This window comes from Mesonia maritima (genome assembly GCF_042433895.1).
Classification (GTDB): Bacteria; Bacteroidota; Bacteroidia; order Flavobacteriales; family Flavobacteriaceae; genus Mesonia; species Mesonia maritima.
Genome location: NZ_JBHLUA010000012.1, coordinates 1,034,780 through 1,092,450, shown reverse-complemented (window position 1 = coordinate 1,092,450; position 57,671 = coordinate 1,034,780). Strand labels below are relative to the sequence as shown.

Below are 57,671 nucleotides of genomic sequence, written 5' to 3'. Positions count from 1 at the left end.
TTTTTCAGAAGTTTTTCTATTGGGATTTTTTTGGAATTTACAGGTTCGAGATTTCGGTTGGTATTTTGCCGTATCCGGTCACTTTTTTAATTACCGATTTAATTAGTGAAATTTATGGTAAACAAAAAGCCAACCAAATTGTAACTGCAGGAATTTTCGCTTCATTATTTTCACTTTTAGTGATTTTGGTTTCTAGTGAAGTTCCCGCCACGAGTTGGTCGCCGGTTAACGATTCGCTTTTTAATAAAGTTTTTGGCGCCACAGCAATTGCAGTTAGCGCTTCAATGGCATCGTATTTATTGGCGCAATATATTGATATTCAATTATATCATTTTTGGAAAAAGTTTACAAAAGGAAAATATTTATGGCTACGGAATAACTTTTCAACCTTTACATCGCAATTTGTAGATACATTTACCGTATTGTTTTTGCTTTGTAGTTTTGGGCAAATTGATTGGAAATTATTTAGCGGTTTGCTTTTAAGCGGTTTCCTTTTTAAAGTTTTAATCGCTTTTTGTGACACGCCATTTTTATATATAGGAGTTTTTGCTTCGCGAAAATTCTTTGGATTGAAAAAAGAAGAAGAAATAAGTTTTGAATAAATAAATTATGAAAAAAGTATTAAAAATTGTCGGAATTGTTTTGCTCGTACTAATCGTACTTTTAATCGCAGCACCCTTTTTATTTCAAGGTCCGATAGAACGCGCGGTAAAAAAATCGATTAATAATAATATAAACGCCACCGTTTCTTGGGAAGATCTGGATTTAAGTCTTTTTAGCAGTTTTCCAGATGCCGAATTAAAACTGAAAAATATTAGTGTGATTAATAAAGCTCCTTTTGAAGGCGATACGCTCGCGACTAGTGAGCAATTGGGTTTAAGTTTAGGAATTCCGCAACTTTTAAAAGGCGGACCGTATAGCATAAATGAATTAAAATTAGACAATGCTTACATTAATATTAAAGTAGATTCGTTAGGAAATGCGAATTACGATATCGCTAAAAAAGATACTACAGCTACTTCTTCAGCAAACGGACAAACTTCTGAAAATGCGCTTTCGTTAGACGTTCAGCATTATGAAATTAATAATTCACGTATTAATTACCTAGACGAAAAAACAAAGACATTTTTAAGAATTACCGATTTCAATCACCAAGGAACCGGCGATTTTTCAGCAGATAAAACCACTTTAGAAACACAAACCGATGCGGTGGTTTCTTTTGAACTCGACAGCGTTAATTATTTAAACAAAAATACGCTAAAACTGGATGCAGATTTTGAAATGGATCTAGCAAATCAAAAATATACTTTCCTTGAAAATGAAGCGATGATTAATCAATTACCGCTTACATTTAATGGTTTTGTAAAGGTAAACGAGAATAATAACGAAATAGATATAAGCTTTAAAACGCCATCTTCAGACTTTAAAAACTTTTTAGCGGTAATTCCAGAAACTTATGCGAAAAATTTAGATGGTGTAGAAACGACGGGAGATTTTACAGTAAACGGAATAATTAAAGGAATTGTAGATGACAACAACATTCCTAAAATGGATATTTCTGTAAAAAGTTCTAACGCTTCCTTTAAATATGCTGAATTGCCAAAACGCGTTGAAAATATAAATCTAGATGCGACGCTTAAAAATGAAACCGGAAAATTACCCGATACGTATTTAGATTTAAATAAATTAAGCTTCAAAATTGATCAAGATGTTTTTAGTGCTAACGGAAATTTTAAAAATTTAACCGAGAATATGCTGGTAAATTTAGCCGTAAACGGAACGCTAAATTTAGCGAATCTAGAAAATGCTTATCCGCTGGAATTAGAACAAGACCTCAACGGAATTTTAACCGCTAATCTCACCACAAATTTTGATATGAATTCTATTGAGAAAGAAAATTATCAAAATGTACGCAGTAGTGGAAAAGCCAGCATTAGAAATTTCACCTATAGTTCGCCAGAAATTCCGAATAAAGTAAATATTTCTAAAGCGAGTTTAAACTTTAATACCCAGAAAGTTACTTTAGAAGAAATGCAAGTTGCTTCTGGAGAAACCGACGCGAATATTTCAGGAACGCTCGAAAATTTTATGGGTTATATTTTTGCCGATCAGGTTTTAAAAGGAAGGTTTAATGTAAAATCGAATACGTTTTCTGTAAACGATTTTATGGTTGCTCAAACTGAAAACAAGAGCGAAACTAACACAGAAAATTCTTCAGCTAAAACTGAAAAAACAACAACTACAACTTCAGAAGAAGCCATTAAAATTCCTTCATTTTTAGATGCGCGTTTAGACTTTACAGCGAATAAAGTTTTGTATGATAATTTAACGTTGAATAACGCGAAAGGAGCGTTAATTATTAAAGATGAAACCGCAAGGTTAGAAAATATTACCGCTTCAATTTTCGGCGGAAATATTGCCTTAAACGGAAATGTTTCAACTAAAAACACTCAGCCAACTTTCGATATGAATTTAGGGCTGAAAAGTATAAATATCGTTCAGTCGTTTAACGGTTTAGAGTTGCTGCAAAATTTAGCGCCAATCGCAAAAGCGCTACAAGGAAATTTAAGTACCGATATTAAACTAAACGGAAATTTAAATAACGATTTAACCCCAATTTTAACGTCGTTGGCTGGAGAAGCTTTTGCTCAAATTTTAAACGCAAAAGTAGATGCTGAACAAGCGCCACTATTAAATAGATTAAATGGTGAAATGAAATTTTTAAATCTAGATAATCTCAATTTAAACGATTTAAAAACTACGTTAAGTTTCAATAATGGGAATATTTCAGTAAAACCATTCGACTTTAATATTAAAGACATCAATATTTTAGTAAGCGGAAGTCACAGTCTTCAGAACACGATGAATTATAACCTGAAATTAGATATTCCTGCAAAATATTTAGGTTCAGAAATTAGTGGCGGTTTGGCGAAATTAACCGAAACCGATCTTGAAAACACGAAAATAAATCTTCCCGTAGCAATTTCAGGAACGTTTAATTCACCACAAGTAAACCTTAATTTAAAGCAAGCTACTAAAGAATTAAGTCAACAAATTATCGACAAACAAAAAGATAAGGTAAAAGATAAAATTAAGGATGAAGCAAAAGATAAATTGAATGATTTATTAGGCGGAGACAAGAAAAACGATAAAAATAATCCCGAAAAAACCGACGAAAAAAAGTCTGATGAAGAAAAAGTAAAAGATGCTGCCAAAGATATTTTAGGTGGAATCTTCGGTAAAAAGGACGAAAAAAAGGATAAAAAGTAATTCTTAAGCATTAAAAATCAGTTTTTTCTTGCTAGTTAAATTTAAAAGTAGTATCCTGCCCGTTGCAAAAAAATAAATCTAATTCGGGCTATGAGACAACTTAAAATTACAAAGCAGGTTACAAATCGAGAATCGGTATCATTAGATAAATATCTACACGATATCGGGAAAGTAGATTTAATTACTGCTGAAGAAGAAGTAGAGTTGGCTCAACGCATTCGAGAAGGCGATCAAGTGGCATTAGAAAAATTAACGACCGCCAACCTTCGTTTTGTAGTTTCTGTTGCGAAACAATACCAAAATCAAGGTTTAAAATTGCCCGATTTAATAAATGAAGGAAACGTAGGTTTGGTAAAAGCTGCAAAACGTTTCGACGAAACTCGTGGATTTAAATTTATTTCATACGCCGTTTGGTGGATTCGCCAATCTATTTTGCAAGCGCTAGCCGAACAATCTAGAATTGTTCGATTACCGCTCAATAAAATTGGTTCGATTAATAAAATAAATAAAGCATTTTCTCATTTAGAGCAAATGAATCAACGTCCGCCAACGCCAGAAGAAATCGCCAAAGAATTAGATATGACGGTTGCCGATGTAAAGCAATCTTTAAAAAATTCTGGTCGGCATTTATCGATGGACGCGCCTTTAAAAGACGGAGAAACATCAAACTTATATGATGTTGTAAATACTGGAGAATCACCAAATCCAGACGAAGGTTTAATCTTAGATTCTTTAAATATTGAAATAAACCGAGCCTTAGACACGCTTTCTATTCGCGAAGCCGACGTAATTCGTTTATTTTATGGGATTGGCGATCATCAACCGATGACGCTGGAAGAAATTGGAGAAACATTTGATTTAACTCGGGAACGCGTTCGTCAAATTCGTGAAAAAGGAATTCGAAAATTGCGCCAATCTTCAAAAAATAAAATCCTGAGAAAGTATTTAGGTTAAAAAACTTCTAAATCATTGAGTTTCTCAGCTATTCCGCTAGATTATTCGTATCTTGCGACACTTTTTGAAATTTAATTCAAATAAATTAGCCTTTAGAAAAATTCTAAACGGTATTCATATTAATAAAAACTCGTACATGTTAGTAGTTAAAGTAAAAGACGGAGAAAAAATTGAACGCGCTCTTAAGCGAATGAAAAGAAAGTTTAGAGATACAAAAGTGCTTCAAAATCTTCGTGATAATCAATATTACACAAAAAAATCTGTAGCTCGAAGAAAACAAATTCAGAAAGCATCTTACATTCAATCTATTAGAGATAAAGAAGACTTTTAGAATTTAATTAATAATGAACACTTTTACTCTTTATAACCGCGAGAATAAACCAAATGAAAATGAGCAAAAAACAATTGTTGATTTTTTGCACACTCATTTAGGAGTTTACGGTGATGATAAAAAAGATATTTTAAAGTGTTTGAAATTTGCAATAGGTGATTCAGGAAAGCATTCAGGAGGGTTTGTTCTTATTATAAAAGAGGAAGAAACCCTCAAAGGAATCACAATAATTAATGAAACCGGAATGTCGGGTTATATTCCTGAAAACATTTTGGTCTATATTGCCGTTAATCAAAATTTCCGCGGAAAAGGTATTGGTAAACAACTGATGGAAAAAGCCTTAGAAATTGCAAAAGGTGATGTTGCTTTACATGTAGATCATAACAACCCCGCTAAAAAACTCTATGAACGCTTAGGTTTTGAAAATAAATACCTTGAAATGCGGTACAAAAAATAATAAATGCCTATTCTAGACATCATTGTCTTTGTTATTTACCTTCTCTTAGTATTAGGAATAGGATTTTACTATTATAGAAAAAATAAAAACACCAACGATTATTATGTAGGCGGAAGAGACATGAGCAGTTTTCATGTAGGTCTTTCTGTTGTTGCCACCGATGTTGGAGGCGGATTTTCAATTGGTTTAGGTGGTCTCGGTTTTATGATGGGACTTTCCGGTTCTTGGATGCTCTTTACAGGATTAGTCGGAGCTTGGTTAAGTGCAGTTTTTCTAATTCCGAAAGTTCTTAATCGCGCAAGAGATTTAAATTTTTTAACCTTTCCACAATTACTAAAAGATACGTTCGGTAAAAATGTAGCGCTCACTGCCGGAATTATTTCATTCATCGGCTATTTAGGATTTACTTCTTCTCAACTTTTAGCCGGCGCAAAATTAGCAGTAGGTACTTTTCCGGATTTAAGTTTAGAACACGCACTTTATATTATGGGCGTTGTCGCTGTGGTTTACACGGTTTTTGGCGGAATTAAAGCCGTAATTTATACTGATACTTTTCAATGGTCAATTTTAATGATCGGATTAATTTTTGTAGGAATTCCTATAGCCTATTCTTATTTAGGTGGCTATGATGCTATTGTAAATTCATTACCTGATTCTTTATTTAGTTTAACGAATGTTTCTTGGGTTCAGTTAATAAATTGGTTTATTACCATAGTTCCCATTTGGTTTGTAGGAATGACGCTTTACCAACGAATTTATGCTTGTAAAGATGAAAAAACCGCAAAAAAAGCGTGGTACATTGCCGGTTTATTTGAATATCCGGTAATGGCTTTTATGGGAATTATTTTAGGACTAATGGCTCGCGTAGGTGTTGAACAAGGAATTTTTGCGAGCGAAGGTTTTGTAAATGCTGCTAATATGGATCCGGAGATTGGTTTACCAATGCTACTGAAAACTATTTTACCTGCCGGATTAATGGGATTAATGCTTTCAGCTTATTTTTCAGCAATTATGTCGACCGCAGATAGTTGTTTACTCGCGGCTTCCGGAAATTTTGTAACCGATATTTTAGGTTTAAAACAAGAAAATCCGAAAGCTATTAAAATTTCACAAATAGTAACATTTTTTATTGGGTTTTCAGCAATTCTAATCGCTACTTTTATGACCAGCGTATTAGATTTAATGCTCCTCTCCTATTCGTTTATGGTTTCTGGTTTATTAGTTCCGGTTTTAGCGATGCTATTTTCAAAAAAACCAAAACCGCTAGCCGCTTTTATTGCAATGTTTGTAGGCGGTTTTTCAACATTAACGCTTAGTTTTTTAGAAATTTCGATTCCATTAGGTTTCGACCCAATTTTAATTGGGGTTTTCGCTTCACTCTTAGTATATTTAATAGTAAAAAAATAATCAATGGCATACGTTACACTCAACAGAACATCACTAAAGCACAACTATAATTATTTGCAAGATCTATTCAGTAAAAATGATATGGAATGGGCTCCGGTGTTAAAAATGCTCTGCGGAAATAAAACGTATTTAGATTTTATTCTCTCATTGGGAGATGAACAAGTTTGCGATGCACGATTGGGAAATTTAAAAACAATTAAAAAACTAGATCCGAAAAAGGAAACGATTTATATAAAACCACCGGCAAAAGATAGTATTGAAGATGTTATTAAATATGCAGATATAAGTTTTAATACTGAATTTATTACCATTAAATGGCTTTCTGAAGAAGCGCAACGCCAAAACACGACGCACCGAATTATTATTATGATCGAGTTAGGCGATCTTCGGGAAGGAATTATGGGAGAATCACTAATGGATTTTTACCGACGCGTATTTGAACTTCCTAATATTGAAGTGGCAGGAATTGGTGCGAATTTAAATTGTTTAAACGGCGTGATGCCAAGTAAAGATAAATTGATTCAATTAAGTTTATACGAACAATTAATTGAAGCTAAATTCGGTAAAAAAATAAAAGGCGTTTCCGGCGGATCTTCAGTTATGGTTCCACTTTTAATGAAAGGGCAAATTCCAAAAGGAGTAAATCATTTTAGAATTGGAGAAACTTTATTTCTAGGAACCGATTTATTTGAAAATAAAACAATTCCCGATATGAAAGATGACGTATTTATGCTTCATTCTGAAATTATCGAAATTACCGAAAAACCTGTTGTTCCTTACGGAATTATGGAAGAAAACCCTTCCGGAGAAATGACAGAAATTAATGAAGAAGAATACGGAACCACTCAAAAACGTGCCATTTTAGATATTGGTTTGCTTGATATTTCTAAGGTAGATTTTTTAAAACCTACGGAAAAAGATTTAGAATTTATTGGTGCAAGTTCAGATATGTTAGTGCTCGATGTTAGCAAAACTGTAAAAGACCACAAAGTTGGCGATGTGATCAGTTTTAAAATGAGTTATATGGGAGCGCTTCGAGTGATGAATTCAAAATATATTAAAAAGGAATTGATTGATTAATTCTATTTGATTTCCAAATTCACCACATAACCTTCATTGCTTCGTACATTGAAAACGGTGTTGTCTTCAAAAATTAAATATTGACCTTTTATTCCTTTTAATTTTCCTTCGTAATCCAATTTTTTATTGAGATTTAAGCTCTTCAATTTCGTGGGATATTGCAACACAGGAAATTCAATTTCAGTTTCCTTATTATTTTCAATGAAATATTCTTTTGCTTCTTCGGGAATAAATTGCTTTAAAGCCTCGCGTTTTTCTTCTAAATTCACATCTTCAATTTCATTTTTAAGCATCGCACGCCAATTGGTTTTATCGGCTACATGTTCTTTTAAAGCAACTTCTGTAATTCCGGCTAAATAGCGGTTAGGAACTTCTACAATTTCTATGGCTTCGTGCGCTCCTTGATCTATCCAACGCGTAGGAACTTGTGTTTTACGCGTCACACCAACTTTTATATTGCTCGAATTTGCCAAATAAACAATATGAGGCTGTAATTGCACTTTCTTTTCATATTCTAAATCTCGGTCTTCTTCATCTAAATGTGCTTTACTGAGTTCGGGACGCATAATCCAATCGCCAGCTCTGGCAGTTTCATAAAAGCAATCGTAACAAAATCCTTGACGAAAAATCTTTTTGTCTTCTCCACAATTTAAACATTGATATTTTAGAAAATGAATTCCTATTGTTTTATCCAACAGTTGATTCATATGAATAAAATCATCTTCAAAAATTAAGTAATATTGAATTGGGGAAGCAAACTCTGTTTTCATTTTTCTCAAGACACCTTGAAATTGCATATTTTTTTTTCTTTTATTTGTTAAGCACTTTTCAGGAGCATAAAATTATTTTATTTTTATACTCAACTAACCAGGTTTAAATATACGTGATTCCATGCCAATTCCTATTGTAAATTCTATTGCTTCTTGGTTTTTAAAGAAGCGCATCCATCAAATGGAACTTTTTGTAAAGTATCCGCAAGAGGTTCAATTAGAACTTTTACACCGACTTATTGGAAGAGCAAAATTTACAGAAATAGGAAAACAATATGACTTTCAATCTATTAAAACTTATAAAACTTTTGCTGAACGCGTACCGATACAAACTTACGAAGATTTTGAACCTTTAATTGAACGTTCGCGTCGTGGCGAAAATAATATTTTCTGGCCAACACCTATAAAATGGTTTGCTAAATCCAGCGGAACCACGAATGCAAAAAGTAAATTTATTCCGGTTAGTCAAGAATCCTTAGAAGATTGTCATTACGCGGCAAGTAAAGATTTACTCTGTTTATATTTAAACAACAATCCAGATTCTCAGCTTTTTACAGGAAAAAGTTTACGCCTAGGCGGAAGCAAAGAATTATACGAAGAAAACGGAACTGTTTTCGGAGATCTTTCAGCTATTTTAATCGACAATATGCCGTTTTGGGCAACGTTTAGCAGCACACCAAACAATGAAATATCATTGATGAGTGATTTTGAAAAAAAGATGCAAGCAGTGGTCGATCATACTATTCAGGAAAAAGTAACTAGTATTGCCGGGGTTCCTTCTTGGATGTTGGTTTTATTAAATCGCGTTTTAGAAACTACTCACAAAACTACATTACCCGAAGTTTGGCCAGAATTAGAGGTTTATTTTCACGGCGGCGTAAGTTTTGAACCTTATGCTGAACAATACAAAAAAATTATTCCGAAAGATAATTTTAGGTATTATGAAATCTACAATGCTTCGGAAGGATTTTTTGCCGTGCAAGATTTAAATAACAGCAAAGAATTATTGTTAATGCTTGATTACGGAATTTTTTACGAATTTATTCCGATGGATACTTATGGAACTTCTGATGAAAAAATTATTTCACTAAATGAAGTTGAATTAAATACAAACTACGCAATTATTCTTACTACAAATGCCGGTTTATGGCGTTACAAAGTTGGTGATACGGTAAAATTCACTTCACTTTCTCCTTATAGAATTAAAGTTACCGGGAGAACAAAACACCACATTAACGCATTTGGCGAAGAATTAATTATTGAAAATGCCGAAGAAGCACTTCGAAAAGCCAGTAAACTAACCGATTGCGAAATTGTAGATTATACTGCCGCGCCTATTTTTATGGAAGGAAATAAAAAAGGAGCGCACGAATGGATTGTAGAATTTAAAAAAGCACCGGAAAATATTCATCATTTTATTGAATGTTTAGACAAAACCCTACAAACGCTTAACAGCGATTACGAAGCAAAACGAACAAACAATACAACCTTAAACATTCTTCAGCTTCACCAAGCTAAAACCGGACTTTTCTATGATTGGTCTAAAAAACACAATAAACTCGGCGGTCAACATAAAATTCCCAGATTATCTAATAAGCGAAATTATGTGGAAGAATTGCTGGAAATGAATCGATAAAAAAAGCCGATAATTTCTTATCGAACTTTTTCTAATTTTTGTTCTATTTATAAATTTTTAGCAACTTTTTCTACGGCTTGAATAGTAAAATCCAAATCGTCATAGGTTAAGGCATCGGTTAAAAACCAGGTTTCGAAAGCACTTGGCGCTATGTAAATTCCTTCATCCATCATTCCGCGGAAAAAGCTTTTAAAACGCTCGTTATTTCCACTCGCTGCCGATTTAAAATCAGTAATTTTTTCTTCTGAAAAATGAACTGAAATCATTGAACCTTTTCTATTTATCGTATGCGTTATTTTATGGTCGATTAAGGCTTTTTCAATTCCTTCATGTAAATACGCTGTTTTTTCAGCAAGACTTTTAAAAATTTCAGGATGCTCATAAAGTTCAGTAAGCACAGTTAGTCCCGCAGCCATCGCTAAGGGATTCCCGCTTAAAGTTCCGGCTTGATAAACTGGACCGGTAGGAGCTAAATAATCCATAATTTCATTTCGAGCAGTAAAAGCCCCAACAGGTAAACCGCCGCCAATTACTTTTCCGAAAGCAACAATATCTGCATTTACATTTAGTAATTCTTGTGCTCCACCTTGTGCAAGACGGAAACCTGTCATTACCTCGTCAAAAACTAAAAGGATATCATTTTTATCGCAAAGTTCTCGCAATCCTTCTAAGAAACCATCTTTTGGTGGAATACAGCCCATATTTCCTGCCACGGGTTCTAATATTATGCAGGCGATTTCATTTTTATTCGCTTCAATTAATTCTTTTACATTTTCGAGATTATTAAAATCGGCTAAAAGCGTGTCTTGTGCCGTTCCTTTGGTAACTCCCGGACTATTTGGTGTTCCAAACGTAACAGCGCCACTTCCGGCTTGAATTAAAAATGAATCGCTATGCCCATGATAGCAACCGGCAAATTTTATGATTTTATCTTTTCCTGTAAATCCTCTTGCTAAGCGAACAGCGCTCATACAAGCTTCCGTTCCACTATTTACCATTCGAATTTTATCGATATTCGGAACCATTTTTACCGCTAATTCTGCGATTTTGGTTTCAATTTCGGTGGGAGTTCCAAAGGAAGTTCCTTGTTTTGTTTTTTCAATAACAGCTTCCGTGACTTTTGGATGCGCGTGACCTAAAATCATAGGTCCCCAAGAATTGATATAATCTATATATTTATTTTCGTCTTCATCGTATAAATAAGCGCCTTTTGCTTTTTTTATAAAAATGGGATCGCCACCAACAGCGTTAAATGCTCGAACGGGTGAATTTACGCCGCCTGGAATATATTGTTTTGCTTCATTAAATAATTGACTACTTCGGGTATATCTCATAAATAGATTTTCTTATAAAGCTTCTACATAAAGTTTTTGACCTATCGCTAAATCGTTGCTGCGAAGGTTATTAATTTCTTTTAATTCTTCTACACTTAAATTGAATTTTCTTGAAATACTGTAAAGCGTATCTCCTTTTTTAACAGTATAAGGGATACTGGTATGATCGGGTCTGGAATTGTCTTTTTTAGCGAAACTTTTTCCGGTGCTTTTTCCTAGAACTTCTTCATCATATTTATACAATTGGTATCGCTCAATAATACTGATTAATTTTGCAGGATAACGCGGATCGGTAGCGTAACCGGCTTTTTTTAAACCGTAAGCCCAAGCCTTGTAATCATCTCTCTCAAGGTCGAAAAGCGATGCATATCGTCGTCTTTCTGAAAGAAATAAAGAATGATCACGAAACGAATATTTTGGATTGTTATATTTTCTGAAACATTCCTGCAACGCGTCATCATCGTGGTAAACTTTTGCACCTTGCCAGCCATTACATTTTATCCCAAAATGATTATTCGATTTTAAGGTTAACTCTCCTTTTCCTGAACTGGATTCTAAAACACCTTGTGCCAACGTAATACTTGCAGGAATTCCATAAAGTGTCATTTCATCTTTAGCAATTTCAGCAAAATTGTAAACGTAACGTTCTACATCGTCTTTAAAAACCGGTTTATTTTTATCTTCTTCAATAATTTCTTCGGTTTCTACTTCTTTTGCATTTTTATCTTTCTCGTAGGTAGAAACGCGATTTTCTTTTTTTATAGGCGGTGTATTTCTCACCGTTTTTTTCTTGGCTCCACAGGCAAAGAGAAATCCGGCACATAAAATAACAATTACTATAGATTTTATTTTCATACCATTGTTTTTAAAAGAGGCATATTTTTTTTAGCTAATTTTTTATTCATTCCGGAAATTCCTTGTAAACCTCCGGTATGAATTGCTAAAATACGAGTATTTTCTTTAAATCTCCCAGCTTTAATCAAGTCGATAATACCGAATAAAAGTTTTCCGGTGTAAACAGGATCGAGTTGAACAGCGTAATTTTCAGTAAATTTATTAATAAACTGAATTAAGGAATCATCTACTTTAGCATAACCGCCAAAATGATAATCTAGTATAAGTTCCCAATTATTTTTTTTGCTGAATTTCTTAATTTCTTCTGCTAAAAAATCACCTTTTAAAGCAAGAAAACCTATAATTTTTTGATGCGGAAATGAAGCGTTAACTAAACCTGAAATGGTTCCGCCCGTTCCTACGGAAGAACAAATTACATCAAAATCTTTTTCAGTGTCTGAAATAATTTCTTCGCAACCTTTTACAGCTAACCCATTTGTACCACCTTCCGGAATTCGATAAAACAAACCAAACTTCTCTTCTAATTTATGTTGAATTTTAACCGAATCTTTTTCTCTATAATCACTTCTGGAAATAAAATGCAAGTTCATATTTTGCTCATTCGCAAAGGCCAAAGTGGAATTTTCTTGAAGTATTTTTTCAATATTTTTTCCTAATTCTTCTCCTCTAATTACGCCAACACTCTCTAAACCAACTTCTTTAGCAGCAAAAGCTGTCGCAGCAATATGATTAGAAAAAGCGCCACCAAAAGTGAGTATTTTTTGGTAACCGTTTTTTCGAGCTTCAATTAAATTATATTTCAGTTTTCGATACTTATTTCCAGAAACAAACGGATGCAACAGATCTTCTCTTTTTAACCAAAGTTCAATACCTGTTTTTTCATCTTTAAGAAGAAATTGATTAATTGGGTCGTTATGATATTCTAAAAAATTATTCATCGTGAAATCATTGTCAAAATAATGAAATTAGTAGCAGATATCCTTATTTTTGTGATATGAGCTTTAAAAAAAATATTCCACTAGAAGAAGGTGATTATTATTTAACGCCTGAAGGCTATCGATGTTTTACCGAACAATATCATTTAAAGCGAGGCTATTGTTGTAAAAGCGGTTGTCGTCATTGCCCGTATGGCTATGACAAAGCCACCGATACATTTAAAAAAGATAATTAACACTAATACAACTGAAAATGACTTTTCAAGAAGAAATATTACAAGGAATACCAACAGAACTTCCTGCAAAAAAAGAATACAATTCTAACATAAATCACGCACCAAAACGAAAAGAAATTCTATCGGAAGAGGAAAAAAAATTAGCACTACAAAACGCATTACGCTATTTTGAACCAAAACATCATAAAACCTTACTTCCCGAATTTAAGGAAGAATTAGAAAAATACGGAAGAATTTACATGTACCGTTTTCGTCCAGATTATAAAATCTACGCGCGTTCTACTGAAGAATATCCAGGCAAAAGTGAACAAGCAAAAGCGATAATGCTAATGATCCAAAATAACTTAGATCACGCAGTCGCGCAACATCCGCACGAATTAATTACCTACGGTGGGAACGGAGCGGTGTTTCAAAATTGGGCGCAATATCGCCTTGTCATGAAATATTTAGCTGAAATGACCGACGAGCAAACTTTAGCAATGTACAGCGGTCATCCAATGGGTTTATTTCCTTCCCATAAAGACGCGCCGCGAGTTGTAGTTACCAACGGAATGATGATTCCGAATTATTCAAAACCCGACGATTGGGAAAAATTCAACGCGCTCGGCGTTACCCAATACGGACAAATGACTGCCGGAAGTTTTATGTATATCGGTCCCCAAGGAATTGTCCACGGAACTACCATTACCGTTTTAAATGGTTTTAGAAAAATTAAAAAATCTCCTAAAGGTGGATTATTTGTGACCTCAGGTTTAGGCGGAATGAGCGGCGCACAACCCAAAGCAGGAAACATTGCTGGATGTGTAACCGTTTGTGCCGAAGTCAATAAAAAAGTGACACAAACGCGTCATTCTCAAGGGTGGGTAGATGAAATTATTAGCGATTTAAATGAATTAGTAAAACGCGTAAAAGAAGCGCAAGAAAATAAAGAAACTTTATCTATCGCGTATGATGGAAATGTAGTTGATGTTTGGGAAAAATTTGATGAGGAAAATTTACACATCGATTTAGGTAGCGATCAAACCTCACTTCATAATCCGTGGGCTGGTGGTTATTATCCGGCGGGTCTTTCTTATGAAGAAGCTAATGAAATGATGGCGAATCAACCTGAAAAATTTAAAGAAAAAGTTCAGCAAAGTTTACGTCGCCAAGCTGATGCAATTAATAAACATACCGCAAAAGGAACCTATTTCTTTGACTATGGAAATGCTTTTTTACTGGAAGCTTCTCGTGCCGGAGCAGATATTTTAGCTAAAAACGGCAAAGATTTTAAATACCCGAGTTATGTGCAAGATATTATGGGACCAATGTGTTTTGATTATGGTTTTGGTCCTTTCCGATGGGTTTGCGCCTCAGGAAAATCTGAAGATTTATTAAAAACCGATAAAATCGCGACTTCAATTTTAGAGGAATTGAAGAAAAATTCTCCTGAAGAAATTCAGCAACAAATGCAAGATAATATTACGTGGATTAAAGGTGCGCAAGAAAATAAACTCGTTGTAGGTTCGCAAGCGAGAATTCTTTACGCAGATGCTGAAGGAAGAATTAAAATTGCTGAAGCCTTCAATAAAGCAATTGAAAAAGGTGAAATTGGTCCGGTAATTTTAGGAAGAGATCATCACGATGTTTCCGGAACCGATTCTCCTTACCGAGAAACTTCTAACATTTATGATGGAAGCCAATTTACAGCAGATATGGCCATTCAAAATGTAATTGGCGATAGTTTTAGAGGTGCAACTTGGGTAAGTATTCATAACGGCGGTGGCGTTGGCTGGGGCGAAGTCATAAATGGTGGTTTTGGTATGCTTCTTGATGGTAGTAATGATGCTGCAAGACGCTTAAAGTCAATGCTTTTTTGGGATGTAAACAACGGTATTTCAAGACGGTCGTGGGCAAGAAACGATGAAGCTATTTTTGCTATAAAACGAGCCATGGAAACCGAACCAAATTTAAAAGTAACTTTACCCAATAAGGTTGACCCGGCGTTACTAGATTAATTGCGTTAGGGATTGAGCGATTTGTTGAAGCTCTTTTGAAATTTTTGCTCTAGCAGAAATTTAAAAAAGCGACTCGCGAAAGCCCGCCCGAACGCCCTAAAAAACTTGAATATGAATCTAAAAAAATTATTTGCTCCGTTAGCGTTCTTACTTGTGCTTACTTCATGTAGCTCTGTGAGAGTGGCTACCGATTATGATCGGGAAGTTGATTTTACAAAGTACAGAAGTTTTGCTTTTTACAAACCGGGAATTGATAAAGCTGATGTTTCCGATTTAGACAAAAAACGCATTTTACGTGCGATTGAACGCGAATTATTGGCGAAAGGTTTTACAAAATCTCAAGAGCCGGATATGTTGGTTAGCATTTTCACGAAAACCGAAGAAAATGTAAATATCTACCAAAATAATTTTGGCTATGGTTACGGTTGGGGCTGGAATCCTTGGTATTGGGGAGCTGGTTATAATACCGTTTCTCGAACTACAGAAGGAACGCTTTATATTGATTTGATTGATGCTGACCAAAATGAGTTGGTTTGGCAAGGAATGGGAAGCGGCGCTTTAGCAATGGATATGGAAGATAAAATTGAACGGATTAATGAAATTGTAAAAGAAATTTTAGATCGATATCCGCCTGGAGAGAAGAAAAAGAAATAATTTTAGAAGTTAAAAAGTCCTTCCATTAATTTGCGAAGGACTTTTTTTATGATATTTTTATCGCTCTAATAAATAAAAATGACAAATTTATTTGATGTTGCTATTATAGGAAGTGGCCCTGCTGGGGCTTCAGCGGCTTATCATTTAGCAAATAGCGGTCTTAAAACTGTACTTATTGAAAAGGAAAAATTACCGCGTTACAAAACTTGTGGCGGAGGTTTTGTATATCGCGGCTTAAGAGATTTGCCTTTTTCTGTTGAAGAAGTTATAGATGCAGAATTTAATGAAGTAGAAATTTTCTTTGGTAAAAAATTGGCTTTTAAAACCAAGCGTGAAAAACCTATAATTAGTATGGTGATGCGTGATCGTTTTGATCATTTAATTGTAAAAAAAGCAGAAGATTTAGGGGTAAAAATACTACAAGAAACAAAAGTTGAAGATTTAAATTTTGAAGATGATTATACCGAAATTCTTACTTCAACCGGAAGTATTAAAGCAAAATTTATTATCGCTGCAGATGGCGCTTTAAGCCCGACGGCAAAATTAACGGGTTGGGAAGAAAGCCGAATGATGTGTCCGGCATTAGAATATGAAGTAACAGTTCCTACAAGCGATTTTGAGCGACTTTCAAAATCAGTTCGTTTTGATATTGATGTTTCTCCCAATGGCTACGGATGGTGTTTTCCTAAGAAAAATCATTTATCAATTGGTGTAGGAAATTTTTTAAAAACCAAGAAAAAAGCTAATCTAAAAGAAGATTATAAAAAATATTTAACCACTTTAGGAATTTCGACTATACTTGAAGAGGAAGCGCACGGTTTTATAATTCCTATTTCTCCAAGAAAAGAAGGTTTTGTAAAAAGAAATGTTTTTTTAATTGGTGACGCGGCAGGTTTTGCAGATCCTATTACGGCGGAAGGAATTTCTAATGCTATAGCGAGCGGCGTTCTTGTGGCAAAAGCAATTGCAGAAAGTAAAATGAATCTTCGAGAAGCTAAAATTCTCTATCAACAAAAATTGGAAGAACGAATTCTGCCTGAATTAGAGGTAGGAAAAAAATTATCAAAATTATTTTATGGACAACCGACCTTAAGAAATTTACTTCTTCAAAAATATGGACAAAGAGCTGCTGAATATATGACTCATATTTTTATGGGAGATCGTACGTATCCCAAAGACTTTTATAAAAAAGTAAAACAAAAAATTAATCTTCCTTTTTTCAACTAGAAAAATAAAAAAAAGCTACCCGAAATAAGGTAGCTTTTTTATTTGAAAATAAGATTTTCTAAGAAATCTTTTCAAAGTTCGCTGCGCTTTGTTGTGCGTGTTTAATTTCTTCGCGTTGTTTTACCAAAATATCTTTTGTTGTTGGTGGCAAATCTTCAGCAATTACTTCATCATATTCATCAATTGCAGATTGTTCTCCACGTTGAACTTCTTCCATAATATTTTCTGCTTTGCTAGAAGAAACTGCTGCTTTTAAATCCATCCAAGCGCGGTGAGCCGCTCCTTTTACACTTCCGCCTTTATCGGGAGATTTTCCATAGTTTTTAATTTCAGATTTTAATTGATTTCCAAAATCATAACGTTTTTGGGCTTGTTCAGATAAAAAATCTTTCATCTTAGGGTTTTCTACTCTTTCTGCGGCATCTTTGTACCCTTTTTCTGAATCGTAATTTTTCTCTAAAAGTTGATTCAACTTTTTTGATACTTTTTCTGTAAATTCCATAGCTAATTTTTTTATTTAAATTTACTATACAAATTAGTGGTGTTGAAATTATTAACGATGATTAACAACTGATTTAACGAAGATTAACGTAAGCGTTCTCTACATAAAACCTATTCCATATGAAATCCACTTCTCGATATGTATATATTGTTTTTAGTTGTTTGCTATTTTTATCTTGCTCAAAAGAAAAAGCTAAAAAAGAAAATGAAACCACTCTAATTGAACAAGAAAAAAATTCTTCAGGAACATTTATATAATTGTGCTCACCGCTACAATTATATAAAAGAATTACATAAATATGAAAATTGTATTGATGAAGGTTTAAAAAAAGATTCTACAATTGCGTATTTATGGCAACAAAAAGCAATGCCTTATTTTAAAGCTCGAAAATATGAAGTGGGAATGGAATTTTTGGATAAAGCAGTAAAATATGATGAAAAAAGTTGGCTAGCCTATCGTGCTTTCATTAAATGTATTTTTGCTAAAACTTATAACGATGCTATAAAAGATTTTAAACGAATAAAAAAACTGGAAGGAAATTCTTATGTGATGGATCATACCTATAATTTCTACCTCGCGTTAAGTTATTTGCAACTCAATGAATTTAAGAAAGCCGAAAATATTTTTGAAAAAGATATTCAGCAACAAGTAGAAGAATGGGGCGAAGATGGTTATCATCATTTAGATTTATTTTATTACGGCATCTCATTATTTGAACAACAAAAATGGGAAAAGGCTATTCTTCAATTCGATAAGTCTTTAGAAAAATATCCGAAATTTGCTGAACCTAAATTTTACAAATCTATTGCTATGAGTCAGCTAAAAAATTACCAAAAAGAAGCTACAGATGAAATGATGAAGCAAGCGCTTTTAGATAGAAAAAACGGAAACACAATAAATGAGGATAGTTCTATTTATGAGCAATATCCTTATCAGTTACGTAACTAATATTTATTGATTTTTTCTCGAATAAGAACTTCCTTGAAGAATTTCATTTTTTAATTTTTCGCGATTATTGGTAACGATCATAATCTTTTTAGCGTTTCCTTTTAATCGAAAGCACAAAGCAATTCCAGGGTTTGCATTAAAGAAAATATTTCCTTTATGATCATATTTCCAACCTATACCATAATACCACGTAATCTTTTTCTCTGAAAAACTATCAATTTCAATTTCTGAAAGTAAAAAACGTTTACCCAAATTTCCTTTTCCTAAACGCAGGTGTAAATGACTTTCATCAACTATTATTTCCAATTTATATAAATGATAAAAAAGTAGTATTAACACAATTAAACTACCTAATAAACCGAGTAAAATTAATTGATTTGCATTTTCATCAGCAATTATAAAACCTACGCCGATCATACATAAAATAATAAGCATCCCGATAGGAATGCTTATTACGTAACTTATTATTTTTTCTTTGTAAAAAATTTTTGGCATTAGTACGCTAACAATTCTTCAATTTTCTTTTTCACTTTTTCAGTTGAAGGAATCATGGTTTCTTCTAAAGTTGAATTAAGTGGAATGGCCGGCATATTTTCTGAACCAATCGTCATCACCGGTGCGTCTAAATATTTAAAACATTCCTCCTGAATTTTTCCGGAAAGCGCTCGCGCAAACGTGTTATCTGAAGGCTCTTCGGTCACCACTAAACATTTCCCACATTTCTTAACCGATTTCATAATCGTTTCTTCATCAAGTGGCGAAAGAGTTCGTAAATCAACCACCTCAATTTGATCTTGCATTCCTAACTCTTCAGAAGCATTCATCGCCCAATGCACGCCCATTCCGTAAGTAATGATACAAAGGGTTTCTTTTTCTTCCTGCTTCCAGATTTCCTGTAAAACCCAGGCTTTTCCGAAAGGCAACACGTAATCTTCACTCGGCTCTACGGAAGTTGCTCCTTTTGTACCGAGCACTTTACTCCAATACAATCCTTTATGTTCGAAAATCACCACCGGATTCGGATCGTAATAAGCAGCTTTCATCAAGCCTTTTAAATCGGCTCCATTACTCGGGTAAGCAATTTTTAACCCGCGAATATTCGTTACCACACTTTCTACGGAAGAAGAATGATAAGGACCTCCACTTCCGTAAGCACCAATCGGAACACGAAGAATCATCGAAACCGGCCATTTCCCATTTGATAAGTAGCAACTTCTGCTTACTTCCGTAAATAATTGATTCAATCCGGGCCAAATATAATCAGCAAATTGGACTTCAACAATAGGTTTTAGACCAACCGCCGACATTCCCACGGTAGATCCAACAATAAATGCTTCTTGAATGGGTGTATTAAATACACGATTGTCTCCGAATTTTTGCGCTAAAGTTGCAGCTTCTCGGAAAACACCACCTAATCTCCCGCCAACATCTTGTCCGTAAAGCAAGCATTCTTTGTGTTTTTTCATGAGTTCTTCCACAGCAAAAAGGGCGCAATCGACCATCACTACTTTTTCGGCACCTTCTGGCGAACGTTTCCCTTTTTCTTCGGTAATTTCAGTAGGAGCAAAATCGTGGGTAAATAAATCTTCCGGTTTAGGATCTTCCGCTTGACTTGCTTCTTGATAAGCTTCTTTTACTTTAACTCTTGCTAAAACTTCAATCGCTTCAATTTCATCTTCGGTAAAATCATTTTCAGCTAATTGTTTTTTCAAAATAGGATACGGATCCCGCTCTTTCGATTCTTCTAAATCGTCGCGATACCATTCCATTCGAACACCGGAAGTATGATGATTTAGCAACGGCACTTTAGCGTGAATTAAAAACGGTCTTCTTTCTTTTCTTATGGTTTCAATAACTTTATTGACTTCAGTATAACTTTCTATAAAGTCCGTTCCATCGATACTGATCGCTTCTAAACCATTAAATCCGCGTGCATATTCAAAAGCAGATTGTGCTCTTGTTTCGGCTTCATTTGCAGAAATGTCCCAACCATTATCTTGTACCAAGAAAATAATAGGAAGTTGTTTCAGCGCTGCCATTTGCATTGCTTCTGCTATTTCACCTTCAGTTACTGAAGCATCTCCCAACGAACAAACTACAACAGGTTTATTATCATCACCCAACCCTTCTTTTTCTTTATACCACATTCCCATAGCAGTTCCTGCTGCCGGAATAGCTTGCATTCCCGTGGCAGAACTTTGATGCGGAATTTTTGGTTTATCGTCATCTCGTAAACTAGGATGTGAATAATAACTTCTTCCGCCGGAAAATGGATCATCTTTTTTAGCCAACAATTGCAGCATTAAATCTTTGGGTTCCATCCCGATGGATAATAAAATGGAATCATCCCGATAATACGGAAATACGTAATCGAAAGGTTGAAGTTGCATTCCGAGAGCGGTTTGAATAACTTCGTGTCCCCTAGAAGTGGCATGAACGTATTTTGAAACCGTTTTAAAATTTTCCTCATATAACTCTGTCATCGCCTTGGCAGTGCAAAGATTTGAAAAAGCCTTTTTAAATATATCTTTGGTTATCTTCATTAATTTTTAATTTTAAATGATGAATTTTTAATTAGATTCCGAATTTATAGTCTTGACTATTGCCGTTAAGAGTCTAATTAATTCATTGCAATCTTTTATATAATCTGACAGATCTGTTTCTAAAGTCACTAAGTTACTCTGTTCTAATAATTGAAGCCAATAAATAGTTTCACGAGCTTCTTTACTTGAAATGGTAAGTTTATAAGTAAAATCCGCACGACTTATGCCAGCTTCGGATTCTGCAATGTTCGCTCCAATACTTGTTCCGCTGCGCAGTAATTGTTTAGATATGACATATTCTTTTTGGGACTGAAGAATTTTGTACAACTCAATTATTTTTAAGGAGAATTCAAAACTTTTATTTTTAACAATGTTCTTTTTCATTAAAAATTAAGAATTCAACATTAATAATTAGGCCTGTTAAAATCTTCAAAATAATCGGCTACGCGACGTAGGAAACTTCCGCCTAAAAATCCATCGACTACGCGATGATCAAAGGACAATGATAAATACATCATTTGGCGAATTTCAATTTTATCACCGTCTTCATACTCCATTACCTCAGCGCGTTTTTTAATGATTCCAGTTGCTAAAATAGCCGCTTCCGGTTGATTGATGATAGGTGTTCCCATTAAACTGCCAAATGTTCCCACATTCGAAATGGTAAATGTGCTTCCGCTAGTTTCGTCATGCTTCAATTTATTATTTCGAGCTTTTTCAGCTAGATCATTCACTTCCGCAGCAATTGTTTTTAAATCCTTTTGATCGGCATTTTTTACCACCGGAACAATTAAATTCCCGGTTGGAAGTGCCGTTGCCATTCCAATATTTATACTTTCCTTTACGATGATATTTTTACCGTCAACCGAAACATTTATCATCGGAAAATCTTTCACCGCTTTGGCGACCGCTTCTACAAAAAGGGGCGTAAAGGTTAATTTTTCACCGTATTTTTCTTGAAAAGCTTTTTTATTCGCATTTCTCCAATTTACCATTTCGGTTAAATCGGCTTCCACATAAGCGGTTACATGCGGCGAAGTATGTTTAGAAAACACCATATGATCGGCAATCATTTGACGCATTCTGTCCATTTCTACTATTTTCCCTTTTCCTTTATCTAATTTGAGATCGGGAATCTGAAATCCTGTTTGCTCTGGAACAGGTTGTGCAAATTGTGCCGGTCGACCTTCTTCAATATAGTTGAAAATATCACTTTTTCTTAATCTGCCTTCACTTCCGGTAGCAGGAATTCTTGCCAATTCTTCGAAACTGATGTGATGTTCTTTCGCTATACTCACCACCAAAGGTGAAAAATAGGTGTTTTGATTTTCGTTAAGCGTATAACTTTTGGAAGTTTTTTGGTCCTTTGGAGGTTTCTTGGATGAACTTGGTTTTTCTGACGGTGTTGGTTTTGCCTTAGTCTCCTTTTTTGGAATGGACTTCTCTTCTACACCATCTTTCTTAACCGATTCCGATTGGTCGGCAGAAGCTTCAATAAGCGCGATTACTTCGCCTATTTTTACAACTTCATTCGGCTCTACCAAGAGTTTAGAAATCTTTCCGTTTACCGGCGCTGGAACTTCTGAATCTACTTTATCGGTAGCTACTTCGAGTACTGTTTGATCTTGTGTAACTTCATCACCTTCACTAACCAACCAATTTATAATGGTGGCTTCTGAAATGCTTTCGCCCATTTTGGGCAATTTTAATTCGACTTCTGCCATAATATATTTTCCTATTTCAGGAATAAATTCAATCTAATTGAATTGAAATTCTTATTTCTTTTTAAACTCATTTAAAGTCTTGTAAAAATCTTCTTGTACGGGGCGGTTTTTAGGAAGTTCCCTTAGCGGTTTTACTTCTTTCAGACTTTCGTGACAATCGCTAGGTAGACGCTGATATAATTTAGTTCCGGCTGTTTTCCATGCAATCATTTCATCGGAAACTTCTTTAATGACTTTCCCGGGATTTCCCACTACTAAACTTCGCTTCGGAATTTTGGTTTCTGCTTTCACAAAAACCATCGCTCCTACAATCGATTCGTCGCCAATTTCAGCATCATCCATAATAACAGAATTCATACCAATTAAACAATTTTCACCCAAATTGGCACCGTGAATAATTGCCCCGTGACCTACATGCGCTCCTTTTTTCAGCTTAATACTTTTCCCTGGAAACATATGAACGGTGCAGTTTTCCTGTACATTTACGCCATCTTCTAAAATAATTTCGCCCCAATCGCCACGAATTGCAGCTCCCGGACCGATATAACAATTTTCTCCAATAATTACATTACCGGTTACTGCCGCTAGTGGGTGAACAAAACTGCTTTCTTGAATGACCGGAATATGCCCTTTGAAGCTGTAAATCATTATTTAAAACGTTCTAATTTTTCTTTTGTAAATGATGAAAGTACTAATCTACCACTGATTTTTGCACGTTCTTGTAAAAGTTCGTCCCAATCTTCTGTTCCACGCCAGAACATTTGTTTCATTTCTTTCACCGCTTCAGGATTATAACCGCAAAGTTGTTCGGCTAAGGCTTGAACTTCGTCGTCTAATTCTTCAGTAGAACTGAAAACTTTTGCATACAAACCTTTTCGTTTTGCCCATTCTGGTGAATAAAATGAATTGGCATCGATAGCGATTTGTGACATTCCGCTGGCGCCAATTTTACGTTGTACCGCCGGACCAACTACAAAAGGGCCAATCCCTAAATTTAATTCGCTCAATTTGATGGCTGCGTATTTTGTAGCCATACAATAATCCATCGCGGAAGCTAAACCGACTCCGCCACCAACGGTTTTTCCTTGTACGCGACCGATGATGAATTTAGGACATTTGCGCATTGCGTTAATTACATTGGCAAAGCCGCTAAAGAATTTCTCTCCTTCTTGTTCGTTTTCAATAGAAATTAATTCTTTAAAACTCGCTCCGGCACAAAACGTTCTTTCTCCGCCACTTTTTAAAATGATTACTAAAATTTCATCATTTTTACCGGCTTCAGTGATATTATCGGCGAGTTGTGCCAAAATATTCCCCGGTAACGAATTGTGTGCCGGATGAAAAAATTCTATCGTAGCGATTTTATTTTCTATATCTTGTTTTACGTATGGTTCTGTCAAAACTTAAGTTTTTAAATTGAACAATAAATTTATAAAATTCCGAATTGTTTAAAGTGGTGATTGAGGTGTTTTCTGTGTAATAATTTCCACTCGAATTTGGTTAATTCTCCAAAAACTGCATTTTTAGTAACCGCCTCGGAATTTTCAACAAAAAAGTTTTCGTATTGCTTTTTAGCTTCTTTCAACTTTTGTTTAGCCATAGCTAAATCTTCGTGCTTTAAACTGAATAATTCGCCTTCTTTATAAAATGGAAAATTATAATTTTTAGGCATTGGTTCGTAATTGTATAAGGTTTCCTTAACGTCATCTAAATATTTTTTAGGAGTGGAGATTTCAAAATCTTGAATTTCCCCAGAAGCAATTCGATAACTAGCCTCTAAATGTTCTACCATATGTTGCGGGGTCATAATTCCCCATTCCGGTTTTGTATCTTCAGTAAGTTTATGAAGTGCGTTTTCAAAAACCTGATCGGTAATTTCTTTAAAAGTAGTTTGTTTTTTCTGAACCATGGTTAAAATAGTCGCAATGGCAACTAGGGCTTCTTTTTCCTCTTTTTCACTTTCTGGAATATTTCCTTTGGTTACATCTGTATCAAAAACTTCTACATACCATTTTACAATTCCGCTTGGTAATTCTTTTCCTTTTTGATCTCGATCGATTTTTTGTTTACATGTTAATCGAACATGAATGGTATCGTTATGATAAAGTGGACGTAAAAAACGGATTTCTTCTAAACCATAATTTGCCGCAACCGGTCCTTTATTTGGATAAACGAATAATCCCGCTGCCGCGGAAATAATGAAATAGCCGTGTGCGGTACGTTGCTCAAAAATACTTCCTTCAAGTGAAGTAATATCGGTGTGCGCATAAAAATGATCCCAAGTTAAATTTCCGAAGTTGATAATATCAGTATCGGTAAGGGTTCGGCTATGCGTTTTTAATGACATTCCCGCTTCGATATCTTCCCAATGATAGGCAAACGGATGTTTTTCTGCTTCTTTATAATCAGCATTCGGTTGATAAATTCCCGTAATTTCTGTTAATGTAGTAGGCGAACCTTGTACGGCACAACGCTGTAAATAGTGCTTAATTCCGCGAACGCCACCCATTTCTTCTCCACCTCCGGCACGACCCGGACCACCGTGAATAAGATTAGGTAACGGAGAACCGTGACCTGTACTTTGCTTAGCACTTTCCCGATTTAAAACTAAAATTCTACCGTGATGTGTAGCAGCTCGAATTGTATAATCTTTAGCGATTTTATCATCATTTGTAGCAATAGAACTCACTAAGGAACCTCTTCCCATTCTGGATAATTCAACCGCTTGATCTAAACTTTTATAAGGCATTAACGTACTTACCGGACCAAAAGCTTCAGTAATATGAGCCGCATGATTGGTAAACGGATCATTTTCACGAAGTAAAATTGGTTTAATGAACGCTCCTTTTTCAAAATCAGCGCCTACCGCTTTTCCATTTTCAAAATCACCATATACTATTTCGGCGGTTTTCGCGATTTCTTGGACACTATTTTTTACGGCTTCGACTTGTTTTTTATCGATTAAAGTTCCCATACGGACTTCCTTTAAACGCGGATCTCCATAAGTCACTTTATCTAAAGCCTTACCTAATGCGATTTGAACGTCTTCCATGAGGTTTTGCGGAACGATGATTCTTCGGATGGCCGTACATTTTTGTCCACATTTTGAAGTCATTTCATTCCGAACTTCTTTAATAAAGAGATCAAATTCTGGAGTCCCAGGTTTTGCATCTTCTCCTAAAATAGAAGCATTCAACGAATCGGCTTCCATGGTAAAAGGTACAGATTCTTCTATTAAACGCGGATGTGTTTTCAGTTTTCGGCCGGTTGAAGCCGAACCGGTAAAAGTGACAATATCTTGTGATTCTACCGTATCCAAAATATCTTTTCGGGTTCCACTGATTAATTGCAAAGCACCTTCTGGTAAAATTCCAGATTCAATAATAACTTTCACTACCGCTTCGGTTAGATAAGCACTTTGCGGTGCCGGTAAAACGACCGCGGGAACTCCTGCCATCCAATTTACCGCACATTTTTCTAACATCCCCCACACCGGGAAATTAAAAGCGTTAATATGAACGGCTACACCGGTTTTTGGAACCATAATATGATGTGCCATAAAACGACCTCCACGCGATAAATCGATTGGTTCTCCTTCTACGTGATATGGCTGATTAGGAAATAGTTTACGTAAAGAAGCATTGGCAAAAAGATTTCCGAATCCTCCTTCAATGTCGACCCAACTATCTATTTTTGTCGCACCGGTTTTAAAACTAATATCATAAAAAGTACGCTTGTGTTTTTGAAGGTGAAAAGCTAATTTCTTCAGCATATTTCCACGTTCAATAAAGGTCATTTTCCGAAGCGTATCGCCTTTTGTTCTTCCGTATTGTAAAACTTCAGGCACATCGATTCCTTCCGTGGTTACGTTGGTAAAATGTTCTCCGGTGACGGAATCGAAAATAGGATTTCCTTCTCCTTGCCCGTCAATCCATTGTCCTTGTATATAATGTTGTACTTTTTGCATCTTTTTATTTTTTAAACACGTTCTATTACAGCAGCATAACCTTGGCCAACCCCAACACACATTGTTATTAACGCATATTTTTTTCCGGTGATTTGCAATTCTAGAGCAGCAGAATTCGCTAATCTAGCTCCAGTAACACCAAGTGGATGACCAATTGCAATCGCTCCGCCGTTTGGATTTAATCTGGGATCGTCATCTTTTAAACCCCAAGCTCTTGTACACGCTAACGACTGTGCGGCAAAAGCTTCATTTAATTCAATGACGTCCATATCGTCCATCGTTAGTCCGGCTTTTTTCAAAGCTTTGTTTGACGCTTCTACAGGACCAATTCCCATAATTCTCGGTTCTACTCCTACTACCGCTGAACTTAAAATTTTTGCCATTGGTTTTAGACCATATTTTTCTACGGCTTTTTCTGAAGCTACAATAGTTGCCGCGGCGCCATCATTTAACCCTGAAGAATTCCCTGCGGTTACGCTTCCGTCTTTTCTGAAAGCCGGACGTAATTTTGCTAGAATTTCTTTAGAAGTTTTCGGCTTTACGAATTCATCTGTGCTGAATTGAATCGGATCTTTTTTTCGCTGCGGAATTTCTACCGTGACGATTTCTTTACCTAATCTTCCGTTTTCTTGGGCCTTGGTTGCTTTCATCTGGCTCCAATAGGCAAAAGCATCTTGATCTTCTCTGGAAATTTTATATTTATCGACCAAGTTTTCTGCGGTTACACCCATTCCATCGGTGCCATACATTTCATGCATTTTTAGATTCACAAAACGCCAACCAAAACTTGTATCGTACATTTTAGCATCGTTTCCAAAAGCGCTGGAAGGTTTGGCAATCGCGTAAGGACCACGCGTCATATGTTCTACACCACCGGAAATAAATAAATCTCCGTCTCCGGCTTTTATCGCACGATTGGCGTGAATAATCGCTGAAAGTCCACTACTACAAAGTCTGTTTACGGTTTCTCCCGGAACAGAATATGGTAAGCCCGCTAATAACGAACACATTCTCGCAACGTTTCGATTGTCTTCTCCGGCTTGATTAGCACAACCTAAAATAACATCATCGTAAGCTTCTTTTGGAATATTCGGATTGCGTTTAACGATTTCTTTAATGACTAAAGCACCTAAATCATCTGCTCTTACCGGAGATAAAGTTCCTTTGTAATTTCCGATGGGCGTTCTGATGCCGTCTATGATATATGTGTTCATTTACTTAAAATTTTGAATTATTTATGTTGAATGTAAAATAAAAAATATACTTCTTCCATTATCAATATTTTACAATTTCAAATTTGTCTCTATTTTTGAGCAAGGGATGGAGCAATTTGTTGAAGCTCTTTTTCAATTCCTCCCTAAAAAGGAATTGAAAAAAGCGACTTGCGAGAGCCCGACCCGTTAGGGTTGCGTCCAACTTATTTGTTTACTCTTCCCAATTTGCGCTGGTTCTATAGGTAACTCCTTTAAAAAGTGCTACGAGTTGATTTTCTTTTTTTATTTCTACTATATAAAATCCTAATTTATTTTTTTGGCTTTTCACATCAGATTCTGCTGTGATAACATCGCCTTCTTCTAGTGCTTCAATATGATTGATCGAGGTTTCGATGGAAACCGCCTTTTTACCAAAGGTATTGCAAGCGAAACCAAAAGCGGTGTCGGCCAATGAATACGTGATGCCGCCATGTGCTTTTTTCATGCTATTCAACATCTCTTTTCTTAAAGTCATTTTTACTTTACAATAGCCTTCGCGCACCTCAACAATTTCAATTCCTAACCATTGACTAAAGGAATCGTTAGCAAGCATGTGTGCTGGAATTTCAGCTCCTTTCATACAAATTTCAAACTAAATTAAATGTTGAATTTATTTCCTTCTTTCGACATTTTTCTTAACAATGGACTACAACGGTAGCGATCTTCATGATATTCGTTATAAAGTGCATCCATCTTTTTAACACACCAATCGATTCCTTTTTCGTTTGCCCAGGCTAAAAGTCCTTTTGGATAATTTACGCCTTTTGTCATCGCCAGGTCGATATCTTTTGCAGTGGCAATATTCATGAAAAGTGCATCGGCTGCTTCATTAATTAGCATTACCAATACACGATCTAAAATTTCATTTCCGAGTTTTTCATCTTTTGTTGGCGTGGCTTTTTTCGCGTTCTCTCCGTAATCATAGAAACCTTTGCCAGTTTTTCTTCCTAGATAACCCGCTTCGGCTAAACGTTTTTGAGTGAATGAAGGTTTGTAACGTGGATCGAAATAAAATTCTTTGAACACCGTCTCAGTAACAGTATAATTAACATCGTTTCCAATAAAATCCATCAGCTGAAAAGGCCCCATTCGGAAACCGCCTAATTCTTTTAACGCCCAATCTATGGTGGCGAAATCTGCTTTGCCTTCTTCGTGAATTCTGAGTGCTTCTCCGTAAAAAGGTCGAGCGACCCGATTGACAATAAAACCTGGTGTATCTTTTGCCAACACGCCTACTTTTTTCCAATCGGATATAATTTTCACTACTTTTTCTTTAACTTCTTTGGAAGTTTGAATAGCCGGAATAATTTCTACTAATGGCATTAAAGGTGCCGGATTAAAAAAGTGAACGCCAATAACACGTTCTGGATTTTTTAACGAAGCTGCAATGGAAGCAATGGATAATGAAGAAGTATTCGAAGCGATAATTGCATCTTGTGTTTGATAGCTTTCTAATTCTTGAAAAACTTTTCGTTTTATCTCTAAATTTTCAACAATCGCTTCTATGGTTAAGTTTGCTTTTGCTAGCTCTTTTAAAGAATTCTCGTACGAAATATTGCCTTGAATTCTATTTTTCTCAGCTTCGTCGATTCTTCCTTTTTCAATTAAACGCAATAAAACCTTTTCGAGTTTTGCTTTACTGTTATCTAATGCTTTTTGTTTTGTATCGTAAACCATTACAGAACAACCAGCAGTAGCTGCTACCTGTGCAATTCCGCTTCCCATTGTTCCACAACCTATTATTCCTACGTTCATTAATTTTATTTTTTTATTTTCTGGAATGCTGAACTTTATTCAGCATTTCATAATACTATTATTTTAAGATAAAACCTTGAAACAAGTTCAAGAGAAACAGCTTTTTTGTATTTTTATTCTCCTTTAAAATTAGGTTTTCTTTTCTCAACAAAAGCATTTACGCCTTCTTTATAATCTGCTGTTGAAGCTGCTGCTATTTGATTTTTCGACTCCAATGCTAGTTGCTCTTCCAAATTATTAGTCAACGATTGATTGAGCGCTTCTTTTGTTAATGCTAAAGCACGCGTGGGCATGTTGGCTAGTTTTTCGACTAATTTTGTGCTTTCTTCTTCAAAACTTTCCGCTGAAAAATATTTGTAAATCATTCCGAGTTCTTCCGCTTCTTCCGCAGAAACTTTATCGCCTAGCATCGCTAAAGCAGAAGCTTTTTGAAAACCGATTAATCTCGGTAAAAAGAACGTTCCCGCGCTATCGGGAATTAATCCGATTTTACTGAAAGCCTGAATAAAGGCGGCGTGTTCAGAAGCGACTACAATATCGCATGCCAAAGCGATATTAGCTCCAGCTCCGGCAGCAACACCATTTACTGCTGCAACTATTGGTTTTTCTATTGATCGAATGAGTTGAATAATCGGATTGTAATGTTCTTCTAGAATAGCTTTAAACCCAGGATTTAAATCGGGATCGGTGACTTCTTTTAAGTCTTGACCAGCACAAAATGCTTTTCCGTTACCCGTTAGTAGAATTGCTCTTACTTCCTTATTTTCAGCACATTTTTTTAATTCTTTCTGTAAAGAAAGTGCCATTCCCCTGTTGAAGCTGTTAAAAACTTCCGGTCGGTTTAAACGTATTTTTGCAACTTTATTCTGAATTTCAACTTGAATGCTTTTGCTCATATTATCTTATAAAAAGATTCCTGCCTACGCAGGAATTATATTAAACATTTAAAATAATCGAATGGTTCCTGACAGTCGTCACATTTAAATAATGCTTTGCAGGCCGTAGAACCAAATTGACTTACCATATGTGTGTTAGTGGATTTACATTGTGGGCATTTTACAATACGCTCTTCGCCCAATAATGCTTTTTTATCTGAAGTTGCATCCATTGGTGGAGCGATGCCGTAATCTTCCAGGGCTTTTCTACCTTCTTCGGTAATCCAATCTGAAGACCACGCGGGAGCTAAAATTAAGTTGACTTCGGCTTCATAACCCGCATCTTTTAAAGCTGTTTTTATATCGTCGCCAATTACATCCATTGCAGGACAACCGCTGTAAGTTGGAGTGATTTCGATTTTAGCTTTATTTCCGTTCAAACTTGCCGAACGAACCACACCCAAATCAATAATAGAAAGTACAGGAATTTCCGGATCCGAAACTTTTTTAAGGATCGGTTCTAGTTCTTCTTCAATATGTACTTTTTCTTCTACCATTAAAAATTTTAAATTATAAGAGTAATTAGATTCCTGTTTACCCAGGAATTGATTACCATTTCATTCCGGGATAGGTTCGTTGCATATATTGCATATCTGTAAGTAAATAACCCATATGTTCTGAATGAATTCCTTTTTTTCCACCTTCTTGAAAATAGTTCAATTCAGGAACGTCAAGTGTAGCTTCTTCTAAAACTTCAGCTACATTTTTATAATAAGTTTCTTTTAATTTTGAAACATCTACCCCAATTCCTTCTTTAATTGCTTTTTTATCGTTTTCGGTCAAGTGAAACAATTCATCTGTAAATCGCCATAAATCATCAATAGCGGTTTGCATTTTTTGTTTGCTTTCTTCGGTTCCATCGCCTAAACGTTTAATCCAATCTGAAGAAAAACGTTTGTGATAACTTACTTCTTTCAAGCTCTTTTTTGCAATTGCCACCAAGGTTTGATCGTGACTTTTTTGTAATTCAGTTAATAATAAAAAATGAAAGTGATCGAACAAAAACTGTTTACCAATTACGAATGCAAAATCACGATTAGGTTGCTCTACCAACAAGACGTTTAAATATTCACGTTCTGTACGTAAAAAAGCAATATCGTCTTCAGTAATTTCTTCATCAGAAAGTTGAGCAGCATATTGAAAGTAACTTCGCACTTGCCCAAATAAATCTAAGGAAGTATTAGTTAAAGCAATATCGACTTCTAAAGTAGGGCCGTGACCGGTTAATTCGCCTAAACGTTGACCGAGAATTAACGCGTTATCGGCAATACCGTAGATATATTTTATTAAAAATTCTTTATTCATTAAATTTTATTTAAGTTGAAAACCTTCAATTTTTTAAACTGAAAAATTTTCAGAGATTCACGCTTATGCGAAAATTACATATGTTTCACCTCATCGGGCAAATCGTAAAATGTTGGGTGACGGTAAACTTTATCGGAAGCAGGCTCAAACATCTCTCCGTTTTCATCAGGATTAGAAGCGGTAATATTTTTTGCTTCTACAACCCAAATGCTAACGCCTTCATTTCTTCGGGTATAAACATCACGCGCGTTTTCTAAAGCCATTTCTGCATCGGCGGCATGTAAACTTCCAAAATGACGATGTTCTAAACCGTTTTTGCTTCGAACAAACACTTCAAAAAGTGGCCATTCCTTTTTACTTTTTTTATTATCTGACATATATTTTTAGTATTTAGCAATTAGAATTGAGTAATTCGTTTTTTAGGTACTTCTACTTTAATAGTTGAGCGAACTTAAACTGCACATCTTTTAATCTAATCTCTTAAGCTATATTCTATTAATTAGAAAATTTAAATTTTTACTCATTACTCAATTCTCAGTACTTAAACTGCTTGTTTCACTTTTTTCTCGGCTTGCTTTTCTGCGTGAGCCATTGCTGCATCTCTCACCCATTGTCCGTTTTCCCAAGCATTCACTCTAGTTTGCAAACGTTCTTTATTACACGGACCGTGACCTTTAACCACTTGCCAAAATTCGTCCCAATTTATTTTTCCGAAATCATAATGACCGCGTTCTTCATTCCATTTTAAATCTTCATCAGGAACTTTAATTCCTAAAATATCCGCTTGTGGAACAGTTTGGTCAATAAACTGCTGACGTAATTCATCGTTTGTTTTTCGTTTCAGCTTCCATTTCATAGATTGTTCGGTATGCGTAGATTCATCATCTGTTGGCCCAAACATCATTAAAGAAGGCCACCACCAGCGATTTAAGGCATCTTGCGCCATTTGTTTCTGTTCTTCGGTTCCGCGACAAAGGGTTAACATTATTTCGTATCCTTGACGTTGGTGAAAACTTTCTTCTTTACAAACTCTTACCATTGCTCTTGCATAAGGCCCGAATGAAGTATTACACAACGGAACTTGATTGATAATTGCTGCTCCATCTACTAACCAACCAATCGCGCCAATATCTGCCCACGTAATTGTGGGATAGTTGAAAATACTAGAATATTTTGCTTTCCCTGAATGCAATTGCTCAAATAGTTCATCTCTCGATACCCCTAAAGTTTCTGTAGCGCTATATAGATACAAACCGTGACCGGCTTCATCTTGCACTTTTGCTAACAATGCCACTTTTCTTCTTAGCGAAGGCGCTCGGGTTATCCAGTTTCCTTCGGGTAACATTCCTACAATTTCTGAATGCGCGTGTTGAGACATTTGCCGAATATGTGTTTTTCGGTATTTTTCTGGCATCCAATCTTTGGGTTCTATTTTTTCATCTCGAGCAATTTTTGCATCGAAAATCTCTTCTAAATTTTTTACTTCTTTCTCACTCATCATCTTTTAGTTTATGTTTAAAGCGTTAAGCTGAATGTTTAAAGCTTTTCACTTTAAACTTGAGCTTGCAACTTTGAACGGATTATACATCGAAATCTACGACTACTTTTTCTGAAGTTGGCACCGATTGGCAGCTCAACACGAAATTAGCCGCGACTTCATCATCTTCTAAGGCGTAATTAGTTTTCATTTCTACTGAACCTTCTACCAACTTACATTTACACGTACTGCAAACCCCACCTTTACAAGCGAAAGGCAAATCTGCTCCGGCTCCTAAGGCGGCATCGAGAATATTATCATATTCATCGGTCATTCCAAAATGGAATTCTTTTCCACCATCAAGCACGGTTACTTTTGTTCCTTCAAACTTATGTTCGAGCGCTTTTGCCGCGCGTTTTTTATCTTCATCAGAAAGGCCGGTTACAAATAATTCATAATGAATATGATCTTTTGCTAAACCAGCTTTTTGCAGTTCGTCACGAATCATAAAAATCATTTGTTCGGGACCGCAAATAAAACATTCGTCGGTATCTTCTACATCAATAAGCGAACGGGTTAATTGCTGAATTTTTTCAACATCAAATCTTCCATTAAACAGCGGAATATCACGTTGCTCTCGAGTTAGAAAATAATAAATTTCAAACCTTCCGAAATATTTATTTCTAAGCTGCTCTAATTCCTCCTTAAAGATAATAGATTTCGCATTTTTATTCAAATAAAACAGCTTAAAGGTACTTTTGGGCTCTAAGGCTAAATGCGTTTTTATCATGGAAAGAATAGGCGTAATTCCACTTCCCGCGGCAAAAACAACATAGTTTTTTTCGCTTTCAGCATTTACTTGAACGCCAAACTCTCCGCTTGGCTTCATTACTTCCAATTTATCGCCAGTTTTCAACTCATTATTTACATAGGTTGAAAATTTACCGGTTGGAATTTGTTTTACTGCCACACGCCACTCATTATCTACAGGACTTGAACATAACGAATACGAGCGCCGCACATCTTCGCCTTCAATATCTTTTTTCAACGTTAAATGCTGTCCTTGATGAAAGGTGAAATCTTTTTTTAGATTTTCGGGAACGTTAAAAGAAACTACGGTACAATCTTTTGTTTCTTTATAAACGTCTTTTACTTCTATTTCGTAAAATTTTGCCATTCTCTTAATTCGGTTACCTAACAAAACTAACGATTGTTAGTCTTAATTACAAATTCACATTGTTAAAATTATGCTTTTATCACGCCAGAAAGCAAGGTATTTGTAAGATCTCGCTTTAGAAGCTCAATTTTAAGGCTTGGTTTTTTAGAATACCATAAATATAAAGTGCGCAAGGTAGAAAGCAATGAAAATAGAATTATTTCTTCATCGCGTTTTTCTAACTCTCCATTTTCGATACCTTCTGAAATTATTTTACGTAACTGTTTTTCGTAGCCATTTCTCATTTCTATATAATAAGCGAGGTTTTTTTCATCTAAATGCATCCAATCATTATTAAGACAGGCTAAATAATTGGTTTTCTGAATAGTAATTTCAATATGCATATGGATTATTTCTTCCAGTTTTTGTCGAACGCTTATATTTTTCGGGAAAGTTTTTTGCATATGCTGCGTAAAACTTTCGGCAACTTCTAAAATAATAATTGCTAAAATTTCTTGTTTAGAAGAAATATGGTTGTACAAACTCGCTGCTTTTATTCCTAATTCTTGTGCCAAATCTCGCATAGAAACAGCATTATAGCCTTTTTCTTTGAAGAGTTTTGCAGCAATGGTAATAATTTCTTTTTTCCGTTCTGAGATCATAGAACGGCAAGATAATATTTTTTACCTAGCTTTATTAGCACCGCTAACGTGTATAATGTTCAGAAAGCTTGTCACGAAATTGATTTTTTTTTAAAAAAATGTTCTTAAGCTTCTTCCGAAGTACTTTATCTAAAGTTTTACGCGTTGAAAATCTTCTGATTGTTGGAGTTTTTCTTGTTTATAAAGCAACGTCCAGCCTTGCGAATTGGTTAAAATAAATAGTTTTTGCAGTTCAGAAATTAATCGGTTTTCTGCATTTTTCATCAAAGTAGATTTTTCGATTTTAGCACGAAGGTTTTTATTGATTTTTTGTTTTATTGAATTATAATCTTCGGCTTTAAACTGATTTAAATAATCTTGGGTTACATCGTAAAATTCAAAATCGGGGGTGATTTTTAACTCCGGTTCTGGAATTGAAATAATTTGCACCGTTTTATTTTCTTCGTCAATTTCATATTGCATGTTCGACAAATCGTAACTTACGGTTGCTTCTGCATTTACGACAATTAATGCTTTTTTGCGTGCTGATAATACATCGAACAAAAAACTTTCGGTGTTTTTATAATTATAGATTTGCGCGTAGCTTCCTTCTGAAACAATGAGTTTGCTTACTTTTCGAATTTCTTTTTCAATAAGTGATGAACTTGCTTCTAACGATTCTCTTTCCGCTAACCGATTGTTGAAATAATTGTAACCAATCGCCACTAAAATCGCGATAATTACACCGAGGAAAAACTTTTTCATGGAGCTTTTTTATTTTTGACTAAATTACATTTTTTTGCGTTAGGGATAGTAGTGAAAATCCCGCAGGTTTTTGTAGCGATAGCGAAAATAAACGAGGAATTGTAGCGGATAGCCCGACCTTTGGGAACGCCCAACTTTTATATAATATTGTGTTTTTTTGCTTTTTGAACGGCTTCTATTTTGCTGTGAACTTGTAGTTTTTTATAAATATTTTCGATATGTTTTCGAATGGTGCTGGGCGATAACATTAAATAGTCTGCAATGACGGTGTAACTGTGGCCTTTGCTTAAGTTTTCCAGGACTTCTATTTCTCGTTTTGAAAGGGAGATTTCTTCTTGATCTTTTTTATTTTGAATATGTGTTGGATTGCGCAATAATTTTAGAGTTTTTAGAGCGATCGAGGGATTCATTGCTGCACCGCCGTTCATCGTTTCTACAATGCCTTGATGCAATTCTTCTGGTCGAATTTCTTTAAGAAGATAACCGTCTGCTCCTGCTTGAATTGCGTTAAAAATATGCTCATCGTTATCGAACGCGGTTAGCATTATTATTTTTATATGTGGATATTTTTGCTTTATGATTTGTGTGCTTTCTATTCCATTTAAAACGGGCATTTCTATATCCATTAAAATAATATCGAGGTGAAAGTTGTTTTCTAATTTTGTGAGCAAATCGCTTCCATTAAGGGCTGAGAATTTAAAACTGATGTCTTCAAAAAAAGATAATTTTTCTTTAATTGTATTAATTAAGAAAGTGTTATCGTCGACTATAGCTATCTTTATCCTCATCTTTTTGTTTTTTTAGGAAGCGATTTTTAATGTAATTTTTGTTCCTCTTTCTGGGGTTGACATAATTTTGACTTCGCCTTTTGCTTGTTTTGCTCTTTTCTGAATATTTTGAAGCCCGTTGCCCATTTCTATATTTTCGACGTGAAATCCTTTTCCGTTATCTTCGATACTGATTAAAAATTCATTTTTTTGTTTTTCAATAGTTACGGTAATTTTTTTTGCTTCAGCGTATTTTAAGGCGTTATTAACCGATTCTTGAATAATTCTATAGATATTCATTCCTACCACCGATGTAAAAGTGTGTTCGATATTTATTTCTGAAGAAATATTGAATTCGAAATTTGTTCCTCGAAAAGCTGATTTTGCTTTTTCTATAAAGTTGGTAATTCGAATTTGTAGATCTTCAAAGCTTATTTTTTCTTTATTCATCGCCCAAATTGTATCTCTTAGTTCATAAATGGTTTTCCCCGTGAAATCACTAATGGAAGTAAGTTTTTTTAAAATCTTGTTTTCCATAGCGGGAAAGGCAAATTTTAGATTATCTAAACTTGAAATAATAAAAGTGAGTTGGGCGCCAATATTATCGTGCAAGTCCCGAGAAATTCTTAAACGCTGTTCTTGGAGTTCATTTTGCGTTTGTATTTTTGCCAAAGCAATTTTTAATTGACTTTCTTTCTTAAATTGAAGATTCTTTAATCTTTGTTGGTTGTAAAAAAGGTAACCTAACAGACCTAAAATTAGCGCAAGTCCCAAACTGCCATAGAGATACATATTCTTTTTTCTAACTTCTAATTCTTTTTCTGCTAGTTTTGCTTTTTGCTGAAGTATTTGATTTTCTTTTTTCTTGGTTTCGTATTCAATTTCTAGTTGTGAAACCTTATTATTGGTTGCTATATTTTTAGTGCTGTCTTTTAAATCTGCATATTTCTTAAAATACAATAAGGCGTTTTTGTTTTCATTACTCAATTCATAAAACTGAGAATAATTGAATAAAGCGTTTTCTTTATCGGTAATCATTTTATATTTAGTAGCATAATTAAAGGCGCTGTCAAGATATATTTTAGATTTTTGCAGTCGATTATTTTCCATTAAAACAGTTGCCATATTATTATAGCTCGATGCTAAACCCGCAAAATTTTTAATTGATTTTTCTAACTGAATAGATTTCTGAAAATAGACTAAAGCTGAATCTACTTCTCCTTGATAATAATATACGCCACCAACATTATTAAGTGACTCTGCTTTTCCTTTAACATCGTTTCTTTTTTCTTCTATTTTCAGCGATTTTTTAAAATTGATTAATGCTTTATCTAAATCACCTTTATTCGCGTAAACAATTGCAATATTATTTAAAGCTTCTGAAACGCCTTTTTCATACTCAATTTCTTCAAATTTTTGTTGAGCTGCGACGTGAAATTCTAAGGCTTTTTCTGGTAAACCTAAGTAACTATATACTAGACCAATATTATTATTTACTACCGCAATTTCCTTTTGTTGGTTATTATTTTCATAAATATGAAGCGCTTTTAAATAGTTTTGAATAGCATTTTCATACGCGCCTTTCTGGCGCAAACAAGCTCCTAAATTATTATATGCTGAAGCTTTTAAACTATCTTTTTTGCTGTTTTCAATAACCAACGTCGAATATTTTATAGCTTCCTCTAATTTCCCAATATCACGGTAAACCAAACCCATTAAATTATAAGAAGCGTTTAAATTTTCTTGCTTATACTCTTGAAGCGCTTTTTCTAAAATTTCTAAAGCTTTTTGTGGGTTTTGCTTATAAATTTTTTCAGCTTGATCGTTTAAAGATGGTAATTGTTGAAAATTATGAGCGTAAATGCAATTGCTTATAAAAAAAACAAAAGAGAAATAGATGAGGTGATTTCTCATCGATTTACTTAAAAGCCAGTACTGCACATTTAGGTTCACAATCAATAAATTAAGTAGACTATTTTCAGTCTTATATTATAAAAATTGATTTTAATTAAAATTGAGCATAAAAAATATCCTTCAAATTATAATTTTCAAAATCATATTTATTCAAATACGCGTACCTTCTATCTAGTTGAGATTTTTCTATCTTTATTTGATACTTAAGATAGCGAAGTTTACGCAAGTGTAAGTTAGCGATTTTCCGGTTTTCTTTTCTAAAAAAAAGACAGATGCTCATTATTATTGAAAAAAAACTGATAAAGATTAGTAACATACCTATACAATTAAAGAAAAGAATGGCAAGTAAGAAAAAATTGAACTCGCCATTCTAATCACCCCTGAGCATAATTATTTAATTTGTTTGATCTAGAAATTCACTTATATGATAGTCTAAGAATTGATGACCCGCCATATATAAACCTTCAGCATACTTTTTAGGATCTGGCTCTAACCATTTTGTTTTAGAAGCATAGTTATCACCTCTAATAACTACAACGGGATTTTGCAAGGTTGCAGTTGCTTGAGTTTGGGCAGAATAAGCTACAACTTTCTCCTTTTCTAAAACGCCTTCTATTTCTAACGATTGTTTTAAACCGCCATCATAGCTAGCCAATGCAGAACCACCTATTTTATTTTTGCCCTGCGTAAAATTTATATAGCTACTTAAGCCTTTAGCCTGTTTAGATTTATCGAACAAACTGGTAATACCGCTGTTGGTTTTTTTATCGGTTACGGTGTAATTATCTACCAATCTATAATTTACAAAAAGCTTAACCTGCGCTCCATTTCCTCTAAGCCAATTATCCCCTGTTTCTGAAAACATAAAATTCAACTCTACATTCACTACCAACGCATCGTTCATTTCCTTAGATAATTTTTGATTGATTTGATTTAAAAAATCGATTTTCTTCGGATTATAGTAAAAAGAGAAATTTTCTGGAATTGCTTTTAATACGCCGGTCATATTGGTTTCTGAAAGCTGAGGCCCGGTATATTTTTCCCAACCCTCGTAAATTTCTGTTTTCCCTGCTTCTTCTGGAGTAATTATTTCGTAACCGCCTTGTTGTAATTTTGTAACCAATTCTTGATAAAGTGCATTGGTTTTTTCTTGTATCATTTCTCTGCTTAATGTAGATAATCCGATGGCTGCTTCTGCTTTGGCGGCATTTTTTATACTTCTTCCGAAACCTCCTTTGGCTTTTTTATCTACCGCTTCTTTGTAAAATTCAAAATTCACGCTAAAATTTGCGATGTATGCACGCTTTTGAAATTTTTTAAATTCTCTTTTTCCATATATATTTTCGGCAGGTTTAAAGGTTCCTAAATTTTGTGCTTTCAGATTAAAAGTAAACGCAAACACAGCGAATGCTAAAATAATTTTTGTTTTCATAATTGTAGTTTTAGTAAATTAAAGAGGAAGGCTATAGTTTTTAAAATTAATAAGGCAATTGACTATTTTTGAAGATTTAATAAAAGCCGAGAGCTAAGCGTGATGTTCTCTCGGCCCTAACAAAAAAACTCCCATTATTGAGAATCTTTTAAAAACTGAACTTAGAACTGGGTAATATCTAAATTAAAAGAACCTTCGGTTAGCTCTTTAAAAGTATCATCATTCGGGTTTTTTCCTTTAAAAGAAAAAGTCCCTTTTATTTTACTATCGGTTAACTCAGAAATTTTAATTTCACCTGCTACGCCGCCTTCATCATAAGGAGCTGTCCAAGATTGTGAATTTAACGGATCTGAAGCATTTCCTTCAGTATAAGAAGCCACAATAAAAACTAAATTATCTCCTCCAATATCATACGTTCCTTCACCATCGATAGAATTTATATTAAGTGTAATATTTTTTCCACTATTAAGATCGTTAGCTACTATAGCAATAGTTATTCCTCCATTATTATCAACACGGCTTGCTTGCGTTCCTTGAGCACTAGAAGAAAAAGAAGCACCGTCTATTTTCGCCTTTACAATTCCGTTACTAGCATTATTGCTACTCCCGCCATCATCGTCTTTACTACAACTTATCGATGTAATAAGCGATAAACCTAAAAATAAATACATTAATTTTCTCATCTTGTTTTGTTTTTTTGTGTTAATGAAAATTTGATTTTGTTATAACACAAAGATGAGCTGCGATTGAAATTCCTACAATAAGGCAATTGACCTATTTTTTGTAGAAGGAAAGATGAGGAAGTTCTTTTTGAAGATTTTTTATTCGCTGTTGAAGTTTTTCTTGAAATTGTTGATGCGCTTCACTTTTAGGGTTAAAAGCGCGATGGTGCAAACCTTGCTGAATTTTTTCCACTTCAGTCATAGTTTTTAAACTTTCAGAAGAAAACCAAGTTTCCGCAAATTTTTCCCAAATATATTGAACTGCGATTTTTGAAGGATGCAGTAAATCTTCTGCATAAAAACGATAATCGCGCAATTCATCCATCATTAATTCGTACGACGGAAAATAATTAAGCTGATTTTTATTTTCTAAAACTTGATGAAGTGCAGAAATTAAATGCGACTTACTTCTTAGATTTTCTACAAAACCATCTTTGGAATGTCGAACCGGAGAAACCGTAAAAATAAATTGACAATCAGAATTTAATTGCCGAATATATTCAACACTTGTTTGAATACTTTTTTCTAGTTCTGCAATTGAAGAAAGCTCTTTCCTGAAATTTTTCTGTGGAATTTTATGGCAATTTGCCACATATGTATTTTGCTCCACATGTTTGTAAATCCACGAAGTTCCCAGCGTGATAATTACGTGCGAAGCTTTTTTTAAAAACTGAAAAGTTTCTTCTAAAGCTGCATTCAGGTTTTGCAAAATTTCATCTTCCGACAACGCATTCATTCTGGAATGCGCTTCAAAGCAACTGTAAATTTCTTGATGCTGAAAAATATCTTTTGTCGCAAATTTTTCTTGCTGAACTACGCGCTGTAAAAATCTTTCTATTGCAAACGGATGAAACAAAATCCCCAACGGATTTTGAAGCGATTGAAATTTATAATACTGAAATTTCTCCCCGATATTTTCTGAAAAACACGAACCCAAGAGCACTATTTTTGAGCGATAGTCAATTTTTGACTTCCCTTCAGGAATGCTAACTTGGGTTTGTAATTTCATATTATATTTAAATTGAAGTGGAGATCGATTATTAAGATGAGATGCTGAATCAAGTTCAGCATGACGAAACTCTATTTTTATACTAAACGTCATCCCGGACTTGATCCGGGATCGTATTCATTTCTATTATTAAGAATAAACTTCAATAAACTCCGTTTAAATCTTTAATAAGCTTTAAAAATTAGCAAATTTTCAGCTTACTGAATATATTTTTCAGCTTCAGCTAAAGCATCTTTAATTCCGTCAGGATTTTTTCCGCCTGCGGTTGCAAAAAACGCTTGACCACCACCGCCGCCTTGAATAAATTTCCCTAATTCACGCACAATTTTTCCAGCGTTTAAGTTTTTTTCTTCCGCTATTTTTTTATCGATGTAGCAAGAAAGTAAGGCTTTCCCATTATTTTCTGAACCGAGAATTAAAAATAAATTATCGATTTCTCCACCTAACTGAAACGATAAATCTTTCATCGCGCCGGCATCTAAATCTACTTTTGTTGCTAAAAACTGAATTCCGTTAATTTCTTTTACTGAATTTTTTAAATCGCCTTTTACGTTTTTTGCTTTTTCTTTCAGTAAAACTTCAATTTCTTTTTTAAGCTTCGCATTTTCTTCTTGTAAATCGTTCACCGATTTTATAGGATCTTGCGAATTTTTCAATAAAGCTTTTAACTGATTAAAGTTCTCACTTTGCTGGGTTAAGAAATCTTTTGCTGCGTCGCCGGTAATCGCTTCAATTCTACGAACTCCCGAAGCTACAGCTCCTTCAGAAACAATTTTAAAATGCCAAATTGAAGACGTGTTTTGCACGTGCGTACCACCACACAATTCCATGGAATCACCAAATTTTATGGTTCTCACCGCATCGCCATATTTCTCGCCGAACAACGCGATTGCGCCTTGTTCAATTGCTTCTTTATATGGAATTTTTCGGTTTTCTTCTAAAGGCAATTGCTCTTGAATTCTGGCATTTACAAAATTTTCTATTGCTTGTATTTCTTCCGAAGATACTTTACTGAAATGTGAAAAATCGAAGCGTAAATAACCGCTATGAACCATTGATCCTTTTTGTTCTACGTGTGTTCCTAAAATGCTTCGCAAGGCTTGATGCAGCAAGTGCGTAGCCGAATGATTTGCTGCAGAACGTGCGCGTTGTTTTTCATCGACTACCGCTTTAAAACTCCCTTCAAGATTCTCGGGAAGGGTTTTGGCGATATGTATAATTAAATTGTTCTCTTTTTTAGTATCGATAATATACGTTACATTTCCATTCGTGCTTTCTAAATAACCTTTGTCGCCCACTTGTCCTCCGCCTTCAGGATAGAATGGTGTTAAATTAAAAACCAATTGGTAAAGCTCGCCTTCTTTTTTACTTTCAACTTTTCGGTATTTGGTGATTTTTACATCCGCTTGTAATTGATCGTAACCGATAAATTCTTCCTCATCATCTTCTTTTAAAATCACCCAATCTTGCGCTTTTGTTTGTGCCGCAGAACGTGAGCGTTCTTTTTGTTGTTGAAGTTCTTTTTCGAATTCAGCTTGATTTAAACTAAATCCGCGTTCGCTTAAAATTAATGCCGTTAAATCGATTGGAAATCCGTAAGTATCATATAATTCAAATGCTTTTTTCCCTGAAATTTCCTTTCCTTCAGCAGTTGAAATAATATTTTCTAACAATACTAAACCTTGATCGAGTGTTTTTAAGAAAGAGCTTTCTTCTTCTTTAATTACATTTTCACAAAGATTTTTCTGCTTTTTAAGTTCTGGAAAAGCTTCACTCATTTGTTGACTCAACGTAGAAACCAACTTAAAGATGAACGGTTGTTTGATGTCTAAAAATGTAAATCCGTAACGAATAGCGCGACGTAAAATTCTTCGAATTACATAACCCGCACCATTATTGCTCGGCAATTGTCCGTCGGCAATTGCAAAAGCAACCGCTCTAACGTGATCGGCAATTACACGAATAGCAATATCGGTTTCTTCGTTTTTTCCGTAAGTAGAATTGGTAATGGTTTCTATTTCGCGAATAAGCGGCGTAAAAACATCAGTATCGTAATTTGATTTTTTTCCTTGTAAAACCATCGCCAAACGTTCGAAACCCATTCCGGTATCGATATGTTTATTAGGTAATTCAACTAAAGAACCATCGGCTTTTCTATTGAATTGAATAAAAACTAAATTCCAAATTTCAACAACATGTGGATGATCTTGATTCACTAAATCTTTTCCAGAAATTTTTGCTTTTTCTTCTTCACTTCGTAAATCAATATGGATTTCTGAAGCTGGACCACACGGACCTTGATCGCCCATTTCCCAGAAATTATCTTTTTTATCACCAAGTAAAATTCGCTCTGTAGGAATTATATTTTTCCATATTTCGTAGGCTTCGTCATCTTTCCCAATTCCGTCGGTTTTGTCGCCTTCAAAAATTGTTACATAAAGATTTTCAGGAGTAATTTTGTAAACTTCAGTTAGCAATTCCCAAGCCCATTCTATCGCTTCTTTTTTAAAATAATCGCCAAAACTCCAATTTCCTAACATCTCAAACATGGTATGATGGTAGGTATCTTTACCCACTTCCTCTAAATCGTTGTGTTTTCCACTAACGCGCAAACATTTTTGCGTATCGGTAACACGAGTATTTTTGGGAGTGGCATTTCCTAAGAAATATTCTTTAAATTGATTCATCCCGGCATTGGTAAACATTAATGTCGGGTCGTTTTTCATGACCATGGGCGCCGAAGCAACAATTTCATGTTTTTTTGATTCAAAAAATTCTAGGAATTTAGAACGGATTTCTTTAGATTTCATATACTATATCTGAGCCTAAACGGTTATAATTATGTTTCTAGTGAAACAATTTCTATCTTTGTTCGTCTTACTATTATGAAAAGTAAGAATTTTGACGCAAAAATAGCATAATTTAAAAGAATGTCGAAGGTTAAATATTATTACGATAGCGAGACGCTTTCTTATCGCAAAATTGAACGAAAAAAAGGTCGTCGATTAGGCTATGCGTTTATAGCAATAGCGGGTTCTTTTCTTGCAGGTTTTGTGTTGCTCTTAATTTATTTGAATCTCCCACAAATTGAAACTCCTAAAGAAAAAGCGCTTAAACGCGAATTGCAACATATGAAATTGCAATATGAATTGTTGAATAAAGAAATGAATCAAGCGCAAAAAGTTTTATCGAATGTACAAACAAGAGACAACACTATTTACCGCGTATATTTTGAAGCGAATCCAATACCTGATGAACAACGAAAAGCAGGTTTTGGAGGAATAAATCGTTACCAAGCTTTAGAAGGTTACGATAATTCTGATTTAATTATTGAAACGAGCAAAAAAATGGATGTACTTCAAAAACGAATTGTGGTACAATCTAAATCGCTCGACGAAATTGCACGACTCGCAAAAGAAAAAGAAAAATTATTGACCGCGATACCGGCGATTCAACCGGTAAAAAACGAAAATTTAACACGAATGGCTTCCGGTTACGGAATGCGAATGCATCCTATTTTGAAGTACCGAAGAATGCATAACGGAATGGATTTTAGCGCTCCAACCGGCTCTGATGTTTACGCGACCGGCGATGCGGTTGTAAAAAAAGCAACTCGCGGTACCGGTTTTGGAAATTTAATTGTACTCGATCACGGATTTGGTTACGAAACTTATTATGCCCATTTAAGCGATTTTAAAGTTAGACGTGGCGATAAAGTAAAACGTGGTGAAATCATTGGGGAAGTAGGAAGTACCGGTTTATCTACCGCTCCGCATTTGCATTATGAAGTTCATAAAAACGGACAAGTAGTAAATCCAATTAATTTCTATCACGGCGATTTAACTGCAGAAGAATACGATATTATGCTAAACCAATCTGCTTTAGAAAATCAATCTTTGGATTAATGCGCGTTTCTCTCCCCGATAAAATTTATTATGGTATTGGTGAAGTGGCAGAAGCTTTTCACGTAAATACTTCCTTAATTCGTTTTTGGGAAAAAGAGTTTGATGTTATTCAGCCTAAAAAAAACGCCAAAGGAAATCGTAAATTCACAAAAGAAGATATTAAAAACCTAGAATTAATTTATCACTTAGTAAAAGAGCGCGGTTTTACACTCGAAGGCGCTAAAACTCATTTAAAAGAAGAGCGCCATAAAACCCTTACTAACTTTGAAATAATTCGTAAATTGGAATTGATTAAAAACGAACTCACAAATATTAAAAATCAACTTTAAAAAATTAATAGATGAAAAAAGGAATTATTGCTATAGTCGTAATTGTAGTACTCGGAATTATAGTTTATAGTTTAACCGCCGGCGTAAATAATACTGCCGTAGAACTTGAAGAAAACGTAAAAGCTTCTTGGGCAAATGTTGAAAGCGCATATCAGCGTCGAACAGATTTAATTCCTAATTTGGTGAATACCGTAAAAGGTGCCGCAGACTTTGAACAAGAAACTTTAACGCAGGTTATTGAAGCTCGATCTAAAGCGACTTCTGTAAATGTAAACGCAGATAATTTAGATTCAGAATCCATTCAGAAATTTCAACAAGCGCAACAAGGCGTTTCTTCTGCACTATCTCGATTATTGGTAAGTGTTGAGCGTTACCCACAATTAACGGCTACGCAAAACTTTCAGAATTTACAATCGCAATTAGAAGGAACTGAAAACCGAATAAATGTAGAGCGAAACCGTTTTAATGAAAATGTTCGTGAATACAACACCTATATTAGAAAATTCCCGAATAACATGGTTGCAGGAATGTTTGGTTTTGAACGAATGAGCGCTTTTGAAGCAGATGAAGGAGCAGAAAACGCACCAGAAGTAGAATTTTAAAACAAACCCGTAATGGCATCTACCCAAGAATTTATTAACAAAACAGACGAACAGGAAATTGTTGCTGCAATTCGTGAAGCTGAAAATAAAACTTCAGGAGAAATTCGTGTTCATATTGAACGTACGTGTACTATCGATATTTTTGATCGGGCGAAAACAATTTTTCACGAATTAAAGATCGATAACACCAAATTAGAAAACGGCGTTCTCATTTATTTAGCGGTAGAAGATCATAAATTCTACATTATGGGAGATCGCGGTATCGATAAAGTTGTTCCGCCAAATTTTTGGGAAAGCACAAAAGATATTATGCAATCTCATTTTAGAAAAGGAGAATTTAAAAAAGGTTTAGTTGAAGGAATTCATAAAGCCGGCGAACAGCTTAAAAAGCATTTTCCGCTTGCCGATGACGACATTAATGAATTATCAGATCAAATATCCAGAGGTTAATGAGCTATTTAAAACCGCAGTTTAAAAGTTTACTATTATTTTCATTTTTAATTGCTTTTGGCACATTTTCAGCCTTTAGTCAATTAAACATACCCGATAAACCTAGCAAAGAAACAAGCGTTTACGATGGCGGAAATATGCTAACTTCTTCGGAAGAAAATCGCTTAGAACGTAAACTTATTAATTACGCAGACACAACTTCTACGCAAATTGTTATCGCTACGATTCCCACGCTAAACGGAGAATATATTGGCACCTACGCTCCAGAATGGGCTCAAAAATGGGGCATCGGACAAAGTAAGAAAGATAATGGGTTACTTATTTTATTATCACAACAAGATAAAAAAATATGGATTACCACGGGTTATGGATTAGAAGAATACTTAACCGATGCAACTTCTAAAACCATTATTGAAGATATAATTTTACCTGAATTTAAAAAAGGAAACATCTATCAAGGATTAGACAGTGGAACTACCGCAATTTTTCAAGTTTTAGACGGAAATTTCAAAGGTGTTCCTAAATCGAAAAAAAGCAGAGGATTTCCTATACAAGCCATTTTCTTTATTTTCATTTTTATCATTATCATTATTTCCATTATTAAAAAGAATAAAGGAGGTGGAAGAAATGGCGGAAATAGAAACGGATCTGATACGCTTTTTGATGCCATCATTTTAAGTAGCCTCGGTCGCGGAATGTTTGGCGGCGGCGGTTCTTCCGGTGGTGGCGGATTTGGCGGTGGCGGAGGCTTCGGAGGAGGTTTCGGCGGCGGTGGATTTGGCGGCGGTGGCGCCGGAGGAAGCTGGTAATCTTAAAGTTACCCTAATTCAATAAGTAAATTTATAGGGAATTTCAGCTTCAATTTTAACATTTAGGCTTTTTCTATTAACGTATCTAAACCTATAAAGCTAAAGTTATTACAAAAAACCTTAGCTTTATTTTTGGGTAGCTGTTTTCACTTAATTTTGTCTCTGTAATCTTAAAAGAATACGTGATGAAAAATGATGAACAATTACTTGTAAAAAGAAATAATTATTCGTTCCATAGAAAGTCAAAAAATTTAATGACTTGGATGTCAGAAATTATTAAAAACAAACACTATTACAGAATGGGCGGAGAAGCTGCTTAAAATCTGTCATTTCGCTTATTAGGGTCTTTTCCACCAAATTTACTGAACTTATAAGTGAAGCTAAACATGACATATTGCTCGAGTACTAGTTGTTGTGTATCCTGAATAAAATCTTCTCCTGTAGTTCTTCGGGTTGAAACATTTTCATCTAACACATCAAAAACTTTTACTTTTAGAATTCCATCGTCGCCTAAAAGTTTATAGCCTAAACTCATATTCCATAACACATACGCATTTTTGAATCCGGGTGCGACATTTCCAATATACCGGTAAGAGATATCATTTCCGAAGATAAAATTCTTAGGCCAATACGAAGTTATTTCTGCCCCTAAAGTATGGTTTGTAAAAGCTTGATCTCTACTTGCATCTAAACTGTATTGCGCCCAATTAAAATTCACAGAATATTCTGGTTCTATTGTTAAGATTTCTTCAATTTCATATTGTAATTCTAAACGTGGCGTTATACTTTGATTATTAGATTCGTATTTAACCCCATTAGAAAATCCTAAATTTTTACTTGCATTTACGTTTAGGCCGATACTTGCTTTTAAAGATTGTATATCATCTAGTTCATAGGTTTTATCTAAACTTCCGCCTCCGTATAAATTATAAGAACCATCTACGTTTGTATAGGTTGTTCTTCTTACTAAACCTTGGTTAGTTATTGTTCTTGAAACTACTTGATCATTGGTTAACGAACCGCTTATATATGCGTAAAAGCCAGAGCGCGTTTTAAAATCATAATTATTGAAATTCATATAAACTCGATGCTCTAAAGATGGTTTTAAATTTGGGTTTCCGGTAATGGTATTTAAAGGATTGGTGGTATTGGTTACCGGCTGTAACTGACTTATAGAGGGAACATCTCTTGAAGTTCGATAGCTAAAATAAATTCGCTGTGATTTCGTGAGTTCATAACGAAAATATGCATTCGAGAAAAAATTATTATAGGTATTATCAAAAGAGGTTCCGGTGAACAAGTCTTCATTTTTCAATCGAATATTCTGTATTCCTCCAGAAATACTTGCTCTTAATTTTTCACCACGATAAACCAACCCAATATCGGGACGATGGTTAAAACTTTCTGAACGAAAATCGTTGCTTAAACTATCTACCACAATTTCATAATCGCCATTCATTTCTTCAGGAATATAAACCAAACGCGTGTTGGAGGAGTTATTTTTGGTATAATCATATTCTAAATCGAGAAATAATTTTTCTGAAAGTGGCAAACGAGTTCCAAAACTCAATCCGTATTCATCTTCCCGTTCATCTTGATCTATAAATTGATCTTGAATACTGGTTTCTTCTAAATTTCCTTGATCGTCGAAGACTTGTCGAGAAGAAAAATATTGATTATCATCTTGCGAAACATTATTGGTATTATCGAAACCTAAACGCACGTAACCGTCATTTTTGCCAAACTTTCGCGTAACGTCTAATCGATTGCGGAAATTAGTGGTAAAAACTTCAGAAAACTGATCGGTTTCAGCATTATTAATCGCGGTTCCATCGGCTTCAACCGATTCTGTAAAAGAAGAACTCGTTGAGAAACCATTATTTACCGTAACATTTGGACGAACTGAAATTCTAGTTAAGGTATCGGGTTCAATTTCAAAAGAAAAACTTGCACGATGATTGTCATTTTGGCGTTCAGAATTAGAAGTTGAATTATTAAAATACCGCCTATCCGGTAAAATATTTTCCCGCTCAATTTTTGTTTCCGTTCGCGTATCAGCTCTATTAAAAAAATAACTGGCGTTTAATTCTGATTCTTTCTCCCATTCGTTTACAAAGTTGATTCCTGCGTTATCAGATTTTGTAATTCCGCCGCCACCGCCACCAAAACCAGCTCCATTTATAGAAAAAGAACCGTTACTGCTACGACTAATTGAATACGCGTTTCTTCCCATGGCGTCATAGACTTCGTCAAAAGTGAAACCTGAAGAATTTATATTGTTTGAACTCGCTAAAACACTAACGCGTAAATCATCTTTAAAATAATTTCCTATTCCGCTTAATTCATAGCGGTCATCGGTTCCGCCGCCAGCTGTAATACGAGAGAAAAAACCTTTATTTTTATCTTCATCTATTGTAATGTTAATGGTTTTATTTTCTGAATCGCCTTCTTTCCCCGTAAATTCTTCAGATTTTGTTTTGGTATCAACCACCTGAATTTTATTGATGATTTCTTTAGGCAAATTCTTTGTAGCAATTTTAGGGTCATCACCAAAAAATTCTTTTCCGTTAATCATAATTCGTGAAACCGTTTTTCCGTTTACAGTAATATTTCCGTCGCTATCTACCGAAACGCCGGGTAATTCTTTTAAAACTTCCTCTAAATTTGCGTCATCTCTGGTTTTAAATGAAGCTGCATTAAATTCTAAAGTATCAGTTTTAATAGTAACCGGAGCCCTCGAGCCCGTTACCACAACCTCATCTAAATTACTGGTCGAAAATTTCAACGGAATTTCGCCTAATTGAATCGTTCTATTATCAGTTAAGGATAAGGTTTTTTTATAGGTGGTAAAACCTGTAAACGAAATAAATAAATTTACTTGTTTCGCATCGGTTTGGTCTTCAACTTTAAAATTCCCATCGACATCGCTAATCGTGTACGTAACTAACGTACTATCTTTTACGGTTTCTACATAAATGGTAGCAGATTCTAAAGGAGTTTGTTGATCGTCTACAACTTTTCCGGAAATTGAAAAATCTTGAGCGGTCATTGCGAATGGGATGAAAAATAAAAAACACCACATCGCAAATGAAAATAATTTGTGTAACATAAAATGAAGCTGAAGTTTGTTAGTTGTTTTTATAGACTAATAAAACTTCTAAAGGTTGCACTTTAGTATACACAAAACCGATATTTAAACTGATTTTAAATAGTGGAGTTTATTTTTTTCGCATATAAACGCTAATCGGAACACCCGTAAAATCGAATTCTTTTCTGAGTTTGTTTTCTAAAAATCGCTTGTACGGATCTTTTACATACTGCGGAAGATTACAGAAAAAAGCGAATTGCGGCGTTGGCGTAGGTAATTGCGTGCAAAATTTAATTTTTACATATTTCCCTTTTGTTGCCGGCGGCGGATTGTGTTCAATAATTGGAAGCATGATATCATTCAGCTTACGCGTTTTAATTTTCTTGCTTCTATTTTTATAAACCTCAACCGCTGTTTCAATTGCTTTAAAAATTCGTTGTTTATTTAATACGGAAATAAACACAATAGGAACATCTGTAAACGGTTCTATTTCTCTTCTAATTCTGGCTTCATATTCTTTTAAGGTTTTGGTTTCCTTATCGAGTAAATCCCATTTATTTACCAAAATTACAATTCCTTTTTTATTGCGTTGTGCAAGCCAAAATATATTTTGAACTTGCCCATCGAAACCTCGTTGCGCATCAAAAATAAGAAGGCAAACATCGGAATGTTCGATAGCACGAACACTTCGCATTACCGAATAAAATTCGACATCTTCTTTTACTTTCGTTTTTCTTCGGATTCCAGCAGTATCAATTAGATTAAAATCGAACCCGAAACGGTTATAACGCGTATCGATAGAATCTCTTGTTGTTCCGGCAATATCGGTTACAATGTAACGTTCTTCACCAATTAATGCATTTATAAAAGAAGATTTTCCCGCATTTGGGCGACCAACCACAGCAAAACGCGGTAATTCTTCTTCCTCACGCTCTGTAGTTTCAGGTAAAGCTTCAACTACAGCATCGAGTAAATCTCCGGTTCCGCTACCGCTAATTCCGGCAATAGTATAATATTCACCTAAACCTAGAGAATAAAATTCGATTGCATCTTCTTCTCGCATGGAAGAATCTACTTTATTTACCGCTAAAAAAACGGGTTTATCTACTTTTCGAAGTAATTTGGCAACTTCTTCATCCATAGGATTTACACCAAATTCTACATCGACCATAAAAATTATGACATCGGCTTCATCGATTGCTAATTTTACTTGCTTATCGATTTCTGCTTCAAAAACATCGTCGCTTCCTACTACGTAACCGCCGGTATCGATGACTGAAAATTCTTTTCCGTTCCAATCTGATTTTCCATAATGACGATCGCGCGTTACACCGCTAACAGAATCTACAATCGCTTCTCTACGCTGAATTAATCGGTTAAAAAAGGTAGATTTTCCTACATTTGGTCTTCCTACAATAGCTACGATGCTGCTCATAATTCTTTATTTTGGCTGCAAAAATACATGTTAAAATGGAGTTATTCGGTACTTATTTAAAAATAAGCAAGGTAAAATTGAATACGCTTGTGGATGAACTATTGGTTATACCCAAAACGTTTTAATTGCTTATCATCATTTCGCCAATTTTTATTGACTTTTACGTAAAGTTCTATATGAACTTGTTTGCCAAAGAATTTTTCTAAATCTTTTCTAGCTTCCATCCCAACACGCTTAATTGCCGAACCTTTGTGACCGATGATAATTCCTTTTTGCGAATCACGCTCTACCATAATTACGCTGCGCATTCTAATAATTTCTTCATCTTCAAAAAACTCTTCAGTTTCAATTTCTACACTATACGGAATTTCTTTTTTATAGTGCAGTAATATTTTTTCCCGAATAATTTCATTTACAAAAAAACGTTCAGGTTTGTCTGTTAATGCGTCTTTATCATAAAATGGTGGCGATTCGGGTAATAATTCTAAAATACGATTAAAAACTTCAGGAACGCCAAAATTTTCTAAGGCTGAAATCGCGAAGACTTCAGCATTTGGAACGCGAGCTTTCCATAAAGTGATTTGTTCTTCTACCAATTCTTGATCGCCTTTATCAATTTTATTCAGCAATAAAATAACCGGAATTTTTGAGCTGGTTATTTGCTGAAAAAACTTTTCATCTTTTAATTCTTTTTCGCCTAATTCGACTAAATAAATTAGTACATCTGCGTCTTGAAAAGCTGCTTTTACAAAATCCATCATCGAATCTTGTAACGCGTACGCCGGTTTAATTATTCCAGGAGTATCGCTTAATACCATTTGAAAATCTTCTCCGTTTACAATCCCGAGAATTCGGTGTCTTGTAGTTTGCGCTTTAGAAGTGATAATTGATAATCGTTCACCTACAAATGCGTTCATCAACGTCGATTTTCCAACGTTAGGATTTCCTATTATATTGACGAAACCGGCTTTATGTTTCATAGAATTTATTTTTAACAAAGATACTATATTATATCGCTTTGCAAATCAAAAAAAGGCTACCCAAGTGGATAGCCTTTTTTTGCGCACTACAGTTAGTCCAAATTATTCGACTATTAATTTTTGGGTGGTAGAATTTCCTTCAGTATTTAAATTCACCATATAGATTCCGGCAGAGATTCTGCTTATATCTAATTGATTTTTACTTCCTGAAAATTCATTTTCATATACAACTTGACCGGTAAGTGAAACGATTTTCACTTGAACTTCTGAAATCGTTGTATCTGGTAATTCTATGGTTAATCTTCCCTGTGCGGGATTAGGATATAATTTTGCTAACGACACTGTTGGTTCATCGTTAATTCCTAACTGACCTCCGTTTTCATAAGCCCCAATATCGCGTCTTCCTTGAATTGAGTAATCACGCTGGTCATTAAAGGTATCATTAGGATTTCCTGCATTGATTCCTTCGCTTCCATCCATTAATGCAATCGTAAAAGTTGCTCCACCATTATCTTGTAAGCTTCCTAATAATGGAGACGTTCCTACAATATCATCTGTATCTACAGTGAAAATTCCAGCGTCATCTGTTCCAATAAGGTTATAATTTCCTGAAGTTATCATTCCAGAAACATCTTGACCACTCGTTGCTGTATTTTCAGCCACCAACGTATTTGTCATACTCATTGAAGCCATACTCGAAATTCCGCCGCCATTTACAGCTGCTGAATTCATTGCTACTGTAACTGCATTCAAGGTCATTTCATCATTATTGTACATTCCACCTCCGTTGGTAGTTGCACTATTTCCTGCAAAAGTACTTCTTAAAATTGTAGTTGAACCCATATCATTCATTAATCCGCCACCGGTCATTAGAGATGCATTATTATTTGAAATCGTAGAGGTTTCTATATACAAATCTCCCCCATTATTATAGATTCCACCTCCGCCATTTCCGGCAGCAAGATTATTATCTACAGTAGTCATAATAATATTCATTGTTGAATTGGCTTGATTCCAAAGTGCTCCACCTTCTTGTGCAGCTTCGTTTCCGGTTAACATTGAATTCTGAATTGTTACCGTGCTATTTCCTGTGATATGCAGTGCTCCTCCATTTCCTGGCGCAGCTGTTCCTGCAACTCCATTTACATCATTATTAGTTAAATCTGAATCATCTATAGATAACGTTCCATCAATGATTTCAATTGCTCCTCCGGCTCTTATCGCTGAATTTGAATCGAACATCGCGTTTGAGATTATTACAGATCCCGCAGTAGAAAATAAACCACCACCAGAACCAGCAGTTCCTGTAGCTAAATTATTGGCAATCATTGTACCGTTCATGATCATAAGATCACCGCCATTATTAAAAACAGCTCCTCCGCCATTATCGGAAGCAGCACCAGCTGCAGTATTATTTTCAAGAGTCATTCCGTCAATTGTCATTTCACCAACATTATTCCATAAAGCTCCTCCTTCAGAAGCTGCAGAATTATTTGTTGCTGTTCCTCCTGTGATCATTGCATCACCATTTCCTGAGATATGCAAAGCTCCTCCATTTCCAGGAGCAGCACTAGCTGAATTTGAATCAAAATTTACATTAGTAAGCGTTAACATACTTCCATCAGTAGCGTTTTCTTCGATAGCGCCACCGGCACGAACTGCAGTATTCATTTCAAAATCTGAATCTTGTACCTCTAAACTTCCCATATCGTTTAATATTCCACCACCAGAACCAGAAGCTCCATCTACGATATTATTAGAAATTGTAGCGTTCATCACCATTAGCATTCCGCCAGCGTTAAAAATTCCGCCGCCGCCTTCATTTGCCATAGCTCCACTCGCGGTATTTCCATCGATTGTTGTTCCATCGATTGTCATACTTCCACTCCCGTTCCAAAGACCTCCGCCTTCTAAACTAGCCGTATTTCCACTTACCATTCCACCAGAAATATCACTATCGCCTGCTCCGGTAACGTGAAGACCTCCACCATTTCCTGGGTTAGAAGCAACATCGTTATTCATTAAATCGACATTTGTCATTGTAAGCATACTTTCAGCTACTGAATTTTCTTCAATTCCACCACCGGCACGAACTGCAGAATTACCGCTAATTTCAGAATCGTTTATTGTTAAACTTCCCTGATTATTTAAAATTCCACCGCCAGAACCAGAAGTTCCATCAGCAATATTATTTGAGATTGTAGTGGAGTTTTGAACAACTAATGTTCCCATTTCATTGAAAATCCCGCCACCGCCTTGGTCTGCCATTGCTCCATTTGCGGTATTTCCATCGATAGTCGTTCCATCTACGGTCATTATACCACTACCATTCCAAAGACCACCGCCTTCGGATGCAGCAATATTTCCATTTACATTTCCACCGGTAATATTGCTATCGCCTGAACCAGAAATGTGAAGTCCTCCGCCATTTCCAGGATTTGAAGCAGCATCATTATTTAATAAATCTACATTTGTCATCATAAGCATACTTCCAGCTACTGATTTCTCTTCTATTCCCCCACCGGCACGAACTGCAGAATTATCGCTAATTTCAGAATCGTTTATCGTTAAACTTCCCTGATTATTTAAAATTCCACCACCAGAACCGGAAGCTCCATCGGCAATATTATTTGAGATTGTGGTGGAGTTTTGAACAACTAACGTTCCCATTTCATTGAAAATTCCACCACCGCCTTGGTCTGCCATTGCTCCACTTGCGGTATTTCCATCTATTGTCGTTCCGTCTACGGTCATCGTTCCGCTACCATTCCAAAGTCCACCACCTTCGGCTGCAGCTAGGTTATTGTTTACTGTTCCCCCGGTAATTTCAGCATCTCCAGCACCTGTAATATGTAAACCACCTCCGTTTCCAGGAGCAGCGGTAGCAGGAGAAACACCTGCATTATTGTTATTTAGATTTACATTATTTAAAGTGATATTTAAACCAGCACCGGAATTATCCTCAATTCCTCCTCCAGCTCTATTGGCAACGTTGTTTGAAATTCCAGAATTATTTATAACTAATGTTCCTCCAGAGTTCACATAAATTGCTCCTCCAGAACCTGAAGCACCATTTGCAGTATTATCAGTAAGATTACTATCGTTTATCGTTAATGTCGCATTCGCTATAAAAATAGCTCCGCCATCAACTTCAACTCCATTAATAATATCTAAGTTGTTAAATACAACTGTTCCCGCCGTGATGTTAAAAGCTCTACCATTGTTATCGGCATCGATAGTTGTATTTGGTACCAAAAGATTTCCACCTGAAATAGTAATAGATTTATTAATAGTTAATTCACTATCTAAAGTAACGGAAGTAACTATTGGATCAAAAGTAATTGTACCTCCTGAAGGTGTATCTAAAATTTCTTGCCGTAAAGTTCCATCGGAACCATCATCTTGTCCACTCGTAACCACTTGGGCGTTTAGTGAACTCAGGCTTAACAGTACCATTGTGGCAACTAAATAAGTAAAGTTTCTCATAATATTTTTTTGGTTTATAATGTTGCGGAAATTTACGCACCAAGCTTACTTGGGGTTTTTATTAATTTCTATTTTAACGATTAATTAACTTGATTTATAAATGATTAACAAAAATAATTCTTTTGAATTTAAACATTCTTATTATTGTCTTCATCCTAACGAGAATAATAAAAAACCCCTTCAGTTGAAGAGGTTTTTTGAGAAAATAGTAAACTTTACTTTTCGCTTGGCCAAGTATCATTTGCAGCATTAACATCGGGAACTTGTTTTTGTGCATCGAATTGCACTTTTTTAACTTTCTTATCAGTTTCTAATAAATAATCCCACTTATCTGTACGTTGCCATATTTCAACAGGTAAGATTTGCGTTTTTGTGGAATTATCTTCAAATGTAATTTCTAGCTTTACCGGCATTGGGATTTCACCTTGATTCACTACGGTAATTATATAATTACCCTGATATTCTTTCACTTCTTCTATGGCGATATCGATATTTTCATTTCCGTAGAACCATCCTTTCCAGAACCAAGCTAAATTTTCTCCAGCAACATTTTCCATATGATTAAAGAAATCTGATGGTTGCGGATGTTTAAATGCCCATGTTTTTATGTAGGATTTAAAAGCATTTTC

Annotated in this window: 53 protein-coding genes (2 of these 53 running past the window's edge); 19 read left to right on the top strand and 34 right to left on the bottom strand. The window is 35.0% G+C overall.

The features are described from left to right. The 7 genes from ACFFGL_RS11795 to ACFFGL_RS11765 form a co-directional block, all read left to right on the top strand. Window positions 1-602: the 3' portion of a queuosine precursor transporter gene (locus tag ACFFGL_RS11795; protein WP_309729786.1), read on the top strand. Its footprint begins 88 nt before the window's first position; only the last 602 of its 690 coding nucleotides appear in the window; its start codon lies beyond the left edge, outside the window; it ends in the stop codon at window positions 600-602. A gap of 7 nt (window positions 603-609) precedes the next feature. Next, a complete protein-coding gene (locus ACFFGL_RS11790) occupies window positions 610-3,270 on the top strand; it encodes an AsmA family protein (protein WP_309729783.1) in 2,661 nt (886 codons plus the stop codon). Window positions 3,271-3,360: 90 nt separating this feature from the next. Next, window positions 3,361-4,224 (top strand): sigma-70 family RNA polymerase sigma factor, encoded by an 864-nt coding sequence (locus ACFFGL_RS11785; RefSeq protein ID WP_309729780.1) that lies wholly within the window; start codon window positions 3,361-3,363, stop codon window positions 4,222-4,224. A 136-nt stretch (window positions 4,225-4,360) separates the two neighbouring features. After that, complete coding sequence (gene rpsU, locus ACFFGL_RS11780; protein ID WP_309729778.1) at window positions 4,361-4,555, top strand: 30S ribosomal protein S21; 195 nt, start codon at window positions 4,361-4,363, stop codon at window positions 4,553-4,555. Between the two features lie 13 nt (window positions 4,556-4,568). Further along, window positions 4,569-5,012: a GNAT family N-acetyltransferase gene (locus tag ACFFGL_RS11775; RefSeq protein WP_309729777.1), complete on the top strand. Its 444-nt coding sequence runs from the start codon at window positions 4,569-4,571 to the stop codon at window positions 5,010-5,012. A gap of 3 nt (window positions 5,013-5,015) precedes the next feature. Beyond that, entirely contained in the window at window positions 5,016-6,419 is a 1,404-nt protein-coding gene (locus tag ACFFGL_RS11770; RefSeq protein WP_309729775.1) for a sodium:solute symporter family protein, read from the top strand. A 3-nt stretch (window positions 6,420-6,422) separates the two neighbouring features. After that, on the top strand, window positions 6,423-7,499 hold the full coding sequence (locus ACFFGL_RS11765; RefSeq protein ID WP_309729772.1) for an alanine/ornithine racemase family PLP-dependent enzyme: 1,077 nt from the start codon (window positions 6,423-6,425) through the stop codon (window positions 7,497-7,499). A 2-nt stretch (window positions 7,500-7,501) separates the two neighbouring features. Here the strand turns inward: ACFFGL_RS11765 and ACFFGL_RS11760 are convergent, their stop codons facing one another. Then, on the bottom strand, window positions 7,502-8,296 hold the full coding sequence (locus ACFFGL_RS11760) for a DUF2797 domain-containing protein (protein WP_309729771.1): 795 nt from the start codon (window positions 8,294-8,296) through the stop codon (window positions 7,502-7,504). A 94-nt stretch (window positions 8,297-8,390) separates the two neighbouring features. On the opposite strand from ACFFGL_RS11760, the gene ACFFGL_RS11755 reads away from it, so the two are divergent. Beyond that, window positions 8,391-9,905, top strand: a complete 1,515-nt coding sequence (locus tag ACFFGL_RS11755) for a GH3 auxin-responsive promoter family protein (protein ID WP_309729769.1) — start codon at window positions 8,391-8,393, stop codon at window positions 9,903-9,905. Window positions 9,906-9,952: 47 nt separating this feature from the next. Here ACFFGL_RS11755 and hemL read toward each other — a convergent pair whose 3' ends face one another. From hemL to ACFFGL_RS11740, 3 genes are read right to left on the bottom strand one after another with little or no spacing between them, the layout of a single operon-like run. Continuing rightward, window positions 9,953-11,239: a glutamate-1-semialdehyde 2,1-aminomutase gene (gene hemL, locus ACFFGL_RS11750; RefSeq protein ID WP_309729766.1), complete on the bottom strand. Its 1,287-nt coding sequence runs from the start codon at window positions 11,237-11,239 to the stop codon at window positions 9,953-9,955. A 12-nt stretch (window positions 11,240-11,251) separates the two neighbouring features. After that, window positions 11,252-12,094, bottom strand: coding sequence for a glucosaminidase domain-containing protein (locus tag ACFFGL_RS11745; protein WP_309729763.1), 843 nt, complete (start codon window positions 12,092-12,094; stop codon window positions 11,252-11,254). Continuing rightward, complete coding sequence (locus ACFFGL_RS11740) at window positions 12,091-13,032, bottom strand: 1-aminocyclopropane-1-carboxylate deaminase/D-cysteine desulfhydrase (protein WP_309729760.1); 942 nt, start codon at window positions 13,030-13,032, stop codon at window positions 12,091-12,093. The genes ACFFGL_RS11745 and ACFFGL_RS11740 overlap by 4 nt, the downstream gene beginning before the upstream one ends. Before the next feature lie 56 nt (window positions 13,033-13,088). Between ACFFGL_RS11740 and ACFFGL_RS11735 the strand changes: the two genes are divergently transcribed. The 4 genes from ACFFGL_RS11735 to ACFFGL_RS11720 all read left to right on the top strand — a co-directional run bounded on the left by ACFFGL_RS11735 (window position 13,089) and on the right by ACFFGL_RS11720 (window position 17,143). Then, a complete protein-coding gene (locus ACFFGL_RS11735; RefSeq protein ID WP_309729759.1) occupies window positions 13,089-13,265 on the top strand; it encodes a DUF5522 domain-containing protein in 177 nt (58 codons plus the stop codon). 17 nt (window positions 13,266-13,282) lie between these two features. Further along, window positions 13,283-15,262 carry a urocanate hydratase gene (locus tag ACFFGL_RS11730; protein WP_309729756.1) on the top strand — a complete coding sequence of 660 codons (1,980 nt, stop codon included), beginning with the start codon at window positions 13,283-13,285 and terminating at the stop codon, window positions 15,260-15,262. A gap of 111 nt (window positions 15,263-15,373) precedes the next feature. Beyond that, window positions 15,374-15,916, top strand: a complete 543-nt coding sequence (locus ACFFGL_RS11725) for a DUF4136 domain-containing protein (RefSeq protein ID WP_309729754.1) — start codon at window positions 15,374-15,376, stop codon at window positions 15,914-15,916. 78 nt (window positions 15,917-15,994) lie between these two features. After that, entirely contained in the window at window positions 15,995-17,143 is a 1,149-nt protein-coding gene (locus ACFFGL_RS11720) for a geranylgeranyl reductase family protein (protein WP_309729751.1), read from the top strand. A gap of 58 nt (window positions 17,144-17,201) precedes the next feature. Here ACFFGL_RS11720 and ACFFGL_RS11715 read toward each other — a convergent pair whose 3' ends face one another. Beyond that, window positions 17,202-17,645, bottom strand: a complete 444-nt coding sequence (locus ACFFGL_RS11715) for a ferritin-like domain-containing protein (RefSeq protein WP_309729748.1) — start codon at window positions 17,643-17,645, stop codon at window positions 17,202-17,204. A 219-nt stretch (window positions 17,646-17,864) separates the two neighbouring features. Between ACFFGL_RS11715 and ACFFGL_RS11710 the strand changes: the two genes are divergently transcribed. Further along, on the top strand, window positions 17,865-18,593 hold the full coding sequence (locus ACFFGL_RS11710) for a tetratricopeptide repeat protein (RefSeq protein WP_309729745.1): 729 nt from the start codon (window positions 17,865-17,867) through the stop codon (window positions 18,591-18,593). 3 nt (window positions 18,594-18,596) lie between these two features. On the opposite strand, the gene ACFFGL_RS11705 is transcribed toward ACFFGL_RS11710, so the two are convergent. From ACFFGL_RS11705 to alaS, 24 genes are all read right to left on the bottom strand, one after another. Next, window positions 18,597-19,088 (bottom strand): hypothetical protein, encoded by a 492-nt coding sequence (locus ACFFGL_RS11705; RefSeq protein WP_309729742.1) that lies wholly within the window; start codon window positions 19,086-19,088, stop codon window positions 18,597-18,599. Continuing rightward, a complete protein-coding gene (locus ACFFGL_RS11700) occupies window positions 19,088-21,136 on the bottom strand; it encodes an alpha-ketoacid dehydrogenase subunit alpha/beta (protein ID WP_309729739.1) in 2,049 nt (682 codons plus the stop codon). Before ACFFGL_RS11700 ends, ACFFGL_RS11705 begins: the two co-directional genes overlap by 1 nt. Before the next feature lie 27 nt (window positions 21,137-21,163). Next, the gene (locus ACFFGL_RS11695) at window positions 21,164-21,520 is read right to left on the bottom strand and encodes a four helix bundle protein (RefSeq protein ID WP_309729736.1); all 357 of its coding nucleotides are present in this window, start codon (window positions 21,518-21,520) and stop codon (window positions 21,164-21,166) included. Between the two features lie 20 nt (window positions 21,521-21,540). Beyond that, complete coding sequence (locus tag ACFFGL_RS11690; protein ID WP_309729733.1) at window positions 21,541-22,860, bottom strand: dihydrolipoamide acetyltransferase family protein; 1,320 nt, start codon at window positions 22,858-22,860, stop codon at window positions 21,541-21,543. A 51-nt stretch (window positions 22,861-22,911) separates the two neighbouring features. Next, on the bottom strand, window positions 22,912-23,508 hold the full coding sequence (locus ACFFGL_RS11685; protein ID WP_309729731.1) for an acyltransferase: 597 nt from the start codon (window positions 23,506-23,508) through the stop codon (window positions 22,912-22,914). Then, on the bottom strand, window positions 23,508-24,260 hold the full coding sequence (locus tag ACFFGL_RS11680) for an enoyl-CoA hydratase/isomerase family protein (RefSeq protein WP_309729728.1): 753 nt from the start codon (window positions 24,258-24,260) through the stop codon (window positions 23,508-23,510). Before ACFFGL_RS11680 ends, ACFFGL_RS11685 begins: the two co-directional genes overlap by 1 nt. Before the next feature lie 29 nt (window positions 24,261-24,289). After that, window positions 24,290-26,827, bottom strand: a complete 2,538-nt coding sequence (gene paaZ / locus ACFFGL_RS11675) for a phenylacetic acid degradation bifunctional protein PaaZ (protein ID WP_309729725.1) — start codon at window positions 26,825-26,827, stop codon at window positions 24,290-24,292. An 11-nt stretch (window positions 26,828-26,838) separates the two neighbouring features. Then, on the bottom strand, window positions 26,839-28,041 hold the full coding sequence (pcaF, locus tag ACFFGL_RS11670) for a 3-oxoadipyl-CoA thiolase (protein ID WP_309729723.1): 1,203 nt from the start codon (window positions 28,039-28,041) through the stop codon (window positions 26,839-26,841). A 211-nt stretch (window positions 28,042-28,252) separates the two neighbouring features. Then, window positions 28,253-28,660, bottom strand: coding sequence for a PaaI family thioesterase (locus tag ACFFGL_RS11665; protein WP_309729721.1), 408 nt, complete (start codon window positions 28,658-28,660; stop codon window positions 28,253-28,255). 17 nt (window positions 28,661-28,677) lie between these two features. Beyond that, window positions 28,678-29,835, bottom strand: coding sequence for a 3-hydroxyacyl-CoA dehydrogenase NAD-binding domain-containing protein (locus ACFFGL_RS11660; RefSeq protein ID WP_374708760.1), 1,158 nt, complete (start codon window positions 29,833-29,835; stop codon window positions 28,678-28,680). Window positions 29,836-29,948: 113 nt separating this feature from the next. After that, window positions 29,949-30,731, bottom strand: coding sequence for an enoyl-CoA hydratase-related protein (locus ACFFGL_RS11655; RefSeq protein ID WP_309729718.1), 783 nt, complete (start codon window positions 30,729-30,731; stop codon window positions 29,949-29,951). Between the two features lie 35 nt (window positions 30,732-30,766). Next, window positions 30,767-31,267 (bottom strand): 1,2-phenylacetyl-CoA epoxidase subunit PaaD, encoded by a 501-nt coding sequence (gene paaD / locus ACFFGL_RS11650; RefSeq protein WP_309729716.1) that lies wholly within the window; start codon window positions 31,265-31,267, stop codon window positions 30,767-30,769. A gap of 52 nt (window positions 31,268-31,319) precedes the next feature. Next, the gene (gene paaC, locus ACFFGL_RS11645) at window positions 31,320-32,075 is read right to left on the bottom strand and encodes a 1,2-phenylacetyl-CoA epoxidase subunit PaaC (protein WP_309729713.1); all 756 of its coding nucleotides are present in this window, start codon (window positions 32,073-32,075) and stop codon (window positions 31,320-31,322) included. Window positions 32,076-32,149: 74 nt separating this feature from the next. Further along, on the bottom strand, window positions 32,150-32,452 hold the full coding sequence (gene paaB, locus ACFFGL_RS11640) for a 1,2-phenylacetyl-CoA epoxidase subunit PaaB (RefSeq protein WP_309729710.1): 303 nt from the start codon (window positions 32,450-32,452) through the stop codon (window positions 32,150-32,152). 164 nt (window positions 32,453-32,616) lie between these two features. Next, window positions 32,617-33,573: a 1,2-phenylacetyl-CoA epoxidase subunit PaaA gene (gene paaA, locus ACFFGL_RS11635; RefSeq protein ID WP_309729709.1), complete on the bottom strand. Its 957-nt coding sequence runs from the start codon at window positions 33,571-33,573 to the stop codon at window positions 32,617-32,619. A gap of 82 nt (window positions 33,574-33,655) precedes the next feature. Next, on the bottom strand, window positions 33,656-34,729 hold the full coding sequence (gene paaE, locus ACFFGL_RS11630; protein ID WP_309729705.1) for a 1,2-phenylacetyl-CoA epoxidase subunit PaaE: 1,074 nt from the start codon (window positions 34,727-34,729) through the stop codon (window positions 33,656-33,658). A 68-nt stretch (window positions 34,730-34,797) separates the two neighbouring features. Further along, on the bottom strand, window positions 34,798-35,370 hold the full coding sequence (locus ACFFGL_RS11625; RefSeq protein WP_309729703.1) for a TetR/AcrR family transcriptional regulator: 573 nt from the start codon (window positions 35,368-35,370) through the stop codon (window positions 34,798-34,800). A gap of 129 nt (window positions 35,371-35,499) precedes the next feature. Then, the gene (locus ACFFGL_RS11620) at window positions 35,500-36,114 is read right to left on the bottom strand and encodes a DUF4230 domain-containing protein (RefSeq protein WP_309729700.1); all 615 of its coding nucleotides are present in this window, start codon (window positions 36,112-36,114) and stop codon (window positions 35,500-35,502) included. A 137-nt stretch (window positions 36,115-36,251) separates the two neighbouring features. Beyond that, the gene (locus ACFFGL_RS11615) at window positions 36,252-36,902 is read right to left on the bottom strand and encodes a response regulator transcription factor (RefSeq protein WP_309729698.1); all 651 of its coding nucleotides are present in this window, start codon (window positions 36,900-36,902) and stop codon (window positions 36,252-36,254) included. 12 nt (window positions 36,903-36,914) lie between these two features. Continuing rightward, window positions 36,915-38,795: a tetratricopeptide repeat-containing sensor histidine kinase gene (locus ACFFGL_RS11610; RefSeq protein ID WP_309729695.1), complete on the bottom strand. Its 1,881-nt coding sequence runs from the start codon at window positions 38,793-38,795 to the stop codon at window positions 36,915-36,917. A 394-nt stretch (window positions 38,796-39,189) separates the two neighbouring features. Then, window positions 39,190-40,227, bottom strand: a complete 1,038-nt coding sequence (locus ACFFGL_RS11605) for a hypothetical protein (RefSeq protein WP_309729692.1) — start codon at window positions 40,225-40,227, stop codon at window positions 39,190-39,192. 161 nt (window positions 40,228-40,388) lie between these two features. Then, complete coding sequence (locus tag ACFFGL_RS11600; RefSeq protein ID WP_309729689.1) at window positions 40,389-40,910, bottom strand: DUF6252 family protein; 522 nt, start codon at window positions 40,908-40,910, stop codon at window positions 40,389-40,391. Window positions 40,911-41,001: 91 nt separating this feature from the next. Further along, window positions 41,002-41,958: a GSCFA domain-containing protein gene (locus ACFFGL_RS11595; protein ID WP_309729686.1), complete on the bottom strand. Its 957-nt coding sequence runs from the start codon at window positions 41,956-41,958 to the stop codon at window positions 41,002-41,004. A 197-nt stretch (window positions 41,959-42,155) separates the two neighbouring features. After that, on the bottom strand, window positions 42,156-44,768 hold the full coding sequence (alaS, locus tag ACFFGL_RS11590) for an alanine--tRNA ligase (RefSeq protein WP_309729683.1): 2,613 nt from the start codon (window positions 44,766-44,768) through the stop codon (window positions 42,156-42,158). Between the two features lie 120 nt (window positions 44,769-44,888). Between alaS and ACFFGL_RS11585 the strand changes: the two genes are divergently transcribed. From ACFFGL_RS11585 to ACFFGL_RS11560, 6 genes are all read left to right on the top strand, one after another. Next, entirely contained in the window at window positions 44,889-45,863 is a 975-nt protein-coding gene (locus tag ACFFGL_RS11585) for a M23 family metallopeptidase (RefSeq protein ID WP_309729680.1), read from the top strand. Then, window positions 45,863-46,192: a MerR family transcriptional regulator gene (locus ACFFGL_RS11580; RefSeq protein WP_309729677.1), complete on the top strand. Its 330-nt coding sequence runs from the start codon at window positions 45,863-45,865 to the stop codon at window positions 46,190-46,192. Before ACFFGL_RS11585 ends, ACFFGL_RS11580 begins: the two co-directional genes overlap by 1 nt. Window positions 46,193-46,203: 11 nt before the next feature. After that, entirely contained in the window at window positions 46,204-46,794 is a 591-nt protein-coding gene (locus tag ACFFGL_RS11575) for a LemA family protein (RefSeq protein ID WP_309729675.1), read from the top strand. 12 nt (window positions 46,795-46,806) lie between these two features. Next, a complete protein-coding gene (locus ACFFGL_RS11570; RefSeq protein ID WP_309729672.1) occupies window positions 46,807-47,244 on the top strand; it encodes a TPM domain-containing protein in 438 nt (145 codons plus the stop codon). Next, window positions 47,244-48,053 (top strand): TPM domain-containing protein, encoded by an 810-nt coding sequence (locus ACFFGL_RS11565; RefSeq protein ID WP_309729670.1) that lies wholly within the window; start codon window positions 47,244-47,246, stop codon window positions 48,051-48,053. Before ACFFGL_RS11570 ends, ACFFGL_RS11565 begins: the two co-directional genes overlap by 1 nt. Window positions 48,054-48,238: 185 nt before the next feature. Next, a complete protein-coding gene (locus ACFFGL_RS11560) occupies window positions 48,239-48,373 on the top strand; it encodes a hypothetical protein (protein WP_309729668.1) in 135 nt (44 codons plus the stop codon). Here ACFFGL_RS11560 and ACFFGL_RS11555 read toward each other — a convergent pair. From ACFFGL_RS11555 to ACFFGL_RS11535, 5 genes are all read right to left on the bottom strand, one after another. Then, window positions 48,370-51,162 (bottom strand): outer membrane beta-barrel protein, encoded by a 2,793-nt coding sequence (locus ACFFGL_RS11555; protein ID WP_309729665.1) that lies wholly within the window; start codon window positions 51,160-51,162, stop codon window positions 48,370-48,372. The two genes, ACFFGL_RS11560 and ACFFGL_RS11555, sit on opposite strands and share 4 nt — an antisense overlap. Before the next feature lie 109 nt (window positions 51,163-51,271). Then, the gene (der, locus tag ACFFGL_RS11550; RefSeq protein ID WP_309729662.1) at window positions 51,272-52,576 is read right to left on the bottom strand and encodes a ribosome biogenesis GTPase Der; all 1,305 of its coding nucleotides are present in this window, start codon (window positions 52,574-52,576) and stop codon (window positions 51,272-51,274) included. Window positions 52,577-52,674: 98 nt separating this feature from the next. Further along, complete coding sequence (era, locus tag ACFFGL_RS11545) at window positions 52,675-53,556, bottom strand: GTPase Era (protein ID WP_309729660.1); 882 nt, start codon at window positions 53,554-53,556, stop codon at window positions 52,675-52,677. 102 nt (window positions 53,557-53,658) lie between these two features. Beyond that, window positions 53,659-57,042, bottom strand: a complete 3,384-nt coding sequence (locus ACFFGL_RS11540; RefSeq protein ID WP_309729657.1) for a beta strand repeat-containing protein — start codon at window positions 57,040-57,042, stop codon at window positions 53,659-53,661. 215 nt (window positions 57,043-57,257) lie between these two features. Further along, a protein-coding gene (locus ACFFGL_RS11535) for a M1 family metallopeptidase (protein WP_309729654.1) crosses the window boundary here: on the bottom strand, window positions 57,258-57,671 show its end. It continues 1,512 nt past the right edge of the window; 414 of the gene's 1,926 nt are visible here — the last part of the coding sequence; the start codon falls outside the window, past its right edge; the stop codon is at window positions 57,258-57,260.

What these genes read in the sequence shown, in the direction of transcription:
- ACFFGL_RS11790 (WP_309729783.1), top strand. Translation starts at nt 610, where the DNA reads ATGAAAAAAGTATTAAAAATTGTCGGAATTGTTTTGCTCGTACTAATC.
- ACFFGL_RS11785 (WP_309729780.1), top strand. Translation starts at nt 3,361, where the DNA reads ATGAGACAACTTAAAATTACAAAGCAGGTTACAAATCGAGAATCGGTA.
- rpsU (WP_309729778.1), top strand. Translation starts at nt 4,361, where the DNA reads ATGTTAGTAGTTAAAGTAAAAGACGGAGAAAAAATTGAACGCGCTCTT.
- ACFFGL_RS11775 (WP_309729777.1), top strand. Translation starts at nt 4,569, where the DNA reads ATGAACACTTTTACTCTTTATAACCGCGAGAATAAACCAAATGAAAAT.
- ACFFGL_RS11770 (WP_309729775.1), top strand. Translation starts at nt 5,016, where the DNA reads ATGCCTATTCTAGACATCATTGTCTTTGTTATTTACCTTCTCTTAGTA.
- ACFFGL_RS11765 (WP_309729772.1), top strand. Translation starts at nt 6,423, where the DNA reads ATGGCATACGTTACACTCAACAGAACATCACTAAAGCACAACTATAAT.
- ACFFGL_RS11760 (WP_309729771.1), bottom strand. Translation starts at nt 8,296, where the DNA reads ATGCAATTTCAAGGTGTCTTGAGAAAAATGAAAACAGAGTTTGCTTCC.
- ACFFGL_RS11755 (WP_309729769.1), top strand. Translation starts at nt 8,391, where the DNA reads ATGCCAATTCCTATTGTAAATTCTATTGCTTCTTGGTTTTTAAAGAAG.
- hemL (WP_309729766.1), bottom strand. Translation starts at nt 11,239, where the DNA reads ATGAGATATACCCGAAGTAGTCAATTATTTAATGAAGCAAAACAATAT.
- ACFFGL_RS11745 (WP_309729763.1), bottom strand. Translation starts at nt 12,094, where the DNA reads ATGAAAATAAAATCTATAGTAATTGTTATTTTATGTGCCGGATTTCTC.
- ACFFGL_RS11740 (WP_309729760.1), bottom strand. Translation starts at nt 13,032, where the DNA reads ATGAATAATTTTTTAGAATATCATAACGACCCAATTAATCAATTTCTT.
- ACFFGL_RS11735 (WP_309729759.1), top strand. Translation starts at nt 13,089, where the DNA reads ATGAGCTTTAAAAAAAATATTCCACTAGAAGAAGGTGATTATTATTTA.
- ACFFGL_RS11730 (WP_309729756.1), top strand. Translation starts at nt 13,283, where the DNA reads ATGACTTTTCAAGAAGAAATATTACAAGGAATACCAACAGAACTTCCT.
- ACFFGL_RS11725 (WP_309729754.1), top strand. Translation starts at nt 15,374, where the DNA reads ATGAATCTAAAAAAATTATTTGCTCCGTTAGCGTTCTTACTTGTGCTT.
- ACFFGL_RS11720 (WP_309729751.1), top strand. Translation starts at nt 15,995, where the DNA reads ATGACAAATTTATTTGATGTTGCTATTATAGGAAGTGGCCCTGCTGGG.
- ACFFGL_RS11715 (WP_309729748.1), bottom strand. Translation starts at nt 17,645, where the DNA reads ATGGAATTTACAGAAAAAGTATCAAAAAAGTTGAATCAACTTTTAGAG.
- ACFFGL_RS11705 (WP_309729742.1), bottom strand. Translation starts at nt 19,088, where the DNA reads ATGCCAAAAATTTTTTACAAAGAAAAAATAATAAGTTACGTAATAAGC.
- ACFFGL_RS11700 (WP_309729739.1), bottom strand. Translation starts at nt 21,136, where the DNA reads ATGAAGATAACCAAAGATATATTTAAAAAGGCTTTTTCAAATCTTTGC.
- ACFFGL_RS11695 (WP_309729736.1), bottom strand. Translation starts at nt 21,520, where the DNA reads ATGAAAAAGAACATTGTTAAAAATAAAAGTTTTGAATTCTCCTTAAAA.
- ACFFGL_RS11690 (WP_309729733.1), bottom strand. Translation starts at nt 22,860, where the DNA reads ATGGCAGAAGTCGAATTAAAATTGCCCAAAATGGGCGAAAGCATTTCA.
- ACFFGL_RS11685 (WP_309729731.1), bottom strand. Translation starts at nt 23,508, where the DNA reads ATGATTTACAGCTTCAAAGGGCATATTCCGGTCATTCAAGAAAGCAGT.
- paaZ (WP_309729725.1), bottom strand. Translation starts at nt 26,827, where the DNA reads ATGCAAAAAGTACAACATTATATACAAGGACAATGGATTGACGGGCAA.
- pcaF (WP_309729723.1), bottom strand. Translation starts at nt 28,041, where the DNA reads ATGAACACATATATCATAGACGGCATCAGAACGCCCATCGGAAATTAC.
- ACFFGL_RS11665 (WP_309729721.1), bottom strand. Translation starts at nt 28,660, where the DNA reads ATGAAAGGAGCTGAAATTCCAGCACACATGCTTGCTAACGATTCCTTT.
- ACFFGL_RS11660 (WP_374708760.1), bottom strand. Translation starts at nt 29,835, where the DNA reads ATGAACGTAGGAATAATAGGTTGTGGAACAATGGGAAGCGGAATTGCA.
- ACFFGL_RS11655 (WP_309729718.1), bottom strand. Translation starts at nt 30,731, where the DNA reads ATGAGCAAAAGCATTCAAGTTGAAATTCAGAATAAAGTTGCAAAAATA.
- paaD (WP_309729716.1), bottom strand. Translation starts at nt 31,267, where the DNA reads ATGGTAGAAGAAAAAGTACATATTGAAGAAGAACTAGAACCGATCCTT.
- paaC (WP_309729713.1), bottom strand. Translation starts at nt 32,075, where the DNA reads ATGAATAAAGAATTTTTAATAAAATATATCTACGGTATTGCCGATAAC.
- paaB (WP_309729710.1), bottom strand. Translation starts at nt 32,452, where the DNA reads ATGTCAGATAATAAAAAAAGTAAAAAGGAATGGCCACTTTTTGAAGTG.
- paaA (WP_309729709.1), bottom strand. Translation starts at nt 33,573, where the DNA reads ATGAGTGAGAAAGAAGTAAAAAATTTAGAAGAGATTTTCGATGCAAAA.
- paaE (WP_309729705.1), bottom strand. Translation starts at nt 34,729, where the DNA reads ATGGCAAAATTTTACGAAATAGAAGTAAAAGACGTTTATAAAGAAACA.
- ACFFGL_RS11625 (WP_309729703.1), bottom strand. Translation starts at nt 35,370, where the DNA reads ATGATCTCAGAACGGAAAAAAGAAATTATTACCATTGCTGCAAAACTC.
- ACFFGL_RS11620 (WP_309729700.1), bottom strand. Translation starts at nt 36,114, where the DNA reads ATGAAAAAGTTTTTCCTCGGTGTAATTATCGCGATTTTAGTGGCGATT.
- ACFFGL_RS11615 (WP_309729698.1), bottom strand. Translation starts at nt 36,902, where the DNA reads ATGAGGATAAAGATAGCTATAGTCGACGATAACACTTTCTTAATTAAT.
- ACFFGL_RS11610 (WP_309729695.1), bottom strand. Translation starts at nt 38,795, where the DNA reads ATGAGAAATCACCTCATCTATTTCTCTTTTGTTTTTTTTATAAGCAAT.
- ACFFGL_RS11605 (WP_309729692.1), bottom strand. Translation starts at nt 40,227, where the DNA reads ATGAAAACAAAAATTATTTTAGCATTCGCTGTGTTTGCGTTTACTTTT.
- ACFFGL_RS11600 (WP_309729689.1), bottom strand. Translation starts at nt 40,910, where the DNA reads ATGAGAAAATTAATGTATTTATTTTTAGGTTTATCGCTTATTACATCG.
- ACFFGL_RS11595 (WP_309729686.1), bottom strand. Translation starts at nt 41,958, where the DNA reads ATGAAATTACAAACCCAAGTTAGCATTCCTGAAGGGAAGTCAAAAATT.
- alaS (WP_309729683.1), bottom strand. Translation starts at nt 44,768, where the DNA reads ATGAAATCTAAAGAAATCCGTTCTAAATTCCTAGAATTTTTTGAATCA.
- ACFFGL_RS11585 (WP_309729680.1), top strand. Translation starts at nt 44,889, where the DNA reads ATGTCGAAGGTTAAATATTATTACGATAGCGAGACGCTTTCTTATCGC.
- ACFFGL_RS11580 (WP_309729677.1), top strand. Translation starts at nt 45,863, where the DNA reads ATGCGCGTTTCTCTCCCCGATAAAATTTATTATGGTATTGGTGAAGTG.
- ACFFGL_RS11575 (WP_309729675.1), top strand. Translation starts at nt 46,204, where the DNA reads ATGAAAAAAGGAATTATTGCTATAGTCGTAATTGTAGTACTCGGAATT.
- ACFFGL_RS11570 (WP_309729672.1), top strand. Translation starts at nt 46,807, where the DNA reads ATGGCATCTACCCAAGAATTTATTAACAAAACAGACGAACAGGAAATT.
- ACFFGL_RS11565 (WP_309729670.1), top strand. Translation starts at nt 47,244, where the DNA reads ATGAGCTATTTAAAACCGCAGTTTAAAAGTTTACTATTATTTTCATTT.
- ACFFGL_RS11560 (WP_309729668.1), top strand. Translation starts at nt 48,239, where the DNA reads ATGAAAAATGATGAACAATTACTTGTAAAAAGAAATAATTATTCGTTC.
- ACFFGL_RS11555 (WP_309729665.1), bottom strand. Translation starts at nt 51,162, where the DNA reads ATGTTACACAAATTATTTTCATTTGCGATGTGGTGTTTTTTATTTTTC.
- der (WP_309729662.1), bottom strand. Translation starts at nt 52,576, where the DNA reads ATGAGCAGCATCGTAGCTATTGTAGGAAGACCAAATGTAGGAAAATCT.
- era (WP_309729660.1), bottom strand. Translation starts at nt 53,556, where the DNA reads ATGAAACATAAAGCCGGTTTCGTCAATATAATAGGAAATCCTAACGTT.
- ACFFGL_RS11540 (WP_309729657.1), bottom strand. Translation starts at nt 57,042, where the DNA reads ATGAGAAACTTTACTTATTTAGTTGCCACAATGGTACTGTTAAGCCTG.